Raw genomic sequence first — 50,457 nt, forward strand, 5'->3', positions numbered from 1 at the left:
TGCAAGCATGGATGACTGACCAAGAAGTTATACATGCAGATGAATCAAATGAAGAAACTAAGATTCCTGAGATAGAAGAAATGATTGCTGATTATTTAGAACGTAAACCGAAACTCATTTTTACGATGGGGAAAGGTGGGGTTGGAAAAACAACTGTGGCTTCTTATATTGCATTACGATTAGCAGAAGAGGATACTCATGTACATTTAACTACAACAGATCCCGCCGCACACCTCGATTGGACATTCGGAGATGACAACGTCAATAATTTAACGATCAGTCGTATTGATCCAAAAGCAGAAGTGGCAAACTATGAAGCAGAAGTGCTTGCAAAGGCAAGTGAAACGATGAATGAGGAAGGTTTAGCATTTGTGAAAGAGGATTTGGCTTCTCCTTGTACAGAGGAAATAGCTGTATTCAGAGCATTTGCTAACGTTGTAGAAAATCATCAAGATGAAGTCATTATTATTGATACCGCACCAACAGGGCATACGTTGCTTTTACTAGACGCAACAGAAGCTTATCATCGGGAAATAAGCCGTTCACAAGGGGGTATTCCTCTAGCTGTTTCTAACCTGTTACCAAGGTTGCGTGATGCCTCTTATACGAGTGTTGCCATTGTAACTCTTCCTGAAGCAACACCTGTTTATGAAGCTTCGCGCTTACAAGAAGATTTACACTGTGCTGGATTATCTGTTGATTGGTGGGTTGTTAATCAGACATTTTCATCTATCTATACAACAAGTCCAACATTAATTCAAAAACAACAAGCTGAAACGAAATGGCTAAAAGAAGTTAGATCCATCAGCAATAATCAATTTGTGGCCATTCCATGGGTAAAAACGCCACCTGTTGGAACACAAGGCTTACATGAATTAAAAGGAGAGAAAACCAAATGAAAATGAGTCCAGAAGGTAAAAATTATTTAGAACAGGTATTAGCTGATTCAGAGGTTAAAACGCTTCGTTTCTTTGGTATTGCAGGCTGCTGTGGAGTTAATTTAGGTGTAGGCTTAGAAGCACCAGCAGAAGAAGATGCAATTCAAACAATTGAAGGTATCGAAGTCGCAATTCATCCTGATATTGCACCGCAATTAACAGATGTTACGATCCATGCAGAAGAAGAGAATGGTGAACTAGGTTTAGTATTAGTTGGATACTCACCGACATCTTGCTAACGAGTGATCCTAAATATACTGTCTGTCGTAGCAATTATTCAATCCGTTGAATGGAGGATACAATAATGACAGTGAACCATGCTAGCGTATTAACTAAAGATTATTTTATCGCTTATATAAAATTAATTATGAATAATAGAGAATACACTTTGATACAGGCTAAAGAGTTTGCTTTTGATTTCTTCTTTAAAGGAGAAATGGATCGTTACGGCATTTCTACATGGTTGCAATTTGAAAAAGCTATAAAAGAAATTGATAAAATCATGTGTGAAATGGAAGTGCGTTCATAACAATCACAAAAGCTTAAATAAATTACGTCTAGCTTACTGCTAGACGTAAAAAATACATTTTATATAAGGGAATGCTTATATAGAGAAAAAAAGAGGAGAAGTTTATATGAAAACACTAAAAGTAATCAAACAAAATCAATCTTGTTGTACACCTGCTCAAGATATTGAAGTCCAAGAGACTATTAATAATTCCAATAAGAATTTACCAATAGTCATAATTGGTGCAGGTCCTATCGGGTTAGCTGCTGCTGCTCATTTAGTTGAGCAAAACCAGTCATTTATTTTACTTGAAGCTGGCAATGAAATAGCACACAACATTCGTACTTGGGGGCATGTCACATTATTTTCCCCATGGCGTTATAACATCAATAAAGCTGCTAAATCATTATTAGAGGGATCTGATTGGGTAGAACCTAACTTAGAAACAATACCTACGGGGCATGAGTTAATTGATCTATATTTAAAACCTTTGGCAGAGTTAACACTAATAAAACCAAGTATCCGATTGAACTCAAAAGTAGTAGGTATTTCACGACAATTAAATGATAAAATGAAATCAAAAAATCGATTCAATCAGTCCTTTAATATATATGTCGAAAAAGAGGATGACATATATATTATTGAGGCAAAAGCTGTTATTGATGCTACAGGAACATGGGGAAACCCAAACCCAGCAAATTCTACAGGTGTTTGGCTGAAAAATGAGAAAGAATTAGTAGATCAAATTGAGTACGGTATTCCAGATATAAATACGAATCCAAAGAGATATGCAAATAAGAAGATTGCTGTCATTGGTGGTGGTCATTCAGCGATCAATACCTTATTAGCTTTGGCTGAATTACAAAAAGATAATCCTTCAACAAAGCTTGTGTGGATTATGCGTAAAAGATCTGTAGAAGAGGCCTATGGCGGGGAGGAAAAAGATGCATTGGCAGCACGTGGCGCACTGGGTATTCGCATCCATGAATTAGTAGATACAGGGAAAATTGAGGTAGTAACACCTTTCTATATTTCACAGGTGAAAAAAGAAGAAAATATCCATATTGTAGGTACTATTAATGGAGAACAAAAAGTACTTACAGGATTCGATGAACTTATTGTTAATGCAGGAAATCGACCTGATTTTACCATGAACAATGAACTGCGTTTATCTATCGATACAGCAACAGAAAGTGTGCAAGCATTAGCGCCACTAATTGATCCTAATGAGCATAGTTGTGGCACAGTAAGAGCGCATGGTGAAGAAATACTACGCCAACCTGAAACGGACTTCTATATAGTAGGAGCTAAAAGTTATGGACGCGCACCAACATTTTTAATGGCAACCGGCTACGAACAGGTTCGTTCTATAACAGCTTATTTATCAGGTGATGAAGAAGCATCGAAACGTGTTGAATTAGAATTACCAGAAACAGGCGTATGTAGTATTAATCTTGTCAATCAATCAAATACAGGTTGTTAAAAATTTGACTGTTAGCGAAAGCTAGCAGTCCTTTTAAAATATTCAAAGGAGAAATGGAATGGATACACTAATTACTCGTAAAATGGAAAACAAGGATTTACAAGAGGTATTAAAGATTTATAAAGAAGGAATCGAAACAGGGATGGCAACCTTTGAAACAATTGTGCCAAGTGAAAAGGTATGGGATGAAAGACATCATGCGACCTTGCGCTTTGTTGCAGAAGAACACAATAGAGTAGTTGGTTGGATTAGTATTTCCCCAGTCTCTACACGCGCTGTTTATTCTGGAGTGGGAGAAGTTAGTGTTTATATATCAAGTGATCATAAAGGCAAGGGTATTGCCTCAAAGCTATTTAAAATACTAATTGAAGAGAGTGAAAAGATAGGTTTTTGGACACTCCAATCATCAATCTTTGCCATCAATACATCAAGTATTCAATTACATAAAAAAATGGGCTTTAGAATAGTTGGTACGAGAGAAAAAATTGCACAATTACATGGTCAATGGCAAGATACAATAATTATGGAAAGGAGAAATAATTTAATGTAGTTGTTTAAATAAAGTCTTCACTAAAATTCAATTATTGTAAAATCAAGATTTACTGCGAGAGCTTTTATTCAAACTTTATTCCTAATACATTACGATAAAACGGAAAATTAGGGGGGTATCACGTATAAATTTGGTACTCACCCAAATTTATACGTGATTTTCATTTCAACATATTTTCCTACATGGTAGAACTTGAGCTTATAAATCCTGCTACACGAGCCGAAGCCAATGAGGAGGTCATTACTTTAATATCATCAATATAAAATTCTTTATGTTTCTTTTCCTTTGGGTGAATAACGTATGCAATTTCCTTATAAGGGACTGGTCCTGGATAAAAATAAGATGGACTTTCAAGTGTTTCAATTACTGCATTAAGATGTCCAAATACGTTTAAAAATAGGCGGAGCTTGTTATTGTATTTATAGATGATAAAAATGTGTTCTTTATCACTTATTAAAGAATCCAAAATATTATCTAATAACATATTTTCAGTAGTATATGTGTAAATAATATTATCTTTAATCGAAAAGGCTGGGATTTTCTCTTTCTTTATTTGGAATGGAAAAAGTCTAGAATGGAGATTTTTTACTGTCATTCTTCCTTCTTCATTCATAAATAATTTCTTAACGCTGCTGCAGTACCTGATTCAGCAAAATTCGGGATAAAGAAACAACCCAATCCTAATATGATTTTAATTTGTTCTCTTCTGTTTACCTTTAAATCTAACCCTTTAGTGAAGGCTACTTTACCAACATCTATTTTTTCCGAGCTTATTTTGGAAACGTTTATTTCCACCCCTTTTTTTGAAGCTTTTTTCTCTATTTCTTTTAGTATTTGTTTTTGGTATCGTGGATCAAATTTTATAGTACCTTTTTTCCTTTTTCCCCATTCTATCTTAGTTTCTGGCTTAGAAATTGGAACGAAACCATCTTCACATACAAGAATTTGAATGGGTTCTCCATTTTCCGTGTAATCAAATGGATATAATCATACATCTTAATAGTGATAAAATATTAAATGGCTATTCCATTACCCGGTGCTTTTATGGCATAAAGGTCACTAAAATGAACAAACTTTTTTATAAAACTGAAACTTAAATTTGCTAGATAAGAATCTATTTTGATCAATTTTTTCAAAGCGGCTTCTTTTTATTTACCCTGAAATGAGGTTCTGCGAGATACTTTTGATCAAACTTTATTCCAAAGCTACAAGATTAGTTGAAATATTAGATAATCTTTGGGAGAACTGTATTGATAATGACAGTTTTTAAGCGGTGATTGCGCAGAAATAGAAAGGGTAGAAAAAGTTGAAGAGAAATTGGATGATGTCCAAGTCGATGGCAGCCGTGATCTCTTCGTATTTTGGGTAGGTTCCATTTCATATAATTTTTCCATGCTAAATAGGCTTCTGTTGTCTTATAATGGTCATAGGGAGTACTCCTCCAGTCTTTTTGGGATGTTTTGGTCGACTACCATTATACAAGACTTGGGGAGATACTTCCTTTTTTATGTCTATAAACCCTTGGGAGACAAGGGTCTGGAATTATGAAATTCATTCTCATACGTAAACAAAATCTACTTATTTTGATTAAACTTAATTTAAACTGAGTGGATTTTTTCTATATAGAATTAATGTTCATGACTTGCTTTTAATCAAACTTTCTTCCAAATCAACAGAAGTTTAGGTATCTAAACCCAAATTCAATCGAAGATGCTTTTTTTTATTTGTCTATACTGTTGGGGTCAGTCCCATGAAATGCTATGCTTTTTCTTTAAACATTAGCGCACTAGAATTGTCATTAAACGTCAGCTATAGCTTTTCTGTGAATTGGAGACTTGTATATCTTAACTTATGTTAAATCACACATTTATTAAAATTCGCTTTGGAACGCATGATAATATAGGATCGGGGCCTATTCATTTACCTCCAGATGAAATGCATACAAGCGCATCATGGCTATCACTTCATCTAACAGAACAGTGGTCAGAGGCGGAATTGACAGAGGCAATGATTGGAGTAGCCTATGCCATGAATGCCTTTATTCCTTTATTTATTCAATGTGATAGCAGTGATGTAGCAGTTGTCCCACAAGTCAAAGCATCCCATAATGAGTTGCCCACATTTTTTGTTTACGATAAATACCCTGGTGGGATTGGTTTAAGTGAAAAGGTCTATGACTTATGGGAAGAGCTATTAATGAAAACGTTAGAGCATGTTTCAAATTGTCCTTGTGAATCTGGATGCCCATCATGTATTGGTGCCCAAGACAGTTTACAGGAAGGCAAGAAGAGAGTCATAATACTTCTTCAAAGATTAAATCAAATTAATTAACATGAAAAAAGAGGGCTTGAGGAATAACTAAATTATTTCCTCAGGCCCTCCCTATTTAATAATGTATAGCTCAACTAATGGTTAATGATAGTAAGTTTTTCTAACTTGTGTCTAGCAACACTTTATTAGGTTAAAGATTAATTGATAGATATTTTATGTTTTTCGTTCAGTAGTGTAGTACCATTTACTTTAACGACGATATTTAGACTGAGTAATCCACCAATTTTTACTTTTACGGTAGAGATTGTGCCATCTGCTTCTGTAATTTCACCTTTCAATGTAACATAAGGGTAGATTTGTTTGAACATATTATCTCTACTTTTTTTATCTACTACTTCATTATTAATAGCAAGAACTTCTTCAGTCACGGCATTTACAATTCGAATAATATGGCCTTTATAGTCTAATTGCCATACTTTAAATACTTCTTTTTCTAAATCCTCGGTTGTGTTTTTCCATTCTTCTTTTATTTCTTCACGCAAATTTTTAAACAAGGCATTTCCTCCAAAAAACATAATTTTATCACAATTTATATGTAATTTCATTTTATAGGAAATACTTACAATAGTACACTGGCAATAGACAATAGCTAGAGGTTTCTGTACAAAACAGTAACATAATCATTTGATATCGTTCCTTTAATGTGGATAGGACAATGTTTGATGTCATTAATGAAAGAAATAGAGTTTCTATAAACAAGAATTTCCTGCGATGAAAATTTTGAATGAGTCAAGCAATCATGGTAATCTTGCAAGAGAGTCTTATATTATAAGCAGAAAATGAGTGAAATACATGTCTTATGAAAATAAAATACTACAAATGAAAAAAATGCTTAGTAAAAAACCAGCGGCGGCTCCACAAAAGGTAGAGGAACCAGCTTATCAAAAGCCAACTAGGCCGAGCTATACCGAGCGATGGGAAGAGGCTGGGCTTACGGTTGTAGAAAATGACTTTGGTATTGTGTTTAAGCGCCATGTACAGTATCCATTTTCTTTTCAGCATGGTCATTATCAGCTACAGTCATTTTTTGATGCGTTGAAAAAATGGCAGGATGCTTCGTTTGATCATCCGTATGCACTGGATTTTCATGAACCTGTATTATTTTTTGATACAGAAACGACAGGCTTAAAAGGTGTGGGCACGCATATTTTTTTGCTTGGGTTTTTAGAGGTAGACGAAGAATGTTTTAGTTTAACTCAATATATTCTTGCAGACCCTGCACATGAGGCGGCGTTTTTGTTTGAATCAAAACTGTGGCAAAAATCTGCAACGGTTATCACCTATAATGGTAAAAGCTTTGATTGGCCGCAGCTTGAAACACGCTGGACATTGCATCAAAAAACATTACCGAAATTAAGATCACAACGACAAATAGATTTATTGCATAGTTCCAAGCGTTTATGGAAAAATGATATGGAGCGCTTAAAGTTAAAATCTGTGGAGGAAGAGAAGCTTGGTTTTTCTCGAAAGGGAGATATTCCTGGTCATCTTGCCCCTATTATTTATTTAGATGCTGTGAAAAGTGGCGTACCAGATGCTCTTATGAAGGTTTTGCTGCATAATGAGTGGGATTTGCTGTCGCTTATCACACTGTATAGTCATTCTACTCAGCTCTTGTTTGACGAGGGATATGAAGAATCTGCAAAAACCTTTACCAATATTGGGAAATGGTATGGTGATTTAAAAGAAAGCACACAAAGTGTTAAGGTGTTAGAAAGGGTGACAACCCAATTTGATGCACTGGAAGCGGGTAATGCTCAATATTATTTAGCACTACAGCATAAAAAGAGTAAACGCTATAGTGAAGCGATTGACGCATTTGTAGCCTCTCTCCATTTTGTCGAAGCAAGAACAAAGTTGCATGTCTTTGAGCAGCTAGCCATACTTTATGAACACCAAATAAAAGATTATAAGCAGGCCCTTTATTATACGCAACAAGGCATACATCTCATTCAAAAGAATGAGCAATGGAGAGCAGAACAAAAACAAAAATGGGTAATTTCTTGGGAAAAGAGGTTGCTCAGATTAGGAAATAAGAAATAATTTCCCAGGTAATCGCATAAAACGACAAGTTTAGCCTTACAATTGGAGTTTTCAGACGATATAATGTGTTGAAGTATGCTATAATGAATTCGTGTATGTAGTGTGAGGAAGGGCGATGTGAATGGACATTAAATTAACGTCAAAAATGATCCTTGAAAAGGAATTTAAAAAGAACTTTAAAGGCTATAATGTGGAAGAAGTAGATTCATTCCTTGATGAAATTATTCAAGACTATGAAACGTTTGAAAAAGTGATGGCCCAACTACGTGAAGAGAATAGACAATTAAAAGAAGAAATTGAAAATACACCGAAGAGACAACCCGTTGCATCAGCGGCAGCAGCAGGTACAACTAATTTTGACATTTTAAAACGTCTTTCAAATTTAGAAAAACATGTATTTGGTAGCAAGCTATACGAATAAATTTAGTCAATTATATTGTATTTAACATAAAACTCTAGTATAATCTTTCGTATCATCATGAAATTCTGGTAATCGCTGCGGCGCTAGACGTCGTAGAGGAAAGTCCATGCTCACACGGTACTGAGATGTCCGTAGTGTTCGTGCTTACTGAAAAAATAAGGTAAGGCAGCTGAAAAGGCTGACGGCGGAAGGAAAACCTAAGTCCTTGGATATGGTTGACACTTCCTGAAAGTGCCACAGTGACGAAGCTTGCTTGGAAACATGCAAGGTGGAACGAGGTAAACCCCACGAGTGAGAAACCCAAATTATGGTAGGGGCACTCTCTTGAAGGAATTGAACGGATAGAGGGACGGAGCTTGCTCTGTAGATAGATGATTACTACCTGGTCGTACGAGGCGCAAGCTGTTTGAGTACTCAGGAACAAAACATGGCTTATGGAATTTTTTTGATGCTTATTTACGAAATAACAAGCGCTCTCCAACTCGGTGGAGAGCTTTTCTTTTGAGTTTATGAGGAAAAAGTAACCTAGTTAATCAAGTCTTGGTATGCGCGATACGTTTGAGAATGGCTATTTGCTAGCCAAGCCTCTATCGCTACCGCTTCTAAGTCACAACATCTGAAAACGGTGATCGCATCAATGTGTATTTATCTTGATTCAGCAAAAGTTTGGGTACCTAGCAAAATGTTAGATACACATGACTCTACTCGATAGGTAGCGAGAGTTTGCACATTTTCTTTCCATTCAGGTGGCGACAGGACAACTGCTGAATCAAGTATAAACCTCTAAGGATGTCACAGATTTTTAAGACGAGCTTACGAGTTACTCAAAAAAACTGTACACCATCTAAATGGGATGTCATTGATTTACATACGAGTTGGCCTGACGTAAGTGCCCTTTAAAGGGAGTATAGAGAGATAGGATGGGGCGGAACATGAACGGAGTAAATAATTGGGAAAGTGTGGATAAATTGAAGTTGATTTCTCAATATCCTACTACCTTAATACTTAAAATCTTCGAAAATGTATCTGAAGGTATCATGATTACTGATAAATACAAAAAAATAGTAATGGTTAATCCTGCCTTCGAATTTGTCACAGGTTATAAACGTGATGATGTGGTGGGAAAAACACCTGCCGTTTTACAATCAGGTGTTCATGAATTACCGTTCTATTTAGAAATGTGGGAACAGATACGACAAGAAGGAATTTGGCAAGGAGAAATATGGAATCGTCGTAAAACTGGAGACGTATATCCTGAATGGTTAACAATTGTTTGTGTAACCAACGATGAGGGTGAGGTTACAAATTATTGTGGTATTTTCACAGATTTGTCTGAAAGAAAAATAGTAGAAAACGAACTAGAAAAACGTTTACTGACTGATTCACTAACAGAAGTATCCAATCGTTTTGCTTATATTGAAAGAATGGATAATCTTTTAGAATCAACTTCTGCTATTTCTCATTCAGTGCAGCATGCAGTCTATTTTTTAGATTTAGATAGATTTAAGCAAATTAATGATACTTTAGGTCATGCTGTCGGAGATTCCATTTTAATAGAAGTCGCCAAACGACTAAAACATTTACTGAAAAACAAAGATATTATCGCAAGATATGGCGGAGATGAATTCGTCATTACATTAACGAATGTAAAAAACGTAAAAGAAGCTGCACAATTTGCTGAACAAATAATAAGTAGTATTGAAAAGCCAATGATGATAAACGGCCAGGAAGTGTTTATTTCTACAAGCATAGGCGTAAGTGTCTATCCAGTAGATGGGAAAAATACGGAAGAACTCATTAATTGTGCTGACAGAGCAATGACCTATTCAAAAAAGAATGGTTTGAATGGCTATTCTTTTTATTTTGATGAACTGCAAACAGATGCACAGCGTGTCTTATTGCTAGATTCAGAATTAAGAAGAGCCATTGACAATCGTGAATTTGAGCTGCATTTCCAGCCGAAAATTTATATGGACAATGAGCAAATTCAAGGATTAGAGGCATTGGTCCGTTGGAATAATGAAAGGCTAGGCTTTGTCTCTCCTGGAGAGTTTATCCCTTATGCCGAGGAAACAGGATTAATCATTCCTTTAAGTGAGGTCATTCTGGAAAAGGCGTGCGAGGCAGTTATTCAAATGCAACAATATGGGTGGAAAATACCGGTTGCCATTAATATATCAAGCATTCACTTTAAACAGCAAAATTTTTTAGAATCGATCCAAGCAATATTAGAACGCTATAATATGCCAGCAAACAATTTTGAAATAGAAGTGACGGAACGAACAGTCATGAACAGTGCTAACGAAACCGTGAGCAAATTAGTTCGTTTGAAACAATTAGGCTTTAAAATCTCCATAGATGATTTTGGGACAGGCTATTCGTCTCTGAGCTATTTAGTTCGCTTTCCGCTAGATTGTTTAAAAATCGATCGAAGCTTTATTCAACATATTGGGTCGCTCGATGAAAAACAGGCAGTTGTAGATGCTATTATTCAAATGTCCCATCGACTAAAAATGAAAGTTGTGGCAGAAGGTGTAGAACAGGCACAACAAGTGGATATACTACGTAAAATGAACTGTGATATTATTCAGGGCTATTATTACAGCAAACCATTACCATTAAACGACCTTATGGAGTTTATGGAATATTGGGAAATTGAGCATCAAGGAAGGAAATAATCTATGGCAAATTATCAATTAGTAGCAACGTCAGCAATGGGTTTAGAGGCAATTGTAGCCCAAGAAGTAAAAGCACTTGGTTATGAAACAACTGTTGACAATGGTAAAGTATTTTTTCAGGGTGATGAAACAGCGATTGCACGTGCCAATTTGTGGCTACGAGTAGCCGATCGTGTAAAAATTGTCGTTGGACAATTCCCAGCAAAATCATTTGAACAATTATTTGAAAGTGTAAAATCTTTACCTTGGGAAAAATATTTACCCGTGGATGCTGCCTTTCCTGTATCAGGGAAGTCGGTTAAATCTAAATTATTTAGTGTACCTGATTGCCAAGCTATTACAAAAAAAGCAATTGTTGAACGGATGAAACAGCATTATAAGCGACTTGGCTTTTTAGATGAATCAGGTGCTACTTACAAAATTGAGGTTTCGATTTTAAAAGATGTGGCGACACTTACGATTGATACATCAGGCGCAGGTCTTCATAAACGTGGCTATCGTCAAGCACAAGGCGAGGCACCGTTAAAAGAAACCTTAGCAGCGGCGCTTATACAAGTTTCAAAATGGAATCCAAATCGTCCGTTTGTAGATCCATTCTGTGGTTCTGGAACCATTGCTTTAGAGGCAGCCATGTTTGGACAAAATATAGCACCAGGCTATAATCGTGAGTTTATTTCTGAAGACTGGCCATGGATGAAAGCGCAAATCTGGGACACTGTCCGAGACGAAGCGGAAAGTTTGGCCAATTATGATCAACCGTTAGAAATTGTAGGTTCTGATATTGACCATCGCATGGTAAGCATTGCACAAGAAAATGCTACAGAAGCAGGATTTGGTGAGCTAATTACGTTTAAGCAAATGCAAGCACGTGATTTCACGACTCAGTTAACAGATGGTGTAATGATCGGTAACCCGCCATACGGAGAACGTATTGGTGATGTTGAAGTTGTTGAACAGGTTATCCGTGATTTAGGGAAAGTTATGAAAAACTATCCAACTTGGTCTGTATATATGCTATCCTCCATGAAAAATTTTGAAGAATTATATGGACGCCAAGCGACGAAAAAACGGAAATTATTTAATGGTTTTATCGAAACAAATTATTATCAGTTCTGGGGACAAAAGTCTAAAAGAGATTAACGAATAGTAACGGAAGATAAGATTTTTTCTTATCTTCCGTTTCGTCGCGTATAATAGCACCAGATAGTAAGAGGGGGAACATCAATTGCGTAAATCTTTACCATTTGCATTATCAAAGGACCGATCATTTTTTGATTCACTAGGTGACTGGATGGGTGACGTCCTTTATGATGAATTGCCTGAAAAAGGCTTTGAATGTCGTGATGAGCAAATCTTTATGGCTTATCAAATAGAACAAGCGCTAAAAGAAAAAAACGTACTCTTTGCAGAAGCGGGTGTTGGAACTGGGAAAACAATCGCCTATTTACTCCCAGCTATATCGTATGCACGCTATACAGGGAAACCGGCACTTATTGCATGTGCTGATGAAACATTAATCGATCAGCTCGTTAAACAGGGCGGAGATATCTATAAGCTACAAAAAACGCTTGGTCTGGAAATTGATGTTCGTTTAGCCAAATCACGGGATCAATATTTATGCTTAAAACGCTTTGAGGAAGCGGAAAAAGTTGAATCGGATGAATGGATTGATGATATTTCCTTCTCCATTCCGGATGGTGTATATGCCCAAGGTTCAATGATTGCTATTCATCCGTATGGAGAACGTAGTAATTATCCAACTGTCAGCGATGAGGATTGGCAAAAAGTTAATTACAACTCGATTATGCAATGCTCTGTATGTGATCTACGAAATCGCTGTGGGCAAACATTGCATCGTTCTCATTACCGTAAATCAACGGATTTAGTTATTTGTTCGCAAGATTTCTTAATGGAACATTTAGCTACAAAGGAATCTCGTGAACGTGAAGGACAGCTTGCCTTATTGCCAGAAGTGTCTATGATGGTTTTGGATGAAGGACATCTGTTGGAATACGCTGCACAAAAAGCAATGACTTATAAAGTACAGGCAACAACGATTGTTCAGCTTTTAGAGCGATTAATGGTAGATGGTGTGCGAGAGCGAACATTGTATGCTATGGAAAAATTGCAAGATGATCACGAGTTATTTTTTGATCAGCTTCGTGATGATATCGTTGCTTCAGATGAGGATCGTAAACGTATCAATAAATCCAAAACATTGCTTACTTATGGAAAACAATTGATACATGATGTAGAAATATTGATGGAAGAATTTGTTTTTGAATCTGAAATGTATATGATTCCTGAATATGAGTTAAATATGGCAGAGGAATATTTAGAACAATATGAGGCTTCCTTACGTATTTTCATAGCTCAAGGAGATGCAGTGGATTGGCTGGAGGAAACAGATGGAGAAGAAACGTTGGTAATTATGCCTCGTCTAATTACAGAAGTTTTAGCAGAAAAACTATTCTCTAAAAAGCTTCCGATCGTCTTTTCGTCTGCTACACTATCTGTTAATAAAGACTTTTCGTATATCGCCTATAGTTTAGGTATTAAAGAGTCCCAATCATTTTCAGTCCCTTCGCCATTTGATTATGAAGAGGTAATGAAAATCTATTTACATGAGCTTGATCAACATGCTAAAACCGCACGTGTACAGCAATTACTGCGTGATGGAGAGCAAACATTAATTTTATTTAAATCCAAGCAAGCCATGTTGAAATTTAAAGCCGAATTGCCATTAATGGAGCGCATGCACGTTGCCTTTGAAGGTGATCGAGAGCTCTCCGCCATTGTTCGTGATTTCCAGCAGGGAACCGTTAAAACATTATGCTCATATCATTTATGGGAAGGCTTAGATTTACCTGAAGAAGCATTAACACGTGTCATTATTTATGATTTACCGTTTCCTCCACAGGATCCATTATTTGATGCGAAGCGTACGTTTGCTGAAAACCCATTTGAAGAAGTGGAGTTACCATTTATGCAATTGCGCTTGCAGCAAGGAATGGGCCGCTTAATTAGGACGTCAAACGATCATGGCGATATTCATATTTTATTGAATGAAGAAGAACAAAAACAACGCGCAGCCTTTGAAAATATATTAGCTGTTGCCCCTGAAATAAAGTAGAAATAAGAGAGTTTGCTAAATCAGCAAGCTCTCTTTTTGTTATATCGAAATAACTATTTTCTCCTTGTTAAATAATGTAATAACAAAAAGATGTTGAATATTTCTCTTTTAAGCTATATAGTTCTTTGTAATGCAATGAATTTTGATGAAAGATAATATTTTTTGTATTGAAAATAATTTCACAAAAGGTTTATAATAATGACAAGAATTTTTAAGAATAATCAAACTGATTGTTGATTATTCAGTGATGGGGGGCTTTAACCTGTCGAACATTCAATCATTGTGTAGAAACTATACTAATCTTTCGGCAACGGATATTGACAAGTTAATAGAAATAGAAGCTACGCTTAAATATTATGCAGAGCTCACTGATTGTTATATGTTCATAGATTGTATGATGGATAATTTATCACATGCAATTGTCGTGGCAGAAGCATTCCCTAACAAGGAAAAAGGTTTATACGAAAAATCGGTTATTGGAAAATTCGTTTTTGAAAGTTTTGAACCAGCCGTATTTACTGCGTTTAAGCAACAAGAAAAATCATCGATTTCCAGAGCCGTTACACAAGAAGGCATTACGGTCGAGCAAAATGTGATTCCGATCTTTAATGAACAACAGCAAGTAATTGCTGTATTGATTCAGGAAAAGACGGTGAAGATGCAAACGACACCAAAAGATGATTTTCAAAATATGCCTTTTGCATTAATTGAACATATTGTAGAACCTAATTCTCAACCGATACCAGTTGTTTCTGATTTACTTGTAGAGTCAATTATTCTTACCAATCACGAAAACAAAGTCATCTACAGTAACCCAGCTGGCTATCATTTTATTTCAGAACTTTCGGGATTAGAAAACTTTGACAATGTTGCGTTGGATAAAATCTTACCGTTTTTACAGGAGGTCTATGATAAAGGCGACGATGTCTTTTTCCTAGAAATTACGATCGAACGTAAATCCTTTATCGTCAAGAAAATTCCAATTCGCAGTCAAAATGACAAGGTTACACTCCTCATTATTCATGATCTAACAGAGCTAAAGCTGAAAGAAAATGAACTTATGATGAAAACATTTGCCATACGAGAAATTCACCATCGTGTGAAAAATAATCTTCAGACAGTGACAAGCCTATTACGCTTGCAAATGCGCAATGAATTGTCGGCTGTCAATGCAAGTGCTTTTCAGGAGGCATTAAATCGAATATATAGCATCTCATCTGTATATGAGCTTATTTTAGAAAATGAGGATAACGCTGAAGAAAAAGTAGACGTTATTGCATTGGCTAGAAAAATTGGACATAAAATGATTGGCACGTCCAATACAGCAACTATTCAACTAGCATTTCATCACGAGCATTTGCAAGTATTTTGCCATTCCAAAAAGGCAGTATCCCTTGCACTCATTATTTGTGAGCTACTACAAAATGCATTAAAGTATGCTTTTGTAGGTCGTGATGAAGGAGCCATTGATATTCATTTCATGCAGGAGGCTTCAACTATTTCACTTCATATTTCTGACAACGGCGTTGGAATGCATGAGGTGAAGGCATCATTTGGCATGGAAATTATCACAAGGCTTGTGGAATATGATTTAGCTGGCTCATTTTCAATTATCCCTAGTGAAGAAGGTACACATACTCAAATTCAGTTCCCTGTAAGTGAGGAGGTATTTATCGTAAATGACTAGGAAAGTTATGATTGTCGAAGATGAATCATTGATTGCCATTGATTTGAAGTTTATGCTAGAGGATAATGGTTACGAAGTAGTGGCACAAGCTAATAATGGTGAAACCGCTATTGAGCTAGCCTTTTTGCATAAACCACAATTAATCTTAATGGATATAAAAATGCCTAAACTAGATGGTTTAAAGGCAAGTAAAATTATTGAACAACAGCTTGGCATACCTGTTCTCTTCATCTCGGCATATAGTGAAAAAGAATTATTACTATACATGAAGCAGGATAATATATTAGGATATGTTATGAAACCGTTTTCTGAAAAAAATGTGTTGCCTGTGTTAGAGGTTGCTTTTCATCAAATTGATAAGTTCAATCGTCTCAATGGGGAGATTTTACATAAGCAAACACAATTAGATAAGCGAAAAGTCATTGAACGAGCAAAGGGCTTGCTTATGCAGGCAGAAAATATAAGCGAGGACGAGGCTTACCGCAAAATTCGCAATGAAAGTATGCAAACACAGCAAGAAATGGTGCATATTGCGGAGCAAATTATTTTAAACTTACAAGTTAATAGTTGAAGCAAAGGCGCTTTAAAGAGATTTCTTCTTTAAAGTGCCTTTTTTTATATAAATTTATTAATCATAAAGGGGTGATGAGTAAGATGGCAATGATAGGAACGATTATCGTTTATATTATTATGATTTGTGCTGTTTTAGGGGCAATCGGAGCAATCCGAGATGCTGAGTATGGAATTGGTAAAGAGTTTATGAATGGTATCCATACAGTTGGTCATATTTTCGTCCCAGCAGCAGGGATCATGGCAGCTATACCTTACTTAACATGGTTTATTAGTCATTTTATTAGTCCGATTTTTGAGTTAATTGGTGCAGATCCTGCGATTGCAGCGACGACTATTTTAGCTTCGGACATGGGTGGTTACCAATTAGCCAATGCTTTAAAAGAGTCATATGAGGGATGGGTAATGGCTCTAGTCGTTGGATTTATGTCAGGTGCTACTATTGTCTTCTCGATTCCAATGGGTCTTGCGATGTTAGATAAGCGTGATCATAAATATATGGCGCTTGGTATTATGGCCGGCGTATTAACAATTCCGATTGGTGCATTTATTTCATCGATTATGATCGTGCTATTTAACACAGAAGTGCGTGAAGTTATTAGTACAACAGAGGCGCCTACATATGTATTTGCCATTTCTGTTTTACAAATTTTAATTAATTTACTGCCTTTGTTCATCTTTGTTGTGTTAATCGCGTTAGGTCTAAAGCTTATTCCAAACGGTATGATTGCAGGCTTCATGTTATTCGGCCGTGTGATGGATGCAGGAATCAAATTGGTATTAGTGTTCTCGATTGTTGAAATTTTTACAGGTATTTTTACAAAAATATTTGGTGCATGGGGCTTCGATCCAATTATGGCTGATGAGATCGATCAATTCCGAGCATTAGAAACAGCTGGTTATATAGGTATTATGCTAGCCGGTGCATTCCCAATGGTTTATTTAATTCGAAAATATGCATCGAAACCACTTGAAGCGGCTGGTAAGAAATTGGGCCTTTCATCTGTAGGGAGTGCAGGGATTTTAGCAACCATTGCTAATATCTTGGCGATGTTTACGCTTGTTCGTCATATGCCACCAAAAGATAAAGTGATTAATATTGCATTTGGTGTATGTTCAGCATTTTTATTAGGCGATCACTTATCATTTACAGCTAATTTCCAGCCGACGATTATTTTACCTGTTATTGCTGGTAAGTTTTTAGCGGGTGTGATTGCAATTATTTTAGCGTATAAGCTTTCTGTACCGACTGCCTTAAGGTTAGAAATGGAAGATCGTAAAGCAGGCATTATAAAAGAAGGCGAATATTTAGATCAAAAATCTTAATCCATTAAAAGTGAGGTGATGATGTGTGAGTGAAGAAAAGAAACGATTTATTCAGGAGTTTGTGCCGGGTAAACAGCTAACATTGAGTCACCTTATTGCGAACCCTGACCCCGAGATGTTTCAAAAGCTGGGTATTCAAGAATCGGGTGCGCTAGGTATTATGACGTGTACTCCAAGTGAAACGGTTATCATCGCAGGGGATTTAGCGACGAAAGCTGCCAATGTTAGATTAGGATTTTTAGACCGTTTTACAGGCAGTCTCGTTATTGTAGGTAGTGTATCAGAGGTGGAAATGGCGATGTTAGAAATTAATCGTTTTTTATCCGAGGTATTAGGCTATACACCATCAAGAATAACAAAATCATAGGATGTGTCGTATGAAAAATCGAGTAATGATAATAGGCGGTGTGCAAGCAGGAAAGTCAACATTGATGAATACTTTGTTGGGCAAAGAAAGCAGTGCCAATAAAACACAAGCACTCGTTTATGAAGACTGGATTGTCGATACACCCGGTGAATATATTGAAAATCCCATGTATTACAGAAACATTATGGCCACTTCGTTGGAAGTAACTCATGTTATTTATTTGCAGGATGCGACATCTTCAAGAAGTGTGTTTCCTCCGCAATTTAGCTTAGGGATTCCGAAGATACAAATCGGTGTCATTACAAAAATAGATGCACCTGATGCAGATGTTGAAAGAGCGACAGGTTTATTAAAAAATGTGATGACACAGGGCCCTATCGTGAAAACTTCTTCGTGGAAAAAGCTTGGGGTTGAATGGATTGCGCCACTTATTCAGCTTCATACACACGAAGAAATTCAACAATTCGTGAAGGATTGCGATAGTCCATATCTCATGTATTGCTCACGGTAGCGAGAGGGTGGTGTAGGGTGAAAACTGAAACAATTTATAGTGCTGGCATTGATATTGGGACAAGCACGACCAAAATGGTAGTTAGTCGTTTTTTGTTAAAGAATGTGGCTGGCGTAACCCATGTGCCAAGGATTGAAATTATTGAGAAGACGGTGTTACATCAAAGTCCCATCATTAAGACACCATTTATCAATAAAGACATCATTGATATGAAAAAAATTGAAGAATTCATTTTTCAGCAGTATCAATTGGCTCAAATTGCACCAACTGATATTTCGACGGGCGCCATTATTATAACTGGAGAATCTGCCACGAAGGAAAATGCAAGAGAGGTTGTCCATACCATTGCAGATGGCGCAGGTCATTTTTTAGTTGCTACTGCTGGTCCTGATTTAGAAGGCATTATTGCGGCCAAAGGGTCAGGTACTTTACAGCAATCCAAAAACTCTTCTAAAGTGATCGCCAATATTGATATTGGTGGTGGAACTGCCAATATAGCAGTTATGCAATTTGGAGAAGTCATCGGGACATGTACCTTACATGTTGGTGGTAGATTGATTGAATTTAACAATGGTAGGATTCAATCAATTTCTCCGCCACTCATGGAACTGATGGAAAAGTGGTCTAATCCGTTATCCGTCGGTGATGGGGCAGAAGATGCTCGAGTGACGCAATGTATAGAGGAAATGGTCGGTACACTTGCTTTAATTTTGAAGGGACAGTGTACGGATGACAAGCATCCATTATTACTTGGGCATTTGCCAAACTGGCATAAACCAGTAGATGCCATCGTCTTTTCTGGAGGAGTAGCCTCTTGTATTTATGAAAATGAATGTACACAGCGTCAATATGATGATATTGGTGAACGATTAGCGAAAATGCTCGTTCAGCATGAGCAGCTGCAATCGTTTTTATGGCTCCAACCTAAAGAAACCGCTCGTGCGACCGTCACTGGTGCAGGTACACAAACTACGGAAATTAGTGGGGCAACCATCCAGGCGGATGCCGAGGTGTTACCACTCAAAAATGTTCCTGTGTTTAACTGCCATCTGGATGAAACAGCAATAGACTATAACAGCACGGTGAAAACAGCGGTGGAGCGAGCAGATGATTTATTTGCAATACAGGATAATCGTGCACCATTTGCACTCTATTTTAGTGAATTGCCGTATTTAAGCTTTCAGGATGTACATGCATTGTGTGAGGCCATATTGCAACATTTGGCAACAAGATGCTCCAAGGACATACCAATTATCATAGTCATTCAATCAGATTATGCAAAGATTATTGGACAAACCATACAAGCAATCAATCCGACAGTCCCAATTATTTGCATCGATCAAATCAAAGTGGAGACGGGTGATTACATCGACATTGGAGAGGTTCTGCCATCAGGCGTTGTTCCAGTTGTTGTGAAGACCCTTGCCTTCCACTCAAAGTAAGGAGGATGAATGTGAATTTATCGGTGATATTTGGTGGAGAGAAATATAATTTTAAATCATTAAAAGATGTCATGGCCAAGGCCAATGAAGAAAAATCAGGTGATCAGCTAGCGGGAATTGCAGCTGAAACCGTTCAGCAACGTATAGCTGCGAAGGCAGTACTAAGTGAGCTTCTAGTGAAAGATATCCGTGAAAATCCATTAGTGCCGCAAGAAAATGATGAAGTTTCACGCATTATTGAGGGCGATATTAATGAGCAAATATATGGAGAAATCAAAAACTGGAGCATTGAGCAGCTACGCGAATACATCTTATCGAATGATACGGGTGATCGTGAGTTAAAGCGTTTAAGCAAAGGGATGAACTCTGAAATTATTGCAGCTGTCACGAAGCTAATGTCAAATCTAGATCTTGTTCATGCAGCCAATAAAGTAGAGATTTTATCGACATGTAATATTACTATCGGTCAAAAAGGTACGCTGTCATCACGTTTACAGCCAAACCATCCAACCGACAATATCGACGGTATTATTGCTTCCCTAAAGGAAGGTCTGTCCTATGGTATTGGTGACGCTGTCATTGGTATTAATCCTGTGGATGATTCAGTTGAAAGTGTCAAAAAGGTATTAACTGCTACAAAAGAATTTATCAATGAATGGTCAATTCCTACGCAAAATTGTGTATTAGCCCATATTACGACACAGATGAAGGCCATTAAACAGGGTGCACCAGCTGATATGATTTTCCAAAGTATTGCTGGCACTGAAATTGCCAACCGTTCATTCGGGATTTCAGCAGATTTAATACGAGAAGCAGAGGAACTCATTAAAAAGCAGGGAACGGGTACTGGTCCGAACCTATTCTACTTTGAAACAGGGCAAGGCTCGGAACTATCAGCAGAAGCTCATATGGGCATCGACCAAGTAACACTTGAATCTCGCAATTATGGATTTGCTCGACATTTCAATCCTTATATCGTTAATACGGTAGTTGGTTTTATCGGCCCTGAGTATTTATACAACAATAAACAAGTAATACGAGCGGGTCTTGAGGATCACTTCATGGGCAAAATGCATGGTATCCCTATGGGGGTAGATATTTGCTATACAAACCATATTAAGGCAGATCAAAATGATGTGGAAGATTTAAGTGTGTTACTGACAGCGGCTGGCGTTAACTTTATTATTGCGGCGCCAATGGGTGATGATGTCATGCTCAACTATCAATCAATGAGCTTCCATGATGTAGCTACATTACTACAAACATTTGGAAAAAAACCAGCACCAGAATATTTAGCATGGCTAGAGAAAATGGGCATTTATGAAAATGGTCGACTTTCAGCTAGGGCTGGCGATTTATCCATTTTTGAAAGGTAGGTGAGTCGAGTGAATGATCAATTAGTCTCTATGATTACACAACTTGTCATGGAAAAGATGGAGAAAACTACTGAAGGACAAGCTCCAGAGGTAACCACAACACGAACAGAGGAGCCGCTTATAAAGTTCTATGATACAGCAGCAACTAAAGGTGCTACAGAATTAGCAGAACCTATGTCTACAACAAGTGAACCATTAATTCAGCTGTATCAGCAAGGAACTCCTCAGCAGGCACATATAGCTCCTGCAACTTTTGAACAACCGTTAAATGTAGCTGTACCCATTAAACCTTTTCAGTTTGAGGCAGACACATTAACGGACAGTATACAGGCGGCTAAAAAACATACACCAGCTCGGATTGGAGTAGGTAGAGCGGGCACAAGACCAAAAACAAAAACGTGGTTAAAGTTCCGTCTCGATCATGCCGCTGCAGTGGATGCTGTATATGGTGAAGTGACAGAAGATCTTTTACAAAAACTTGATGTCTTTCAAGTGACAACGAAAGTAACAGATAAAGAGGAATACATTACAAGACCTGACTTAGGTCGTCGTTTATCAGATGAAGCCAAGTCATTAATTCAACAAAAGTGCAAGCAACAGCCGAAAGTACAGATTATTATTTCGAATGGCTTAAGTGCGAGTGCGATTGAGGAAAATGTACAAGATGTTTATTTAGCGCTTCAGCAAAGTCTTAGCAATTTAAATATTGATATTGGAACAACCTTCTATATCGATAAAGGCCGAGTGGCGCTCATGGATGAAATCGGTGAGTTGTTACAGGCGGAGGTTATTGTTTATTTAATTGGTGAGCGTCCCGGACTAGTATCAGCTGAATCGATGAGTGCTTATTTATGTTATAAACCTAGAATCGGCACAGTAGAAGCAGAGCGGATGGTCATATCTAATATCCATAAAGGAGGCATCCCACCATTAGAGGCGGGTGCGTACCTTGGAACAATCGTACAAAAAATCTTGCATTACGAGGCAAGTGGGGTAGAGCTTGTCGCAAAAGAAGGTTAGGAGGCTGAAATATGAATCCTCAAAAAATAATGGCCCAAATTTTGGCGATGCAAACTATTCCAAGAGTTAACAGTGAATTAGCAGAGCAGCTAGATTTGAAGCCGCACCATCATAGTATTGGGCTCGTGACGCTCACAATTGATGATGTAGGATATGTAGCATTAGATGAAGCAACGAAGAAGGCAGATATTGATGTTGTCTATGCGAAAAGTTTCTATGCGGGAGCAGCACATTCATCTGGTCCCTTGTCGGGGGAGGTTATTGGCATTATTGCTGGGAGCTCACCTGATGAAATCCGTAGTGGTCTAGATGCCATTCAACAAAAAATAGAGTTTGACACGTACTTTGAAGCTATTAATAACAATGACAACCATGCTTTGTTTGCCCATACGGTGGCAAGCTGTGGGACGTATCTTGCTGAGCTAGCAGATGTAAAGGTTGGCACACCTCTTGCGTATTTAATCGCACCGCCATTGGAGGCAGTTGTTGGTTTAGATGCAGCATTGAAGGCGGCAGATGTAGAGCTAAAGGTTTTCTTTGGCCCTCCCTCGGAAACCAATTTTGGTGGCGGTTTATTAAGTGGCAGCCAATCTTCCTGTGAGGCTGCGGCACAAGCTTTTAGAGAAGCCATCGAAAATTTAGCAAGAAACCCAGTGATTTAGAAAGGAGGCGGCTTTATGGCCACATTAGACAAAGACTTATTAGCTATTCAAGAAATGAGAGATGCTGTTAAACATGCTAATACAGCACAAGCTGCCTATATGCAATTTTCACAGCAACAAGTAGACAGCATTGTGAAAGCTGTTGCGGATGCTGCCTTTAAGGAAGCGGATCGCTTAGCCAAAATGGCTGTGCAAGAAACAGGGATGGGTATCCCTAATCATAAAAAAATGAAAAACGAAGTTGCTTCACGAGATGTCTATGAAGATATTAAAGAATTAAAAACGGTTGGTATAGTAGGCTATGATCGTATGAAAAAAGTGGCAGAGATTGCAAGTCCTTTTGGGGTTATTGCAGGAATTGTGCCAACGACGAATCCAACATCTACAGCTATTTTTAAAACATTAATTTCTTTAAAAACGAGAAATGCCTTAGTACTAAGTCCTCACCCATATGCTGTGAAATGTACAAAAGAGGCGCTAGACGTTTGCCGAGTAGCTGCTGAACAAGCAGGTGCACCAGAAGGTTTACTACAATGTTTAACAATGTCTTCTATGGAGGCAACACAGCAGCTAATGAAGCATCCTGATATTCATTTGATTTTAGCAACAGGTGGCGGCGCATTAGTGAAGGCGGCGTATAGCTCAGGAAAACCTGCTTATGGGGTAGGACCCGGGAATGTCCCAGCCTACATTGAAAAATCAGCAAATATCCAAAAGTCTGTACGACAATTGGTGCACAGTAAATCGTTTGATAATGGCACAATTTGCGCTACAGAGCAAGCTATTATTGTAGATAAAACAATTGCAGAGCAGGTACAAACAGAATTAAAGAAAAACGGTGCCTATCTATTAAATGCTGAAGAAAAAGCTAAAATGGAGAAATTAATCTCACCAGTCCCTGGAAAGGTGAATCCACAAATCGTTGGCAAATCAGCAAGCTGCTTAGCGGATTCTGTAGGCATCACTGTACCAGAGGATACTAAAGTACTTGTTGGCTTAGAAACGATGATTGGTAAAAATATCCCGTTTTCTCTGGAAAAATTATCACCTATCTTTGCCCTCTATACGGTAGAAAACAGTACAGAAGCTAAGCAAGTGATGATTGACCTTTTAAATATTGGTGGACGCGGACATACATGCTCGATTCATACTGAAAATGCAGCTTTAGCAGAGCAATTCTCCGTTGAATTACCAGTATCTCGTATTGTAGTGAATACACTATCATCTATAGGTGCAGTAGGTGGCACAACTGGATTAGCACCATCCTTTACATTAGGCTGTGGTACATTTGGCGGCAATATTACGTCAGATAACATTACAGCAAGACATCTTTTAAACATTAAACGTATGGCTTATGGCATTAAGGATGTAGAAGTGCCAAAACCAGAGTTTGAAGTACAGTCCGTAGTTGAGTCGGTTGTCTCACAGGAGCCTTCTTTAGACACAACAATGGTTCAACAAATCGTTGATCAAGTATTAAAACAAATCACATTACAAAATAAATAATTTGGAGGAATGACAAATGAGTACAGCATTAGGAATGGTAGAAACAAAAGGTTTAGTAGGAGCAATCGAAGCAGGAGACGCAATGGTAAAAGCGGCAAGCGTTAATTTAGTAGGTAAAGTACATGTTGGTGGCGGTATCGTAACTGTTCTTGTTCGTGGAGATGTAGGTGCTGTAAAAGCAGCAACAGATGCAGGTGCAGCAGCAGCACAACGTGTAGGGGAACTTTTATCAGTTCATGTAATCCCACGTCCACACCATGAATTAGAAATGATTTTACCAAAAGCAGAAGCTTAATATATCAGCAATGAGAGCTGATCCAACTCAAGGACAGCTCTCCTCTTGTCATCAAGGAACAACAATCCATTTAATATAGAGGTGGCTAACGTGACAACAGCAACAAAAACATTTCCAGTGGCCATTTCGGCTCGCCATATCCATCTAAGTGAAGCGGATTTACAAGCACTTTTTGGTCCACAAGCAACGCTAACAAAGGATTTTGACTTATCACAGCCTGGACAATTTGCAGCAAAGGAGCGTGTCTCCATTGAGGGGCCGAAAGGCGTTATCCATAATGTTCGAGTACTTGGTCCAGTAAGAGCAGCTACGCAAGTGGAAGTCAGCCGAACAGATGCGATGAAACTAGGGGTAACCCCTCCGCTGAGACAGTCAGGAGATATTGACCATTCAGCAGGCATCAAAATTAGTAGCCAACATCATGAATTGACTATTGAGCAAGGAGTCATTATTGCACAGGCACATATTCATATGACTGAGGAAGACGCGAAAGTATTGGAAGTTCAAAATAATGAATTGGTTTCTGTAGAAGTAATCAGTGACCGCCCAGTTACATTCCGTGGTGTAGTTGTACGCGTTTCCAATGATTTTAGTTTGGAAATGCACATTGATACGGATGAAGCAAACGCTGGTTTTATTGAACAACAAGCACAAGGAACTTTAATAAAAGTAACATCGTAAGGAGGAGGCAAGATGCAAGAAAATTTAGTGCAAAAAATTGTAGAAGAAGTTCTGCAGCAAATTTTAAAAAATCAATCTTCCCCTCCACATGACGGTAAAATTCCAATTGGTGTATCCGCCCGCCATGTCCACCTTGCACAAGCAGAAGTGGAACAGCTATTTGGTGAGAATTATCAGCTTACACCAAAGTTTGAGCTTTCCCAACCTGGGCAATTTGCTGCGGAGGAAACCGTAGTCATTGCTGGTCCAAAAGGATCAATTGAGCGTGTGCGTATACTGGGTCCAGCTCGTTCATTGTCACAAGTGGAAGTCAGCTGGACAGATGCCATGAAACTAGGGATAAAACCACCATTAAGAATTTCAGGTGATATACAAGGCTCTAGCCCTGTTACATTGATTGGTCCAAAGGGAAGTGTCGTGCTAAATGAAGGACTCATTATTGCACAAGCCCACATTCATATGTCCCCTGAAGACAGTGCGAAATTCAATGTAATGGATGGACAGTCTGTACAAATCAAGGTAGAAGGTATTCGCCCAATTATTTTATCGAATGTGGTTATCCGTGTATCAGAGCGTTATCGATTAGAGATGCATATTGATACAGATGAAGCCAATGCAGGTTTAATTCAGCAAGGAACAGTAGCAGAAATCGTTCAGCATCAAGTGAATGAGCAACCGATTCCAGTGAAAGAGCAGTCTCCAGTCGTAGCAAAGGTAGAAAAACCAGCTATATATCATTATGACAAAAAGCTACTTTCACAACTGGAAGTGTTAGAAATAGATGCGCAAGAAATTGTCGTGCCAAAGAAAACCATTGTAACGGCGTTAGCTTATGATAAGCTGCGAGAGTTAAATAAAACGTTAACGATCCGTTCTGAGTAGCAAATTAATCTGTGTAGCATAAAGAGGGTGAAGTTCATGCAAATGGGAAGAGTGATAGGCAGTGTATGGGCAACACGTAAGGAGGAAGGGTTGAATGGTTTAAAACTATTAATCATTCAACCAATTGACTCTAATCAACAGCCGATTCGCACTGAAATTGTAGCTGCTGATCGTATCGGTGCAGGGATTGGTGATGATGTCCTAATAACAAGTGGCGGTTCATCACGCTATATTATGAAAGAAAATCCGTTACCAATTGATGCAGTTGTTATAGGTATTATTGATTCTACTGAAGTGATGAGAGGTGAGGACAATGAGTAGCGCAATTGGCATGATTGAAACAAAAGGATTGGTAGGTTCTTATGAAGCGGCAGATGCGATGATTAAATCTTCTGACGTGACAATCGTCAAGCAGGAATTCGTAGATGGTGGCATTGTGACAGTGGTCGTGAAAGGTGACGTAGGTTCTGTACAAGCAGCAGTAGAAGCTGGAAAAGCGGCTGCTATGCGTGTTGGAGAATTATTAGGCGCTCACGTAATTCCAAGACCAGATGACGAGGTATTCCAAATGATTAATGGACCAGAAGCACCGAAGAAAAAGCCGGCTCCTACATCTACACGTGCTAAAAAAACAACCGAAGCAACACCAGCGACAGATAATCGAGGTGAGGCATAATGGCATTTCGTAAAAATAAAATCGCTGTGATTGGTGCCGGTCATACCGGATCTACATTGAGTTTATTTTTAGCACAAAAGGAACTAGGCGATGTCGTGCTTGTTGATATACCCGAAGCTGAGAACCCAACTAAAGGGAAGGCATTGGATTTATTACAGACAGGTCCAATAGAAAAGTTTAATGTATCTATAAAAGGGACGAGTAATTATGAGGATATTGCTGGTGCAGATATCGTAGTCATTACAGCAGGAATCCCTCGTAAGCCAGGCATGAGCCGTGATGATTTAGTGACCACGAATGCGAAAATTATTCAACAGGTTTCAAGACAAATAAAACACTATGCTCCAAATAGTATTGTCCTCGTGTTAAGTAATCCGGTTGATGCCATGACGTATGTATGTCACAAGGAAACAGGCTTTGCTAAAAATCGTATTATTGGTCAGTCTGGTGTGTTAGATACAGCTCGCTTCAACACGTTTGTTGCACAGGAGCTACAAATTGCACCTGAAGATGTCTCTGGCTTTGTGCTAGGTGGACATGGTGATGAAATGGTACCATTAATCCGTTATTCCTATGCAGGAGGTATTCCACTAGAAAAACTAATCCCCCAGGATAGACTCCAGCAAATCGTCGAACGTACACGTAAGGGTGGCGGTGAAATTGTCGGTTTATTAGGAAATGGTAGTGCGTATTATGCACCAGCTGCTGCATGCGCACAAATGGTCGAAATCATTATGAAAGATCAACGGAAAATTGTCCCTTCTATTGCCCTATTAGAAGGTGAATATGGGTACCAAAACCTGTTTCTAGGGGTACCAACAATTTTAGGCGGCAATGGTATCGAATCTGTAATCGAATTGCACCTAACAAATGAAGAACAAGCAGCGCTTCAGCATTCTGCGGAGGCTGTTAAACAAGTAATTGCCATTTGCCAAAACATAGAGTAAACAGACTCTACTTTCGATGAATAGAAAGAATCCCCATCTTTCTTTTGATTGAAAATGAATGGCAGCTCCTAAAAATGTTTGATTGGAAACCGAACATTACTCGACAGCTAGTGAAAATTCTCCTAAATATATACCTCTCTCTGATTAAGAGAGGACGAGCTGTAGCAAGCGCATCGTTTGCTACAGCTTTTTTATTTTGTAAAAAGTGCTTTTTATGCAAAAAGGTTAAAGGAAGTTGACTTTGCCCTAAGGGGAAAGTGTATAACGGATATAAGACATAGATAAAAGGGAGAAGGAATGGTGTGATAACAATTGGTGAATTTTCAAAAATTTGTGGTGTATCAACGAAGTGGGGGAAGATTTCTTTTCTTATGCTGCAGTTGGCGATGGCGGCAATATAATCTGTTGTATTCCTTCACTGAACACAGTAGTTGCTATATCTTCACTCTTTATGGTCAATGCTCCAGATAGATGGTCATTTATCAAGGAACATATTATTCCAACATTAGTGCAATAATATCACAACCTATATCATAACAAACCATATCACCTCTACTATAATCAAAGGGGGAGGGATGAGGATGAATAACATCATACAGGAGATGATAGATTGGATTGAAGATCATCTCTTAGAAGGCTTTTCATTAGAACATTTAGGGAAGGATATGGGCTATTCCCCGTATTATTGTTCGTTTAAATTCCATCAAATAACGGGGATCACCATTAAAAAATATGTTTCATTACGCAAGGTATATTTAGCCTCTGAAGCATTAAAAAAGTCGGAAGAAAAAATGATCGATATTGCCTTGCATTATGGCTTTTCAACACAGGAATCCTTTTCTAGAGCCTTTAAAAAGGTCTTTGGTATAAGCCCTCATGAATTCCGAAAGTCCCCACAACCTTTGCAAACATTTGTAAAAAAGAATTTAAAGGATGAAAGAGGATGGTTTACTATGGATATTTCTTCAAAACTAAAAATTGAAGCATTGCAAGAGAAAATACATGCGCAATATGATCAAGCGATATTGAATGTTTTAAATGGTCAAATGATGTACGAGGAGTTTTCGAAACAGCAATTAATGGGGAATAGTGATTATGTACCCTTTAATGAAGCCATGTGTACCAATCAAACAGCAAGCCCTATTTTTAGTGAAGAATTTAACAAAATTCGTGCTGCTGGACACCAAGTAACGGTCCAGGACTATGAGCGTATAACAGTGAATCCTTTGAGGTCATTGTGGACCAAAAACTATCAATGTATCGTTTTATGGTTTGGGGATGATATGTTTTGTCAAATGAACTTACTAACTGTACTTGCTTTTCTGGAGCAGCAAAAATACGAAGGCAAAGTTTATTTCCATATGGTACAGGAAGCGACCTATGATGTGGATGAAATTGAGATCGTGCTTGGAGTTTATTTAAAGATTTATCAGGACGTTTTGATCCGCCATCGTATCCCAGAGGCAACGCTTTTACCAGTAATGTATCAGGGCATTCAATTATATTTTGACTATTTAAAAGAAGAAAATGATATTTCTACTTATATTAAGAAACATGTTGATCAGTCACCACAGGAATTGTTAACACAATTATTTCGCCTCTTTCCTCAATATGGGCTCGGAGATACTCAGTATTTAAAAATAATAGATAAAGTGAAAAATGAAAAATCTGAGTAAAACTACTAAACGGCCCACAATATACAAAATTTTCGAAAATATGATAAACTTATAGCACAAGGAGGATGAAAGCATGACTGTTCAACAATTTACTGACTATGTTAAGAAGATGCAGCATTATGAGGAAGCACTCAATGTAATTTATTGGGATATGAGAACGGGAGCACCTAAAAAAGGGTTAGCACAACGTTCAGAGGTAATAGGTACATTATCAGCCTCCTTATTTGATATGCAAACGAGTGAAGAATTAGGTGAGCTACTATTAGCCTTAGAGGCACAAAAATCAGACCTTGATTATGTGACACTTCGTTTAGTGGAAGAAGTAAGAAAGAATTACGATCAAAATAAAAAAATTCCTGCTGAAGAGTATAAAGAATTTGTTATTCTACAATCGAAGGCGGAAACGGCATGGGAAGAAGCAAAGGAAAGCAATAATTTTGAACTATTCCTACCATTTTTAGAGGAAATCATTCAATGGCAAAAAAAATTCATTCAATATTGGGGCATTAAAAATGGATCTCCCTATAATACATTGCTCGATTTATATGAACCGGACATGACGACAGATGTATTAGACCAAGTATTTGGTGATTTACGAGAATCCATTGTGAAGCTTGTACAAAAAATTGCTGATTCATCGAATAAACCAGACACAAGCATGTTATTTAAGCATTTTCCACGTGAAGCTCAGCGTGAACTATCACTAGAGATGCTAGCTCAACTTGGTTACGACTTTGATGCTGGCCGTTTAGATGAAAGTGTGCATCCATTTATGATTGGTTTAAATTACGGAGATGCCCGTATTACTACTAAGTATGATGAAAGTGATTTCCGTTCGGCCATTTTTGGTACCATTCATGAGTGCGGTCACGCCATGTATGAGCAAAACATTGATGAAAAACTTGCAGGTTTGCCATTAGCCACGGGTACATCAATGGGGATTCATGAATCCCAATCATTATTTTATGAAAACTTTGTTGGCAGAAATGAAAAGTTCTGGGAGCATAACTATGAGCGTCTTCAACACTTCTCACCAGTTCAATTTGGTGATGTGGCATTAGCCGATTTTTTACGTGCCATCAATATGGTAGAACCATCTTTCATTCGCATTGAAGCGGACGAGTTAACGTATCCACTACATATCATGATTCGCTATGAGATTGAACGTGACTTGTTCAATGGAGAATTACAAGCGAAGGATCTCCCACAAGTATGGAATGATAAATATGAGGAATATTTAGGGATTCGTCCTGAGTCTGATGCTCAAGGTGTGCTACAAGATATGCATTGGTCAGGTGGTATGTTTGGTTACTTCCCATCTTATGCGTTAGGAATGATTTATGCAGCGCAATGGAAGCATGCGATGGATAAGGATATTCCTCATTTTGATGAGCTATTAGAAAAGGGTGAGCTGCTGCCAATTCGTGAGTGGTTAACAGAGAAAGTTCATCAATATGGAGCATTGAAAAAGCCATTCGAATTGCTACAGGAGGCGACAGGGGAAGGCTTAAATGCTAAATACTTAGCAGACTATTTACAAGATAAATATACAAAGCTATATCAGCTATAAAAAAACAAGCGATTTCTCTATAATGAGAAATCGCTTGTTTCTAAATGCTTACCACAATTGATAGCCTTTGGAGCCAGCTGGTGAATTCGAAATAATATCAAAGATTGGCACGGTGTAAGCGAATAAAATTAAGGCTACTAAAATGACAAGCCACACTTTAAAGTTTTCTAAAATAGCCGGTGTTGGACCACTAAGCTCATGTACATCCCCAATAGGGAACTCCTCTTCCCCCTTAGGCGCAAACCAAGCTAATTTCACAACGATATAAATAATGATTAGGATGGCGATAAAGAGAATCGTTCCGCCCACAGCCTGTGCAATTTGATAAGGAATCCAATCGTATGCCTGTGAAGCACCACCATATTCTGAGTAATCTGAACGACGAGGTGCACCGATAAGACCAGCAATATGCATAGCAGAAGACATAATTGTCATACCGACTGCCCATAAGATACCAGCGAAATTACTAAGATTGTTTAAAGCCTTTGTTAAAGTACGTCCTGTTAAATGTGGAATTAACCAGAAGGCCGCACCAAAGTATGTTAGAACAACAGCGGTTGCAATTGTTAAATGGAAATGCCCAGTCACCCAAATAGTGTTATGGATTAATTGGTTCATTTGATAGGAGGCATTGACAATACCGCCAGCACCACCAGGAATGAATGCCACCATACCGATAAATGGAACGAAGAAACGAGAATCTTTCCAAGGTAATTTTTTGAACCATCCGAACAGTCCTTTTCCACCTAATTCTCGACCACGTAATTCGAACATGGCAAACATCGAGAAGGCTGTCATTAAAGATGGAACGATTACAGCAAATGTTAAGACAACTTGAATGAACTTCCATGTACCATCAATACCAGGCTCTGTTAACTGATGGTGAATCCCAACAGGAATAGAGAAGAGTAAGAACAGCATAAACGAAAGTCTTGCTAAAGAATCGGAGAAAATTTTTCCGCCAATGACCTTTGGAATAATCACGTACCAAACCATATAAGCAGGTAATAGCCAGAAGTAAACAAGTGCATGACCGAAATACCAGAAAAGGGTACGAGATAAGGCAACATCGACACGTTCAATTAAACCTAATGACCATGGTAACAGTTGGATTAATACTGAAGCTGCCACACCAAGTGTTGCAACGAACCACATTAAATTATTTACAACTACCATAAATGATAATAATGGGCTAGGCTGACCGCTACCTTTATTTTCTTTGCGCCATTGAGCATAGCGTAAAATTTGACCTGCGCCACCAACCCAAGAACCAACTACGACTAGTGTAAGGCCTAAATAGAAAATCCAGTGCGCCTTTAGCGGTGCATAAAACGTATAAAGAACAGTTGCTTTATTCAATAAAACCATTGTTGCCGCAGCGGCTGTACCGATTGTCATTAACCAAAAGCCAATCCAACCAAGTCTGCGTTGACTATTAGTAAATGTACCAGAAGTACGACTGACACTGGCAATTTGGAAACCGTAAATAAAGAATGTAGTTAAAATAAGACCGAGTAATACTCCGTGTACGGTTAACACTTGGTAATAGCCAATGCCCGCTGGTAAAGTAAATTGACCAGAACGTACAAATACTTGTAATAAGCCTGCAAGACCACCTAATAGCAATGCGATAAATGCCACATATATATGCGCCATTGCTAGCTTTGCATCACGACGATCTACTTTTGTCATTGAATTAGTGTGACTCATTTGAATCCACCACCTTTAGCATAGAGTGCATCATCGTATGTCCTGTACCACAATATTCATTACATACGATTAAAAACTCGCCTACTTTGTTGACTACTGTTACATATTCTGAAATATAGCCAGGCTCAAGCATCATGTTGATATTCGTCCCTGCAACTTCAAAACCGTGCATGACATCCTCGCTTGTTGCAATAAATTTTACTTTCGCACCAAGTGGTACCTCAATTTGTGGAGGATTATAATTGAATGCAGAAGCTATTACGACTACCTCATAATCCCAATCTTTGCCCTCTACCTTATGGACCCCTGGATTATCAAAAGGTGCTGTCTCTTTCACTTTCTCGTAATCTAGTGTTTTTTTACCATTGTTCGGGTGAGAGCCTTGATGAAATGCTCCGATACCGAGAATGATTAGGAATGCGACTAAAGTAGCAACCCCGAACACAAGCCAATACTTTTCATACTTATGTATGTGCATATGTTTCTTTCCCTTCTTCGTAGATTAAAACCGTCCAATGAACAAATCAAAGCAGTACACCCAAAGTAAAATAATGATGATGCCTACTCCAAAAACTGCATAGAGTGAACCTTTTAAATTCTCATCTGACTTCTTTTTATTTGCCATTTTTTGCTCCTCCTACGCTTTTTATAGTTGGTGTTTCTTACAGTCATCATATATAAATTCAATGCAATTTGATGTGAAAAAAATCACACTTCTAAACAAATTATGTGAAGAAAGTGTGAAGAATTTAAAGGAGAAAAAAACAAGCTATCTCAAAAGTCATCGAGATAGCTTGTTTCATTGTTATATTTAGCTTTTTTTTAATAAAAACACTAGATGTTAAGGAAGTCTGATCAAAGTATCTAGGCAAATGGCAAATTTAAAAGATATATGCAGTATGCTCTTGCATATAATGTCTTATTTGGCATAGACTTTAAACTTAGCTTTCTACTCCGCTTCTTCCTCAATTGTTAATAGAACTGTTAGGTCACCGACGCTTGGGACAGAAACTGGGAGAGCAAATGCCTTCTCAAAGCCATATAATTTTGTATTGCCCACCATCACAGTTGGCGGAGTGATGTCAATTTCTAAGCTTTCTTGCCCAACAGCTGTACATAAATTTCCTGCAATCATGTTACCAAATTCCCCTGTAAAGGATTCTAGCATTTCTCCTTCAAGCGGCATACCGAACATCGTACTACCGATTCCACTGAACACTTCAGGAGAGGAGTCAATGATGACGCGACCCTTTAGATCTCCGATTAAACCAATTAATACACCCATTTGCTGCTGTTGAAAGGGTTCAGAAATAATACTAGGCGACTTTACTTCTATATCCATAGGTAGAATTGATTTTAAAGCGTGAATAGTCCCGTTTAAAATAGTTTGAAAGTACTTCGAATTACTCATCATTACCGCATCCTTTTTCCGACTTTTCTACATCTTACCATGTAAAAAGGGTAAGATGAAAGTATGTCTTGACGAATTAACAGGAAATTTATAATATATTAGTGAGAATGATTTTCAAATTCAATGAATTGGTCTGAAAGCCAAGAGAAAAACACTACATTTATATGAAAAGGAGCGGTCAGCAATGGCATTCGTATTGATTGGAACAGCTGTAGCCATCTATATTGGAGTAGGGAAATACGTCATGAAACAGGCGACTGCACATTTGAAATAAGAAATTATACAAGAAAAAATATTAAGCATGGTCCGAGCACTTGGGACCATGCTTTTTTTGCATTTTTCAAAAGGTAAGAAGATACTTGGCGGTTTACAAACAGTATTAATTGTTTTTCCGAAATAATTATAATAAATAGAATTTTTATTTTTTTCTGAAAACTATTGAAATAACCTATTAATCTCTGATAAGATTTTAAAAAATGGAATCGCGTTTCATATTATGGAACGGAGGGGGAAAAATGGGATTGAATATTTTAGAAGTAAAGGATTTGAAAATAGGTATTCAGCAAAGTAAAAAGGATATTTCCATTGTGAATGGGGTGTCATTTCAACTTGAAAAAGGGAAAACATTAGGGATTGTAGGGGAGTCTGGTTGTGGAAAGAGTATGACATCCTTATCTCTTATGGGTTTATTGCCTTCTGGGGTTGAATGGCAAAATGGAGAGATTTACATAGATCAAAAACAAATTCATAAAAAATTGAAGAAGGAATGGCGAAAGATTCGTGGGAAAAAAATTTCAATGATATTTCAGGAACCGATGAGCTCCCTTAATCCAGTGTATAAAGTAGGCTCCCAGATCATTGAAATGATTCATAGCCATGAAAAAATTTCAAAAAAAGAGGCACATGAGCGAGCGGTTGATATGCTTCGCCTTGTTGGTATTCCTCGTCCCGATAGAGTGGTTAATGAATATCCACACCAATTATCTGGTGGTATGAGACAACGGGTGATGATTGCCATGGCATTAGCTTGTGGACCAGAAATATTAATCGCAGACGAGCCTACTACTGCATTAGATGTAACTATTCAGGCGCAAATTCTAGAGCTAATGAAAGACATACAAGAAAAACTGGACATGTCCATTATTTTAATTACCCATGATCTTGGCGTTGTGGCTGAAATCTGTGAAAAAGTGATTGTCATGTATGCGGGTGAAATAGTTGAAGAAGCAAATGTGTTGGAATTATTTGATCATCCGCTCCATCCCTATACGAAAGGGTTACTAAACTCATTGCCGGATATTGAGACAGAGCAAGAGTATCTTCCGTCTATTGAGGGTGTGGTGCCATCACCATCCGATATGCCAGCAGGTTGTAGATTTTTCGATCGATGTGAATTTGCAACTGAAAAATGTAAAAAGAAACCAGAGTTATTTACTACGTCCATTGGTAGCACGGTTAGATGCTGGTTATATGAAGAGGATGATGTGGGAGGAGGAATTGTAAATGAGCAGTCCATTGTTAGAGGTTAAACACTTAAAAAAATATTTTCCAGTGAAAGGGTCACGTTCGGGAAATTTAAAAGCAGTAGATGATGTTTCATTTTTTGTCAACGAAGGTGAAGTTTTAGGAATAGTAGGGGAATCTGGTTGTGGAAAATCTACAATGGGCAAAACACTCATTCAACTTCTAACACCTACTGAGGGCGAAATTTTGCTGAACGGAGAAAATATAGCCACACTTAGTGCCAAAGAGGTCCGCCAAAAACGTCGTGATATGCAAATCATTTTTCAGGACCCTTTTTCTTCCCTTAATCCTCGTATGAAGGTTTTCAAAATAATTGAAGAACCTTTAGTGAATTTTGGAATCGGTACAAAGGAAGAAAGGAAACAACGTGTTTATGAAGTCGCCAAACAAGTGGGGCTTACAGAAAAGCAGCTAGATCGATTTCCACATGAATTTTCAGGCGGCCAAAGACAGCGCATTGGAATTGCGAGGGCACTAGTATCAAATCCGAAATTGATTGTTGCAGATGAACCGGTATCAGCGCTAGATGTTTCCATTCAGTCCCAAGTGCTTAATATAATGAAAGATTTAAAAAGGGATATGAATCTTACCTATATTTTTATATCCCATGATTTAAGTGTTGTGCATCATTTTTGCGATCGTATAGGGGTGATGTACTTAGGGAAGATAGTGGAATTAGCTGACAAACATGAATTGTTTAATAATCCGAAGCATCCCTACACGAAAGCATTACTTTCTGCATTACCGAAGTCTCATCCTTCAAAGGTTAAAGATCGAATTGTCCTTAGCGGAGATGTGCCAAATCCAGCAAATCCTCCATCTGGATGCACCTTCCATACGCGGTGTCCAAACTGTATGGAGATTTGTAAAGTAACACCCCCGAAATTGAAAAAAATTAGTGATCAACATGAAGTTTCTTGTTTACTTTATGAAGAACAAATGGAGCGATTAACATGAGCAAAACATTGGAAAAAGGGATCAATATTTTAACGTTATTTACGGAAGAAAAACCTTCTTGGCGGTTAGACGAACTAGCGATAGAAACCGACATTCCTAAACCGACCTTACATAGATTTCTAAAAACATTTACGGATTTAGGCGTATTAAAGCGGCCATATGTTCAAAGTGGTGGACAGGTAGTTTTAAGTGATCATTATTTACTGGGGAATAAACTAATTGAATTAGGGGCAATAGCTGCTAATTCCATAGAGATTCGTTCGTTAGCCATTCCGTATATGAAAATGTTACAACAGAAATTTGATTTGGCTGTTCAATTAGTAGTATTGGATGAAACAGACGGCCTTTATATAGAAAAAATAGAAAGTCTAAAACCGGTTCTATTATATACAAGAGTCGGAAGAAGAGCACCACTATACGCAGGCGCTTGCTCACGTATTCTTTTATCTTTTCAATGTGAAGAGAAAATTAACGAGGTCCTTCATAAGCCTCGAAAAAAATATGCGAGCGGAACCCCTCATACGGATAATGAAATTCATGAACTAATTGAATTTGGTAAGACAAATGGCTATGCCTACAGCGTGTCGGAACTAGAAGAAGGAACTGTATCAATAGCGGTGCCAATTTTTAATAGTGATCGAAAAGTAGAGTACTCCATTAGTATTGCTGGTATAGAATCACTACTACCACAAGAAAAAATAAATTTGTTTTTAGAGGGACTGTGGGAAACTGCTGCGTTAATTTCGGCTGAACTAGGTTATTCGATGCCATATCCTTATGGCGTATAAATAGCACAAATATAAAAGGGGATGAACATAATGAAGAAGCAAAAATGGCTAGCGCTATTACTAGTTTGCATGATGATTATTTTGTCAGCATGTAGTGGCGGTACATCAACAAAAGAGGATAGTAAAAATAGTAGCAAATCTTCTGGAGAAAATGCTGCACTCACAAGGGGTAATGAATTAGTTGTCCGTGTGGCAGGAGATCCTCAAAACTGGGACCCGATTGATACGTTTTTACTGTCTTGGAGTACAGTAGCAACATCAGTATTTGAAGGGTTAGTTAGTCGTTCTTTAGATTTAGAAATTCAACCTGGATTAGCGGAATCTTGGGAATATAAAGATGACAAAACAATTGTCTTTCAATTACGCCAAGGCGTTACCTTCCATAATGGTGAACCATTTAATGCGGAGGCCGTCAAATTTACTTTTGATCGTCTGCTAGGTGATGAAGGTCAAAAAGGTCCTCAATATTCAAATTACACTTCCATTGAAAGTGTGGAAGTAACGGGTGAATATGAAGTAACGATGCACTTAAATTCTATAGATCCAGTATTACTTACAAAACTATCAGGATATGGTGCTGTAATCGTACCACCTAAATATATTCAAGAACAGGGAGCAGAGAATTTTGATATGAAACCTGTTGGTACAGGTCCGTTTAAAATGACAGATTATCAACGAGATAAACAAGTGGTAATTGAACGTAATGAAGGTTATTGGAATAAAGATGCTATTAAACTAGATAAAGTTACATTTAAAGTAATTCCAGAAACTGCAACAGCACTTGCAGAATTACAAACAGGCAATATTGATATTATGACACGTTTGGAAGTTTCCCAAGCTGCAACAGCAGAAGGAACTGACTTTATTGAATTAATGGAAGTGTCTACACCTACAGCTTATTCAATTCGTTTTGATACGGCGCAAAAGCCAGTTGATGATGTACGTGTTCGTCAAGCTATTAACTATGCTATCGATAAAGAAACGATTGTAAAAGAAATTTTAGGTGGCTATGGGAATCTGATAAGCTCATTCCAAAGTGATTTATCATTTGGCTATAATAACGATTTAGAGCCATATCCATATGATCCTGAAAAGGCAAAAGAATTACTGGCTGAAGCGAAAGTTCCTGAAGGTACTACATTAGATTTCTTTATTCCAGGTACAGATGGAACATTTAAAGAGATTGCACAAGCAGTAGCGTTTTACTTAGAGGAAGTTGGAATTAAAGTATCTATTAATAGTGTGGAAAATACGACCTTCCAATCAGAGCTAATTCCTCAAGGAAAAGCTGGCCATATGTATAAAAATGGTTGGGGCGGCTGGACGCTAGACTTTGATAATACCGCCTATTTAATGTATCACGAGGGGGAATTCTGGAACCCATCCTATAAAAATGACAAAGTAGAACAATTATTAGCAGCAGAGCGTGCCACTATTGATAATGACGAAAGACAAAAGGTCTTTAAAGAGCTTACAGAAGTATTATATGAAGATGCAACTGAAGTCAACTTATATTCTGAAGTTGAAATATACGCAGTGAATAAACGAATAAAAGGCTTCCAACCACCACATGATGGCCGCTTTAATTTTGCAGGTGTCACTGTCGAGTAAGTAAAAAATTATGAGATAGTATGCTAGCATACTATCTCTTTCATTTCACATTAGGAGGATGGAATTATGCTTTCCTATATTCTACGACGTTTGTCGCATACCGTGCTGGTGATCATTGCGGTTTCATTAATTATATTTTTCTCCATTCGTTTGACAGGTGACCCCGTAAGTATCATGTTTGGGGCTGGTGAACCTTCACAGCAGGCAGTAGAAGAACTGACAGCCAAACTTGGTTTAGATAAACCTGTTTGGGAGCAATACTTCATATTTATGAAGGATTTAGTGACACTTGATTTTGGTACGTCCTATCGCTCCAATAGCCCTGTTTTAGAGATGTTACTCGAACGAGCGTGGCCGACAATTGCACTTGCTTTAGGTGGAATGGCAGTGGCTTTGTTAATAGCTGTTCCGCTAGGTATTCTATCCGCTATTTATAAAGGAAAATCCATTGATGTGTTTAGTCGTATTTTTTCTTTGTTAGGTATTTCCTTCCCTAATTTTTGGTTGGCGTTCATGCTAATATTAATTTTTGCTGTTCAACTAAAATGGCTGCCAGTATCCGGATTTGATGGGTTTAGCTCATTAGTTTTGCCATCCGTTGCCTTAGGGCTCATCCTATCTGGTATTTTAGTTCGATTAATTCGTACGTCTATGCTGGAAGTACTTAAAATGCAATACGTCACAACTGCACGTGCGAAAGGAATAAGAGAATGGCTAGTGATCATTAAACATGCTTTCCGCAACGCCTTATTGCCAACTGTAACATTTGTTGGTTTACAGTTTGGGGGGCTATTAGGAGGTGCGGTTATTGTTGAGCAAGTCTTTTCTTGGCCCGGGATTGGAAGGTTAATTGTTGATTCTATTAATCAACGAGACTATCCAGTGGTCCAGGGAGGAATCATCCTTTTAGCACTGATTATGATTTTAGTCAATCTAATCGTTGATTTATGCTACTCATTAATTAACCCAAAAATAAGAACTGGAAGAGGTGAGCAATAATGACTCAAATAATGGAAACAGAAGCAATCGAAATGAAAAAAGCCAATAAACTAGTAACCGTTCTTAAATTCGTGAAGAATAATCCAACGGGCATAATTGGCTTATTATTGGTTGTCACTACGATACTATGTGCTATATTTGCACCATATATTGCTCCCTATGATCCGGGGGCGGCTAGCTTAGGACATCGGCTTGACCTACCCAAATGGCTAGATGATACTGGTAAATCCCAATACTTACTCGGAGGAGATCAGGTTGGGCGTGATTTGCTAAGTAGAATTATTTACGGAGCTCGTATATCTCTATTAGTTGGGATTTGTGGCGTAATCATTTCTTTAGTGCTTGGTACATTTCTAGGAATAATTTCAGGTTACTTTGGGAAATGGATGGATGATTTAATTATGCGGCTAGCCGAAGTTCAAATGGGGTTACCGTTTATTTTACTAGCCATCGTCATTATGAGTGTTTTTGGAACAGGTATTGAAAAAATTATTATTATCCTAGGACTTACATATTGGGTTAGTTTTGCGAGATTAATTCGAGGAGAGATTTTGGCTTTAAAGGAACAAGAGTATATCCAAGCAGCAAAGGCAATTGGTGGAACACATTTCAAAATAATCATGAAGCATATACTTCCTAATGTTGCCTCCTCCATTTTAGTGTTAGCAACGATGTGTATTGCAGAGTTTATTTTATTGGAGGCATCTTTAACATTTTTAGGGTTAGGTGTGGAGCCTACAGTACCTTCGTGGGGAGGAATGTTAGCGGATAGTCGAAATTATATGACCTCAGCTTGGTGGATATCTGTTTTCCCTGGGGTGGCCATTATGTTAACTGTGTTAGGCTTTAATTTATTGGGAGATTGGTTGCGAGATCGCTTAGATCCAAATATGAAAGTTTAGGTGATATGATGAACTCTATATTTTTTTCTAGTTTATTTCAAAAGAACGAAACGAACAAAAAACCTTCTTTATTTATAGATTTACCTAAAGATTTAGCTCCATTAGGATTAATTGATTTTTGCTTACGCTTAGGCTTTGAATCAAATGAAGTAGACTTTGATTTATTTCAGCCAGCCAATCAGTCCTATACAATGAAGTTTTTACAGCATACTAGTACATTTATTTCACAAGATGACTCTACATGGATCATTTATTATGAGAGTGAATCAGCACTTTCTACATGGTTAAGTGCAATAGCCAGTGAAGGAATGGTCGACACCCAAACGGACAGCCCTTTAACGTATTACGAAAATTTAAGTCATCTTTGGTCAGCCTATGGCACGGGTGAAAAGGATGAGGCACATCCCCAGCAACATGTAAGTGTGAAAATGGATATACAAGAAGAATTAAAGACAAATGCTCTATTAAAAGAGACTTGCTATCTAGCATTGCGTTTAGGCCTATATGCCACATCCATTTCATTACCAGCTATAACATCAGAAGAGCGACATATAACCATTTCATTCAAGCACGAAAACGAAAGTTATATGGAATTGACCGCCAAAAACGCCATTCAAATCTGTGGTACGAAAGACAGCCTACCGACGGTTATCCATTCCATTGCAACTGCAAAGCATGTGTCTGAGGGAGGACTGCTTGGAGTTTGGGAGTTAAACGAAAAACAAGTGAATGAAGCGGCTATTTTAATGGAAGAACAATGGAGCGATGAATCTGAGGCTTCATACATGATAAAAGCGATAGAAGAAGAGCAAGATAGAGCGTTAGAGGCTGAAATTTATATGACGGCCACCAAAATAAATCGTGATCAATTTAAGCTAGATTTAAATGAAAAATTTTCAAATTTGACAACCATTAAAGTTCGCTCTGCCTTTAAAACAGGGTTATACTGGATATTAGAGGAAGTACTTCCATCTGTCGAGGGGCGCTTTGAAAATGTAAAAATAGTTTGTAAGGATGGGGTAAGTGTAAACGGCTTAGAGCAACATAATCGCTGGATTATGGAGCTATACCCTGTGGATGAAATGATTGAAATGCAGTATGGCATACCAAAAGAGCATGTGCAATTTGAGCTTTCCAGCACGCAACAACATGTGTATAGAGTATTTGTAGATGATCAATTAATAGCTGAGCTCGATCCACTTATTAGTGAGGTGGATTATGTTGATGGTCAGAAAAAGGCCTATCCAACTACCGCTGGGTATAGATTATTCAGCAAGACAGAGCGAGTGCAGGAGAACATCATATTTTCTGATCGTGAACGTTTCTATAAATACTATATGAAGGAATTATTGCCACGAATGGTGAAAGAGTTAAAAATTGATCCCCATAACGTTGATCAAGCTCAGCTATTTCCATTATTCGATCGAATTGAAATTGACTTTACTTCTTCTGGAATCGAAGAAGAAATAGGCGTCCAGCAAGAAGCGAACTCATCGTTTGAGGCGTTATACGAGGATTTATACTTTAATACTTTAGACTATTTTCAAGAGCTTGGTCGCCAGTTAGTTAATCAGCCTTACAAAGCGCCAGGTGGTGTTATTCCTTATATTCATATAGAACAAGATTTGTATAAGCCTATTAAAAGTGCCATAAAGGTTTACCAGTGGAATGACAAACCGATGACGGAACCCGTTACAAAACGAATTTTGTTTAATCAAGAAGGACAGTTTGACACTGTAGAAATGTCTATCGGTAATGAACTGAAGGTCACTAAGGCAAAAACCTTTTTAAAACACAACATGAAAAATATAATTCCATTAGTAGAGCGTTTTAAACAATACGCAGAGGTCAAATTGAATTATGGAGATATATCTTATAAAGGTACTGTCATTCCATTTTTAGAAGTGACGGAACCTATTACGAGTGAATATTATTCAGGGCTAAAAAAATCAGATGAAAAACATACGATTGTTTTTGAAGCTGGTCATCATCCAAATGAGGTATCTAGCACTCCAGCAATTTTGGCGCTAATGGAAGATATTATTTGTCAGCATCCAGACATATTAAAAAAAATGAATGTCATTATTATCCCTTTAGCGAACCCTGATGGCTATGAAATTATGGAATGTTTGACAAAGGAGCATCCGAAGTGGAAGCATCATGCTGCAAGATTTAATGCGGTGGGATTAGAATTTGCCCATGTGAAATTCCGAAAAAGTGTGTTCGGTGAGGCAAATGTATTACCACTTATCTTAAAAAAATGGGCTCCAGATATTGTTATTGATGACCATGGAATACCTGCTCGTGAGTGGGTTCAACCGTTCGCAGGTTACGCATGCCCACCTATTTTCCCAGTTTCTTATACGCTTCCAAGTGCCAAAATTTATGGAATTGGTCGTTATGCAGATGATGATACGAAGGAAATTCAGGCTAAAAATCTGGACCTAGTAGCGGAAAGAGTTAATAGGATGTTTGATGGATCTACGTTTGCTGAAGAAAATGCGTATTGGCGCAATCGATACTATAAATATGGAACAAAGTGGGACCCAGATAAATATCCGATTGAAGAAATGGGGAATATTAACTTTTATCGTAGTATGGAAGTAACACCTACGTATTCATCGGTTAGTATTTTACGTTATCCACAGTGGGTCGCTTTAGATATCATTTCGGAAGTTGCAGATGAAATCGTTTATGGTGAGGAATTACTATCGTGTATGGCAGCCCATCAATTATTTAATCAGGCAATTTTAGAAGCTGCACTAGCTACTCCAGTAAATAAACAAAAACAATCTGGACGCTACATAAAAAAACGTCCGATAGAAATTAGGTGACTAACACATGACAAACATATTATTAACGGGGTTTGAGCCATTTCTTGATTATAAGCTTAATCCAACTATGCAAATTGTAGAAAACTTAAATGGTGAAAAAATAGAAGACTATCATATTATAGGAAGAATTTTATCTGTAGATTTTCAACAATCTGCCGAGCAGCTAAAGCAATATATAGAGGAAATAGAACCGCAAATCATTATTTCTTTAGGGCTCGCTGGAGGTCGTTATAAACTAACGCCTGAGCGAATAGCTATTAATGTGAAAGATGGGGAGCCCGATAATAACGGCTACACACCTGTTGATGAGAGCATTCAAGAGAAGGGGGCAGATGCTTATCTGACGAATTTACCAATTCGCCAAATGGTTAATCGCTTACAAGCAGAGGGCTATCCCGCTGAAATCTCTAATACAGCAGGTACTTACTTATGTAATAACATTATGTATGAGGGGCTTGTGTATGCGCAACAACATGAAGGGGTACGTGCTGGCTTTATTCATATACCTGCTTCCTTTGAATTAGCCATTCAACATGGCAAAATCCCAGGCTGGCATATTCGTGATTTAATCGCTGCTGTGAAGCTTTGCATTGAGGAGACAATACGTGCAGGTAATCATTGAATTTCCTCATTCAATGTGGATTAGCAAGAATACGATTCGCTTTTCCTTTAAGGAAGAAATATCCCACCCAAACTTTTATGCAGTACAAGCATTTAATCGATTTCTGAAGAAACAACTACGACATCATCTTGTCGAGTGCGTTGCAAGCTATCATACAGTTACAGCTTATGTGAAACAACGAATAGATGTAGACCTTTTAAGAAGGCAATGGCTGGACAATCAAGCATCCACAGCCATTGATGACAGAACGAATAGACTATTAAAAATCCCAGTTTGCTATGATGAAGAATTTGCCTTAGATAGGCGACGAGTGATGGACTATACGGGCCTATCATTTGAGGACATAAAAATGATACACCTGTCCAAAAGCTATTATGTTTATTTAATTGGCTTTTTGCCAGGTTTTCCATACCTTGGAGAACTTGATTCTAAATTATTTGTACCTCGCTTAGAGAAGCCGAGAGCATCGGTGTCTGCAAGTTCTGTTGGGGTTGGTGGTGGACAAACAGGAATCTATCCTGTCGATTCACCTGGTGGCTGGAATATTATCGGAAAGACGCCATTTGAGCTTTTTAATATCAATGGTAAAGAGCCATTTCTATTTGAACTTGGTGATGAAGTTCAGTTTTATGAAATAACTAAGCAACAATATTGGGAAATGAAAAGCAAGGGAGTGTAGCGATTGAAGCCACTTCTGCTCATAACAAAACAAGGGGTTTATGGTAGCTTACAAGATAAGGGAAGGTTTGGCTATCGGGCATTTGGTATTCCGTTATCTGGACCAATGGATTATGTTTCATTTCAAGCGGCTCAGCTGATTTTACAAAATCATCATAACCAAACTTCTTTCGAAATGTTCATGGGTGGTTTTGAATTTGAGGCAATGGCTGATGGGGTCTATGTTTTAACCGGCGGTCATGGGGTATGCATGATCAATGATGCAGCCATTGAAATGTGGAAAACATTCCACTTAACAAAGGGTGATAAGTTAACGATTAAGAGTGTGAGTCAAGGCTCTATCATTTACTTGACACCGCTGGGAGGGTTTATTTCAACATTGCAGCTTGGCAGTACTTCATACCTCTCTCAGGGGAATCTAGGTACGGTCCATGCAAAAGGAAGTATTTTATATGGACAAATAGCCTCGCCGTTAAAATATAATAGAGGTCTTTATGCTCCGTATCGTCCGACTTTTGACAATACGATTACTGTTAGAATTTTTAAGGGTCCTCATTTTTATTTATTTACGGGAGAGAGTCAGCAACAATTTTTGCAAAATCCTTTCCAGTTTAGCGGTGGTAATCGAATGGGCTATTATTTAAAAGGCCCTGTTTTACAGCTAAAAGAAATGAAGGAAATTCTATCTGAAGCGACACAGTTTGGCTCAATCCAAGTGCCTCAAAATGGGAATCCCATCATCTTAATGGCCGATGCTCAAACAGTAGGCGGCTACCCTATTATGGCCACTGTACATGAAGATGATTTACATAAAGTAGCCCAAATGCGTATGTTTAGCACAATACATTTTGCACTGGAGGAAATGTGAGACGAATGGATATTAATTGTGATCTAGGAGAAAGCTATGAAGCATTTTTGACGGGAAGAGATGAAGAGATACTAGATTATGTGACATCAATCAATATTGCATGTGGCTACCATGCGGGTGATCATTCTATTATGCACCAAACAGTTCGGAATGCAATTCGCAAAAATGTTCTTATTGGTGCACACCCTGGGTATCCTGATCGTGAAGGATTCGGACGAAGGGATATGGCGTTTAGCCCAGCAGAAATTTACGATATGATTGTCTATCAGGTAGGGGCACTGCAAGCGTATGTCCATATCGAAAAAGGGACAGTACATCATGTCAAGCCACACGGAGCACTGTATAATCAAAGTGCAAATGATAGGGAGAAAGCTTCAGCCATTGTTCATGCGGTATATGATCTCCATCCTCAGCTTATTTTATATTGTTTAGCGGGTAGCCAAATGGCAGAAATCGCAAAAGATAAGGGTCTTCAAGTATATGAGGAGGTTTTTTCTGATCGCCGTTATCACTCTAATGGCACATTAGTGAGTAGACAGGAACCGAATGCCTTAATACAAACTGAAGAAGAAATGCTAGAGCATGTCAAAGGTATTCTAACGGCAAATGAAGTATTGTCTATAGAGTCTCAAAAAGTAAAAGTAGCGGCGCACACCTTATGTATTCATGGAGATGGTCCACATGCCTTGGACTTTGCTAAAAAGATTGCTGCTCTTAGGAGGCAACTACATCAACAATAAAGTAGATGGCTTCAGCATAACGGTTTGTAACACAAAAAAGTTCGCATAAAGGGCGAACTTTTTTGATTGGAAGAGCATTCTTATTTTACATACATTTTTCTGTGTTTCTTGGTGTCTTCCATAAGACCAATTAGCCACATCACTATGTAAGTTACCCCTAATCCAATGCAAGCACCTGCTAACACATCTAGAGGGTAGTGTACACCGATAAAAATTCTCGAAAACGCCATGAAGCAGGCCATCAAGATGAGGACAGCTCCAATTTTTCTTCGTTTCCAAAACAAAGCAAATGCTAAGGCAAATGCACCTGCCGCATGATTACTTGGAAATGATGGGTCTAGATTTGATTTTTCAAGTAATAATATTACGCTATGATTGACGAATGGACGTGGTCGAAAATACACCATCTCTATTAGTTTATCGATACCAAGTGTAAGAATAGCAATCGATACGGCGTATAAGACTATTTTTCTATTTTCATGCTGATTTTGAGCGTTTGAAAACCATAGCCATACCAATATTAATCCAAATAGGATAGGGCCATATTTTGAAAATAAGAGGACAAGTTGATCAAAAATCGGGTTTTGTCCTGCTAACTGGTTAAGTAATTTAAAAAGCTGATAATCTATCGTCATATTTTCTTTAAGAGGAAACTCCTTCTAGTTTAGACACTTGCACATCCTCCTCGGAGGATAAAAACTTTTCTAATTCATGTTTATTTTTTTCTAAATCAATATCTAGAACTGCGCCCACATTTACATGTTTGTTTTCAAAAGAACTGGCAACAGGAATCCGTAAAGTATCTACCCCATTAGAGTGTCCATTCATTAAATCTTTTCCAATTGCAAGTATTGTTTTTTTGTCAACATTCGTATCGATGTATGCCTCTGCAACACCTAATATTTTTGGTAAATTCATGAAGCTTTGAAAGCTAATTTGATCTTTAACCTTTGTCATAATTTCCTGCTGGCGTTCCACTCGTCCGAAATCACTTAAACGATCGTGACGGAATCGTACATAAGCTAATAACTGATCACCATGTAAAGTTTGTTCTCCAGGAAATAATGTCATGCCAATGCCATATGACATTTCATAAGGGATGTCCACATCAATCCCATTGGGTGCAAGAAGATCAACAATTTTAGGGAATCCTTCAAAATCAACGATTGCATAGTAATTTACATCAATATCAAAGTTTTGCTTAATGGTCTTCCTAACAAGCTCTGGACCTCCAAAAGCAAATGCAGCGTTTATTTTATTCTTTCCGTAATCTGGGATGTCAACATACGTATCTCTCATAATGGAAACGATTTTTACTTGATTCGTCGTTTGATTGTAGTGTCCAATCATTAAGGCATCCGATCTACCTTCATCGCCTCTAGTATCACTACCTATCAAAAGGACATTAATCTCACCAAATTGTAGGTCTGCACCTTGAAAGGGCTCAAAAGTTTCTTCAGCCTCAGCTCCATTTTTACTGTCGTCTTCTGCCATGGCCAACCCACTATTGTACTGATAAAACCAATAAACAACCCCTATTACAATCATCGATGCGAATATGACACATGAATTTTTTAGCCATTTACGGCTTGTTTTACTACTTTCCATAAATTAATGAATCCACCTATCCGTTATTTTTCAACAAAGATTTTCCGGTAAGTTGTACAGCTATTGCATCATCCAAATATCCAATAGGAAATACATAATCCGGAATTACATCTACAGGAATAATAAAATATAGTAATGTACTGCCGATTATTGTTAATTCAAATAGTGTACCTTTATTTGTTGTAAATTTTTCATATAACTCTTTTAACTTATTTATAAATGGACCAACACTACCTACTTTTTGAATCTTTTCAGTAAAATTCGTATGAATGGTATGTTTGCCTTCCTCCGTTTGAGAAAATAGCCCATAATCATCTAATTTTTTTTCAACATCCTGCACTGAAAACTGGTTGTCGTATACATTTGATGCCTTAAGAAAGTTTTGTATAGCATCAACAGAGGTATGAATATCTGATTGTGACTCTTCTTGTTTTTGTTCCATAGGATATCCCGCTGCTTCAAATAGCTGAATAAAAGGAACACCAAGACATTCAGCGAATTTTTCTACATGTTGAGGGGTAGCTTTTCGTTTATGATTAATAATCCGTGAAATCGTAGCCGTATCGATTCCTGTTAGTTCACTAAACTTTCGCATAGATAATGAACGTTCTTTCAATAGATCTTTCAACAATAAACCTAGAGTCGTATTTTCTTTCATTTCTGTCATATTCGATTCTCCCTTCCGTATTAAAAATAACTGTTGAAGAGAAGTGTATAATGATGTTGACAAATTGTCAACACTCGTCGATGATAATGCTGCCAAATAGAAGTAATAACGGTAGCATACTTGCATTTGATTAGTTGTAGGCCTATTAGCGTTTGGAATGTTTTCAAATTACGGTGATTGCTTGATAAATAAATGTAGAATGCACTTAATTGTAAGAAGCGAACAAGATTTATATTCAGACTTTTCTAAAAAAACAAAAGTTTTTTCATCGGATTTTGTCGGATTCTATAAGGATCTCTTATTATTAGGCAAGCCCTAAAAAATAATATGAGGAGGTACGAAGGATTGAAAAAGAAATTTAAAATTAGTTTAGCCAGTCAAATATTAATCGGTTTGATTTTAGGGATTATTGTTGGTGGTATTTTTTATGGCAACCCCAAAATTGAAACCTACTTACAACCATTAGGGGATATTTTCCTGCATTTAATTAAGATGATTGTTGTGCCGATTATAATTTCGACGTTAATCGTAGGTGTTGCTGGTACTGGAGACATGAAACAGCTTGGACGATTAGGCGGGAAATCCATTATTTATTTTGAAATTATTACAACAGTAGCTATCGTAGTTGGATTACTTTCTGCTAATATTTTCCAGCCTGGCGCAGGTTTAAACATGAACGAGCTATCTCAAGGAGATATTTCGAAATACGTGTCAACTACAGAAGAAGTACAGCATGAAGGACCGTTTGATATTATTGTAGGCATTGTACCGACCAATATCATTCAGTCAATGGGTGAAGGCGATATGCTTGCGATCATATTCTTTGCTGTTATTTTTGGTTTAGGTGTTGCGGCCATTGGTGATCGAGGCAAACCAGTTTTAGACTTCTTCCAAGGGGTTGCAGATGCGATGTTCTGGGTAACTAACCTTGTGATGAAATTTGCGCCACTTGGGGTATTTGGTTTAATTGGTGTAACCGTTTCCAAATATGGATTTGCCTCTTTAATACCTTTAGCTAAGCTGGCTATCCTTGTTTACGCTACAATGCTATTCTTTATATTTGTTATTCTTGCACTTGTTGCAAAATTCGTAGGTGTCAATATATTATTTTTAATTAAAGTACTGAAAGATGAGCTCATTTTAGCATTCTCAACAGCAAGTTCTGAAGCTGTATTACCACGTATTATGTTAAAAATGGAGAAATTAGGCGCTCCGAAGGATATTGTATCCTTTGTTATTCCAACCGGTTACTCCTTTAA

The 50,457-nt window shown here is 37.8% G+C and carries 49 protein-coding genes, 1 other RNA gene and 1 pseudogene; 42 read left to right on the top strand and 9 right to left on the bottom strand.

Annotated elements, in window-relative coordinates; translation table 11 throughout:
• The 5 genes from PI85_RS01690 to PI85_RS01710 form a co-directional block, all read left to right on the top strand.
• Positions 1-899: ArsA-related P-loop ATPase (locus PI85_RS01690; protein ID WP_039390938.1), on the top strand; the 899-nt coding region annotated here is incomplete at its 5' end.
• Positions 896-1,177 carry a Fe-S cluster assembly protein HesB gene (locus PI85_RS01695; RefSeq protein ID WP_036124835.1) on the top strand — a complete coding sequence of 94 codons (282 nt, stop codon included), beginning with the start codon at positions 896-898 and terminating at the stop codon, positions 1,175-1,177. The genes PI85_RS01690 and PI85_RS01695, both read left to right, overlap by 4 nt.
• Positions 1,178-1,242: 65 nt before the next feature.
• Entirely contained in the window at positions 1,243-1,467 is a 225-nt protein-coding gene (locus PI85_RS01700; protein WP_036124837.1) for a hypothetical protein, read from the top strand.
• A 106-nt stretch (positions 1,468-1,573) separates the two neighbouring features.
• Entirely contained in the window at positions 1,574-2,929 is a 1,356-nt protein-coding gene (locus PI85_RS01705) for an NAD(P)-binding domain-containing protein (RefSeq protein WP_036124839.1), read from the top strand.
• Positions 2,930-2,987: 58 nt separating this feature from the next.
• Positions 2,988-3,479 carry a GNAT family N-acetyltransferase gene (locus PI85_RS01710; protein WP_036124841.1) on the top strand — a complete coding sequence of 164 codons (492 nt, stop codon included), beginning with the start codon at positions 2,988-2,990 and terminating at the stop codon, positions 3,477-3,479.
• A 178-nt stretch (positions 3,480-3,657) separates the two neighbouring features.
• Here the strand turns inward: PI85_RS01710 and PI85_RS01715 are convergent, their stop codons facing one another.
• Positions 3,658-4,092, bottom strand: a complete 435-nt coding sequence (locus tag PI85_RS01715) for a hypothetical protein (RefSeq protein WP_039390942.1) — start codon at positions 4,090-4,092, stop codon at positions 3,658-3,660.
• A 1,253-nt stretch (positions 4,093-5,345) separates the two neighbouring features.
• On the opposite strand from PI85_RS01715, the pseudogene PI85_RS01725 reads away from it, so the two are divergent.
• Positions 5,346-5,810 (top strand): annotated as a pseudogene (locus PI85_RS01725) (Zn-binding domain-containing protein); the annotation flags it as partial.
• Between the two features lie 137 nt (positions 5,811-5,947).
• On the opposite strand, the gene PI85_RS01730 reads toward PI85_RS01725, so the two are convergent.
• Complete coding sequence (locus PI85_RS01730; protein WP_225316229.1) at positions 5,948-6,304, bottom strand: hypothetical protein; 357 nt, start codon at positions 6,302-6,304, stop codon at positions 5,948-5,950.
• 298 nt (positions 6,305-6,602) lie between these two features.
• Between PI85_RS01730 and PI85_RS01735 the strand changes: the two genes are divergently transcribed.
• From PI85_RS01735 to PI85_RS01845, 24 genes are all read left to right on the top strand, one after another.
• The gene (locus tag PI85_RS01735) at positions 6,603-7,853 is read left to right on the top strand and encodes a ribonuclease H-like domain-containing protein (RefSeq protein ID WP_036124846.1); all 1,251 of its coding nucleotides are present in this window, start codon (positions 6,603-6,605) and stop codon (positions 7,851-7,853) included.
• A gap of 121 nt (positions 7,854-7,974) precedes the next feature.
• The gene (gene gpsB, locus PI85_RS01740; protein WP_036124847.1) at positions 7,975-8,274 is read left to right on the top strand and encodes a cell division regulator GpsB; all 300 of its coding nucleotides are present in this window, start codon (positions 7,975-7,977) and stop codon (positions 8,272-8,274) included.
• Positions 8,275-8,334: 60 nt separating this feature from the next.
• An RNA gene (rnpB, locus tag PI85_RS23745) (RNase P RNA component class B) lies at positions 8,335-8,714 on the top strand.
• A 492-nt stretch (positions 8,715-9,206) separates the two neighbouring features.
• A complete protein-coding gene (locus PI85_RS01745; RefSeq protein WP_036124848.1) occupies positions 9,207-10,952 on the top strand; it encodes a bifunctional diguanylate cyclase/phosphodiesterase in 1,746 nt (581 codons plus the stop codon).
• Between the two features lie 3 nt (positions 10,953-10,955).
• Positions 10,956-12,092, top strand: a complete 1,137-nt coding sequence (locus PI85_RS01750; protein WP_036124850.1) for a class I SAM-dependent RNA methyltransferase — start codon at positions 10,956-10,958, stop codon at positions 12,090-12,092.
• Positions 12,093-12,177: 85 nt separating this feature from the next.
• The gene (locus PI85_RS01755; RefSeq protein WP_036124851.1) at positions 12,178-14,085 is read left to right on the top strand and encodes an ATP-dependent DNA helicase; all 1,908 of its coding nucleotides are present in this window, start codon (positions 12,178-12,180) and stop codon (positions 14,083-14,085) included.
• A 247-nt stretch (positions 14,086-14,332) separates the two neighbouring features.
• On the top strand, positions 14,333-15,772 hold the full coding sequence (locus tag PI85_RS01760; RefSeq protein ID WP_036124852.1) for a sensor histidine kinase: 1,440 nt from the start codon (positions 14,333-14,335) through the stop codon (positions 15,770-15,772).
• Positions 15,765-16,343, top strand: a complete 579-nt coding sequence (locus tag PI85_RS01765) for an ANTAR domain-containing response regulator (protein ID WP_025115126.1) — start codon at positions 15,765-15,767, stop codon at positions 16,341-16,343. The genes PI85_RS01760 and PI85_RS01765 overlap by 8 nt, the downstream gene beginning before the upstream one ends.
• Before the next feature lie 83 nt (positions 16,344-16,426).
• Positions 16,427-17,668, top strand: a complete 1,242-nt coding sequence (gene eutH, locus PI85_RS01770; protein ID WP_008176453.1) for an ethanolamine utilization protein EutH — start codon at positions 16,427-16,429, stop codon at positions 17,666-17,668.
• 25 nt (positions 17,669-17,693) lie between these two features.
• Entirely contained in the window at positions 17,694-18,035 is a 342-nt protein-coding gene (eutS, locus tag PI85_RS01775; protein WP_008176451.1) for an ethanolamine utilization microcompartment protein EutS, read from the top strand.
• 10 nt (positions 18,036-18,045) lie between these two features.
• Positions 18,046-18,546 (top strand): EutP/PduV family microcompartment system protein, encoded by a 501-nt coding sequence (locus tag PI85_RS01780; protein WP_036124855.1) that lies wholly within the window; start codon positions 18,046-18,048, stop codon positions 18,544-18,546.
• 17 nt (positions 18,547-18,563) lie between these two features.
• Positions 18,564-19,988 (top strand): ethanolamine ammonia-lyase reactivating factor EutA, encoded by a 1,425-nt coding sequence (locus tag PI85_RS01785; protein ID WP_036124857.1) that lies wholly within the window; start codon positions 18,564-18,566, stop codon positions 19,986-19,988.
• Positions 19,989-19,993: 5 nt separating this feature from the next.
• Positions 19,994-21,364, top strand: a complete 1,371-nt coding sequence (locus PI85_RS01790) for an ethanolamine ammonia-lyase subunit EutB (protein WP_042737470.1) — start codon at positions 19,994-19,996, stop codon at positions 21,362-21,364.
• 9 nt (positions 21,365-21,373) lie between these two features.
• Positions 21,374-22,384, top strand: coding sequence for an ethanolamine ammonia-lyase subunit EutC (eutC, locus tag PI85_RS01795; RefSeq protein ID WP_036124861.1), 1,011 nt, complete (start codon positions 21,374-21,376; stop codon positions 22,382-22,384).
• A gap of 11 nt (positions 22,385-22,395) precedes the next feature.
• The gene (eutL, locus tag PI85_RS01800; protein WP_036124863.1) at positions 22,396-23,046 is read left to right on the top strand and encodes an ethanolamine utilization microcompartment protein EutL; all 651 of its coding nucleotides are present in this window, start codon (positions 22,396-22,398) and stop codon (positions 23,044-23,046) included.
• A gap of 15 nt (positions 23,047-23,061) precedes the next feature.
• Positions 23,062-24,552, top strand: a complete 1,491-nt coding sequence (locus PI85_RS01805; RefSeq protein ID WP_052323426.1) for an aldehyde dehydrogenase family protein — start codon at positions 23,062-23,064, stop codon at positions 24,550-24,552.
• 16 nt (positions 24,553-24,568) lie between these two features.
• Positions 24,569-24,847 (top strand): BMC domain-containing protein, encoded by a 279-nt coding sequence (locus PI85_RS01810; RefSeq protein WP_008176438.1) that lies wholly within the window; start codon positions 24,569-24,571, stop codon positions 24,845-24,847.
• A 90-nt stretch (positions 24,848-24,937) separates the two neighbouring features.
• On the top strand, positions 24,938-25,528 hold the full coding sequence (locus tag PI85_RS01815) for a phosphate propanoyltransferase (protein ID WP_036124865.1): 591 nt from the start codon (positions 24,938-24,940) through the stop codon (positions 25,526-25,528).
• A gap of 12 nt (positions 25,529-25,540) precedes the next feature.
• Positions 25,541-26,410 (top strand): phosphate propanoyltransferase, encoded by an 870-nt coding sequence (locus tag PI85_RS01820; RefSeq protein WP_036124867.1) that lies wholly within the window; start codon positions 25,541-25,543, stop codon positions 26,408-26,410.
• Between the two features lie 36 nt (positions 26,411-26,446).
• Positions 26,447-26,731 carry a EutN/CcmL family microcompartment protein gene (locus PI85_RS01825; protein ID WP_008176433.1) on the top strand — a complete coding sequence of 95 codons (285 nt, stop codon included), beginning with the start codon at positions 26,447-26,449 and terminating at the stop codon, positions 26,729-26,731.
• On the top strand, positions 26,724-27,086 hold the full coding sequence (locus PI85_RS01830) for a BMC domain-containing protein (RefSeq protein WP_036124869.1): 363 nt from the start codon (positions 26,724-26,726) through the stop codon (positions 27,084-27,086). The genes PI85_RS01825 and PI85_RS01830 overlap by 8 nt, the downstream gene beginning before the upstream one ends.
• Positions 27,086-28,033, top strand: a complete 948-nt coding sequence (gene mdh / locus PI85_RS01835) for a malate dehydrogenase (RefSeq protein ID WP_036124870.1) — start codon at positions 27,086-27,088, stop codon at positions 28,031-28,033. The genes PI85_RS01830 and mdh overlap by 1 nt, the downstream gene beginning before the upstream one ends.
• A gap of 581 nt (positions 28,034-28,614) precedes the next feature.
• Positions 28,615-29,709: an AraC family transcriptional regulator gene (locus tag PI85_RS01840; protein ID WP_036124872.1), complete on the top strand. Its 1,095-nt coding sequence runs from the start codon at positions 28,615-28,617 to the stop codon at positions 29,707-29,709.
• A gap of 73 nt (positions 29,710-29,782) precedes the next feature.
• Positions 29,783-31,279 carry a carboxypeptidase M32 gene (locus PI85_RS01845; protein WP_036124874.1) on the top strand — a complete coding sequence of 499 codons (1,497 nt, stop codon included), beginning with the start codon at positions 29,783-29,785 and terminating at the stop codon, positions 31,277-31,279.
• Positions 31,280-31,327: 48 nt separating this feature from the next.
• Here PI85_RS01845 and PI85_RS01850 read toward each other — a convergent pair whose 3' ends face one another.
• The 4 genes from PI85_RS01850 to PI85_RS01860 all read right to left on the bottom strand — a co-directional run bounded on the left by PI85_RS01850 (position 31,328) and on the right by PI85_RS01860 (position 34,400).
• Complete coding sequence (locus tag PI85_RS01850) at positions 31,328-32,989, bottom strand: b(o/a)3-type cytochrome-c oxidase subunit 1 (protein ID WP_036124876.1); 1,662 nt, start codon at positions 32,987-32,989, stop codon at positions 31,328-31,330.
• Positions 32,976-33,467, bottom strand: a complete 492-nt coding sequence (locus PI85_RS01855; RefSeq protein WP_008176413.1) for a cytochrome b5 — start codon at positions 33,465-33,467, stop codon at positions 32,976-32,978. The genes PI85_RS01850 and PI85_RS01855 overlap by 14 nt, the downstream gene beginning before the upstream one ends.
• A 24-nt stretch (positions 33,468-33,491) precedes the next feature.
• Positions 33,492-33,614, bottom strand: coding sequence for a hypothetical protein (locus tag PI85_RS24995; protein WP_009370491.1), 123 nt, complete (start codon positions 33,612-33,614; stop codon positions 33,492-33,494).
• A gap of 324 nt (positions 33,615-33,938) precedes the next feature.
• Positions 33,939-34,400, bottom strand: coding sequence for a chemotaxis protein CheX (locus PI85_RS01860; protein ID WP_036124878.1), 462 nt, complete (start codon positions 34,398-34,400; stop codon positions 33,939-33,941).
• Between the two features lie 515 nt (positions 34,401-34,915).
• Between PI85_RS01860 and PI85_RS01865 the strand changes: the two genes are divergently transcribed.
• The 11 genes from PI85_RS01865 (at position 34,916) to PI85_RS01915 (ending at position 46,923) form a co-directional block, all read left to right on the top strand.
• Entirely contained in the window at positions 34,916-35,929 is a 1,014-nt protein-coding gene (locus tag PI85_RS01865; protein WP_191967758.1) for an ABC transporter ATP-binding protein, read from the top strand.
• Positions 35,904-36,881 carry an ABC transporter ATP-binding protein gene (locus tag PI85_RS01870; protein ID WP_036124880.1) on the top strand — a complete coding sequence of 326 codons (978 nt, stop codon included), beginning with the start codon at positions 35,904-35,906 and terminating at the stop codon, positions 36,879-36,881. The genes PI85_RS01865 and PI85_RS01870 overlap by 26 nt, the downstream gene beginning before the upstream one ends.
• Positions 36,878-37,669: an IclR family transcriptional regulator gene (locus tag PI85_RS01875; RefSeq protein WP_036124882.1), complete on the top strand. Its 792-nt coding sequence runs from the start codon at positions 36,878-36,880 to the stop codon at positions 37,667-37,669. The genes PI85_RS01870 and PI85_RS01875 overlap by 4 nt, the downstream gene beginning before the upstream one ends.
• Before the next feature lie 30 nt (positions 37,670-37,699).
• The gene (locus tag PI85_RS01880; RefSeq protein WP_036124884.1) at positions 37,700-39,280 is read left to right on the top strand and encodes an ABC transporter substrate-binding protein; all 1,581 of its coding nucleotides are present in this window, start codon (positions 37,700-37,702) and stop codon (positions 39,278-39,280) included.
• Between the two features lie 66 nt (positions 39,281-39,346).
• The gene (nikB, locus tag PI85_RS01885) at positions 39,347-40,279 is read left to right on the top strand and encodes a nickel ABC transporter permease (protein WP_036124886.1); all 933 of its coding nucleotides are present in this window, start codon (positions 39,347-39,349) and stop codon (positions 40,277-40,279) included.
• Positions 40,279-41,181, top strand: a complete 903-nt coding sequence (locus PI85_RS01890; RefSeq protein ID WP_052059823.1) for an ABC transporter permease — start codon at positions 40,279-40,281, stop codon at positions 41,179-41,181. The genes nikB and PI85_RS01890 overlap by 1 nt, the downstream gene beginning before the upstream one ends.
• A gap of 5 nt (positions 41,182-41,186) precedes the next feature.
• A complete protein-coding gene (locus tag PI85_RS01895; protein WP_200878338.1) occupies positions 41,187-44,015 on the top strand; it encodes a M14 family metallopeptidase in 2,829 nt (942 codons plus the stop codon).
• A 7-nt stretch (positions 44,016-44,022) separates the two neighbouring features.
• The gene (locus PI85_RS01900) at positions 44,023-44,637 is read left to right on the top strand and encodes a pyroglutamyl-peptidase I (protein ID WP_036124888.1); all 615 of its coding nucleotides are present in this window, start codon (positions 44,023-44,025) and stop codon (positions 44,635-44,637) included.
• Positions 44,621-45,316: a 5-oxoprolinase subunit PxpB gene (gene pxpB, locus PI85_RS01905; RefSeq protein WP_036124890.1), complete on the top strand. Its 696-nt coding sequence runs from the start codon at positions 44,621-44,623 to the stop codon at positions 45,314-45,316. Before PI85_RS01900 ends, pxpB begins: the two co-directional genes overlap by 17 nt.
• A gap of 3 nt (positions 45,317-45,319) precedes the next feature.
• Positions 45,320-46,183 carry a biotin-dependent carboxyltransferase family protein gene (locus PI85_RS01910; RefSeq protein WP_036124892.1) on the top strand — a complete coding sequence of 288 codons (864 nt, stop codon included), beginning with the start codon at positions 45,320-45,322 and terminating at the stop codon, positions 46,181-46,183.
• A complete protein-coding gene (locus PI85_RS01915; RefSeq protein WP_200886544.1) occupies positions 46,180-46,923 on the top strand; it encodes a 5-oxoprolinase subunit PxpA in 744 nt (247 codons plus the stop codon). The genes PI85_RS01910 and PI85_RS01915 overlap by 4 nt, the downstream gene beginning before the upstream one ends.
• Positions 46,924-47,003: 80 nt before the next feature.
• Here the strand turns inward: PI85_RS01915 and PI85_RS01920 are convergent, their stop codons facing one another.
• The 3 genes from PI85_RS01920 to PI85_RS01930 are packed head-to-tail and all read right to left on the bottom strand — an operon-like array spanning position 47,004 to position 49,198.
• Entirely contained in the window at positions 47,004-47,558 is a 555-nt protein-coding gene (locus tag PI85_RS01920) for a phosphatase PAP2 family protein (RefSeq protein ID WP_036124895.1), read from the bottom strand.
• A 7-nt stretch (positions 47,559-47,565) separates the two neighbouring features.
• Positions 47,566-48,531: an LCP family protein gene (locus PI85_RS01925; RefSeq protein WP_036124897.1), complete on the bottom strand. Its 966-nt coding sequence runs from the start codon at positions 48,529-48,531 to the stop codon at positions 47,566-47,568.
• Positions 48,532-48,547: 16 nt separating this feature from the next.
• Entirely contained in the window at positions 48,548-49,198 is a 651-nt protein-coding gene (locus tag PI85_RS01930; protein WP_036124899.1) for a DUF1232 domain-containing protein, read from the bottom strand.
• Between the two features lie 345 nt (positions 49,199-49,543).
• Between PI85_RS01930 and PI85_RS01935 the strand changes: the two genes are divergently transcribed.
• Positions 49,544-50,457: cation:dicarboxylate symporter family transporter (locus tag PI85_RS01935; RefSeq protein ID WP_152607450.1), on the top strand; the 914-nt coding region annotated here is incomplete at its 3' end.

Source organism: Lysinibacillus sp. A1 (genome assembly GCF_000801965.1).
Lineage (GTDB): Bacteria > Bacillota > Bacilli > Bacillales_A > Planococcaceae > Lysinibacillus > Lysinibacillus fusiformis.

Excerpts from the sequence above, each read along its gene's own strand:
- eutL (WP_036124863.1), top strand. The coding sequence starts at position 22,396 with ATGAATCCTCAAAAAATAATGGCCCAAATTTTGGCGATGCAAACTATT.
- PI85_RS01900 (WP_036124888.1), top strand. The coding sequence starts at position 44,023 with ATGACAAACATATTATTAACGGGGTTTGAGCCATTTCTTGATTATAAG.
- PI85_RS01765 (WP_025115126.1), top strand. The coding sequence starts at position 15,765 with ATGACTAGGAAAGTTATGATTGTCGAAGATGAATCATTGATTGCCATT.
- PI85_RS24995 (WP_009370491.1), bottom strand. The coding sequence starts at position 33,614 with ATGGCAAATAAAAAGAAGTCAGATGAGAATTTAAAAGGTTCACTCTAT.
- PI85_RS01925 (WP_036124897.1), bottom strand. The coding sequence starts at position 48,531 with ATGGAAAGTAGTAAAACAAGCCGTAAATGGCTAAAAAATTCATGTGTC.
- eutH (WP_008176453.1), top strand. The coding sequence starts at position 16,427 with ATGGCAATGATAGGAACGATTATCGTTTATATTATTATGATTTGTGCT.
- mdh (WP_036124870.1), top strand. The coding sequence starts at position 27,086 with ATGGCATTTCGTAAAAATAAAATCGCTGTGATTGGTGCCGGTCATACC.
- PI85_RS01845 (WP_036124874.1), top strand. The coding sequence starts at position 29,783 with ATGACTGTTCAACAATTTACTGACTATGTTAAGAAGATGCAGCATTAT.
- PI85_RS01890 (WP_052059823.1), top strand. The coding sequence starts at position 40,279 with ATGACTCAAATAATGGAAACAGAAGCAATCGAAATGAAAAAAGCCAAT.
- PI85_RS01780 (WP_036124855.1), top strand. The coding sequence starts at position 18,046 with ATGAAAAATCGAGTAATGATAATAGGCGGTGTGCAAGCAGGAAAGTCA.
- PI85_RS01930 (WP_036124899.1), bottom strand. The coding sequence starts at position 49,198 with ATGACAGAAATGAAAGAAAATACGACTCTAGGTTTATTGTTGAAAGAT.
- nikB (WP_036124886.1), top strand. The coding sequence starts at position 39,347 with ATGCTTTCCTATATTCTACGACGTTTGTCGCATACCGTGCTGGTGATC.
- PI85_RS01700 (WP_036124837.1), top strand. The coding sequence starts at position 1,243 with ATGACAGTGAACCATGCTAGCGTATTAACTAAAGATTATTTTATCGCT.
- PI85_RS01870 (WP_036124880.1), top strand. The coding sequence starts at position 35,904 with ATGAGCAGTCCATTGTTAGAGGTTAAACACTTAAAAAAATATTTTCCA.
- PI85_RS01865 (WP_191967758.1), top strand. The coding sequence starts at position 34,916 with ATGGGATTGAATATTTTAGAAGTAAAGGATTTGAAAATAGGTATTCAG.
- PI85_RS01805 (WP_052323426.1), top strand. The coding sequence starts at position 23,062 with ATGGCCACATTAGACAAAGACTTATTAGCTATTCAAGAAATGAGAGAT.
- PI85_RS01850 (WP_036124876.1), bottom strand. The coding sequence starts at position 32,989 with ATGAGTCACACTAATTCAATGACAAAAGTAGATCGTCGTGATGCAAAG.
- PI85_RS01920 (WP_036124895.1), bottom strand. The coding sequence starts at position 47,558 with ATGACGATAGATTATCAGCTTTTTAAATTACTTAACCAGTTAGCAGGA.
- PI85_RS01860 (WP_036124878.1), bottom strand. The coding sequence starts at position 34,400 with ATGAGTAATTCGAAGTACTTTCAAACTATTTTAAACGGGACTATTCAC.
- PI85_RS01715 (WP_039390942.1), bottom strand. The coding sequence starts at position 4,092 with ATGAATGAAGAAGGAAGAATGACAGTAAAAAATCTCCATTCTAGACTT.
- PI85_RS01750 (WP_036124850.1), top strand. The coding sequence starts at position 10,956 with ATGGCAAATTATCAATTAGTAGCAACGTCAGCAATGGGTTTAGAGGCA.
- PI85_RS01705 (WP_036124839.1), top strand. The coding sequence starts at position 1,574 with ATGAAAACACTAAAAGTAATCAAACAAAATCAATCTTGTTGTACACCT.
- PI85_RS01745 (WP_036124848.1), top strand. The coding sequence starts at position 9,207 with ATGAACGGAGTAAATAATTGGGAAAGTGTGGATAAATTGAAGTTGATT.
- PI85_RS01735 (WP_036124846.1), top strand. The coding sequence starts at position 6,603 with ATGTCTTATGAAAATAAAATACTACAAATGAAAAAAATGCTTAGTAAA.
- PI85_RS01830 (WP_036124869.1), top strand. The coding sequence starts at position 26,724 with ATGAGTAGCGCAATTGGCATGATTGAAACAAAAGGATTGGTAGGTTCT.
- PI85_RS01840 (WP_036124872.1), top strand. The coding sequence starts at position 28,615 with ATGAATAACATCATACAGGAGATGATAGATTGGATTGAAGATCATCTC.
- PI85_RS01710 (WP_036124841.1), top strand. The coding sequence starts at position 2,988 with ATGGATACACTAATTACTCGTAAAATGGAAAACAAGGATTTACAAGAG.
- PI85_RS01880 (WP_036124884.1), top strand. The coding sequence starts at position 37,700 with ATGAAGAAGCAAAAATGGCTAGCGCTATTACTAGTTTGCATGATGATT.
- PI85_RS01695 (WP_036124835.1), top strand. The coding sequence starts at position 896 with ATGAAAATGAGTCCAGAAGGTAAAAATTATTTAGAACAGGTATTAGCT.
- gpsB (WP_036124847.1), top strand. The coding sequence starts at position 7,975 with ATGGACATTAAATTAACGTCAAAAATGATCCTTGAAAAGGAATTTAAA.
- PI85_RS01895 (WP_200878338.1), top strand. The coding sequence starts at position 41,187 with ATGATGAACTCTATATTTTTTTCTAGTTTATTTCAAAAGAACGAAACG.
- PI85_RS01855 (WP_008176413.1), bottom strand. The coding sequence starts at position 33,467 with ATGCACATACATAAGTATGAAAAGTATTGGCTTGTGTTCGGGGTTGCT.
- PI85_RS01760 (WP_036124852.1), top strand. The coding sequence starts at position 14,333 with ATGGGGGGCTTTAACCTGTCGAACATTCAATCATTGTGTAGAAACTAT.
- PI85_RS01875 (WP_036124882.1), top strand. The coding sequence starts at position 36,878 with ATGAGCAAAACATTGGAAAAAGGGATCAATATTTTAACGTTATTTACG.
- PI85_RS01810 (WP_008176438.1), top strand. The coding sequence starts at position 24,569 with ATGAGTACAGCATTAGGAATGGTAGAAACAAAAGGTTTAGTAGGAGCA.
- PI85_RS01790 (WP_042737470.1), top strand. The coding sequence starts at position 19,994 with ATGAATGTGAATTTATCGGTGATATTTGGTGGAGAGAAATATAATTTT.
- PI85_RS01825 (WP_008176433.1), top strand. The coding sequence starts at position 26,447 with ATGCAAATGGGAAGAGTGATAGGCAGTGTATGGGCAACACGTAAGGAG.
- PI85_RS01820 (WP_036124867.1), top strand. The coding sequence starts at position 25,541 with ATGCAAGAAAATTTAGTGCAAAAAATTGTAGAAGAAGTTCTGCAGCAA.